Consider the following 57,671-nt stretch of genomic DNA (forward strand, 5'->3'; position numbering starts at 1 on the left):
GGCTAAAGGCTAAAGGCTAAAGGCTAAAGGCTAAAGGCTAAAGGCTAAAGGCTAAAGGCTAAAGGCTAAAGGCTAAAGGCTAAAACAACAAAAGCGGGCATGCCCGCTTTTGTTGTTTTATAGAAAACGCGTTATTGTGAGGTACGAAGACAACCGACCGCAGGGAGCTCATTAATACAGATATAAAACAATCAAAATATTAATAATCCCCGATTAGCAGATCGGCTCTGTAAAGTATAGAGATGCTTCGTACCTCGCAATCACGCGTTTATTTATTTAATTGGCTTTTACTCCGTAATCTGATAGGTATAAGCCAAGGTTTGTTTCATTTTTGACTGAACCCGTTTCAGGCTCAGTTCAATATCAACCTTTTCGTTATTTTCAGTTACCTCCATAAAAGCTTTCTGATAGGCGTCTAAAGCTTTTGTCCATTGCTTGTTTTTTTCATAGAACAAGCCAAGCAAGTCATATATACCGGCAGCATCCACTCCTTGAGTGTTTAGGGCTTTGGTTGATATGGTATTCACCAGTTTCTCCATGTTCAGAAAAACAAGCAGATCAAGGTAGTGCGTATAGTTATCCGGGAAGGATGGCTCCAGCTCCATACAGGTTTTGAAATGGTAGCCCGCAGTTTGGTAATCCTTGATCTCGTAATAATATATCATCCCTAACTGGTGATGGGCACGTGCATATAATGGATCGTTGCTGATGATCTCGTTCAGTAATTTAAGCGCTTTGGGTGTTTTCCCGTATGATATTTTATCGATAGCCTGCAGATACTTCTCTTCGATAGTATAGTAAGTGTTCATAAATTTTAAAATTGCAAAAGCCCACCTGCGGTGAGCATAAATAAATAATGATGTAATAAATTCTGTCCGTGGTGATGAATTTTCTAAAACGGACTGGAGAAGAGTATCATTGATGCACAACCCTTCTGCCGGGCCACCATGGGCCACATCATATTTTTAAAGCAGAATGAATTATTAAACAGCATCATTTATTTTTTTTTACAAAATTACACTTATTGATCGAAATTGCCAAATGGTGGGTAAATGCGGGATATGAGACGCATTGATGCGTCTCTACGTAAAACAAAAATGTAGAAACACATTACATGTGTCTCCTATTATCAGAAAGATTTAAGCAGCGATCGCAGCCTTAGAACCTTCTATCAAAAAATTGTTCTTTAATTCTTTTTCGGAGACGATCACGCTGAAATCGTCATATTTTACGCCATGCTCCAAAGGATATAGGGTGTACCCTCTTTTTAAAGCATCATATATGCCCAGTTCAAATATTTCGTCTTGTTTTTTTCCTTTTATTTTGGCGCCGCTTACTAACTGGTAAGCATCGAGTATGGGTTCAAAATTGTTGTTCTTCATAGTACCCATCACTATACAATTACTTTGCCATTTTTTAACTGAACCAGTCAAAAAGGTCATTTTGCTTTAAATCTGACTTTTGTTTGTTGTTCAGATCGCGCAATACCAGTCCCTCACTCATTTGTATGATCCTTGTGCCATAATTATAGGCATCTTTGAGATTATGGGTGATCAATATGGCAGTCAGTTTAAAATCAGTTATCAGTTTATCAGCTGTACGCATCACCACTTCTGCCGAACGGGGATCAAGCGCGGCGGTAGGTTCATCCAGCAACAATACCTTGCAGCTATCCATCACGCTCATTAGTAATGTTAAAGCCTGGCGTTGCCCGCCCGAAAGCGTACCCATGGATTGCTCTATCTTATTCTCCAACCCCATACCCAGCGTGGCTATTTTTTCTTTAACCTGCCGTTTGAATTGATCATTAACACCGATAGATAAGCCTTTGGCCTTAGTACGTATAGCAGCCAGTCTGAAATTATCTAAAATGCTCAGATCGGATGCCGTACCGCTCACGGGATTCTGGAACACCCTGGCAATCCATTGGCTGCGGCGGTAATCTGGCAGTTTACTGACGTTATTTTCATCTATGCTGATATTACCCGCATCCGGGAATACACTTCCGGCTACCAGGTTAAGCAGCGTAGTTTTACCCGAGCCATTAGAGCCCACGATCACCAGGAACTCTTCCTCTGCAATATTCAGGGTGATGCCATTAACCGCGTTAACCTGGTTGGCTTTACCCTTGTTAAAAACCTTATGTACGTCGTTTATCGCTATCATGATGATCTGAGTGATGATAAACGGGGTAAACTAACTATAAGCAATACAAAAACAGCGGTAACTATTTTAAGCATATTCGGGTCGACGCCGATAGCCAGGGTAACCGCCAGTACCAATTGAAATACTATCGCCCCGGCCAACACCAAAATTAAACTGAGCCAAACGCTGGTGATACGCAGCCAGTTGATCAGCGACTCGGCTATAATAACCGAACCCAGGCCAACGATAACGATACCTATACCCATATTGATATCGGCAAAATCCTGCGATTGTACAAAAAAGTAGCCGCTCAGGGCCGTTAGCGCGTTAGCCAATGCCAAACCGGTGATCTTCATCCTATCAGTATTAACTCCAAGCGCACGGATCATAGATTCGCTGTTGCCTGTTGCCCGCATAGCTATACCAAAATCTGTTTTAAGCAGGTACCCTATCAAAAAAGTGATCACCGCTACAAATACCAGTAAGATCCAAAACGTATTCTGGTTAATGTCGGCCACCACTTGCATCGACGAGAATATGGAAGGTAAATTACTGAGCGGTATATTAGAACGCCCCATAACAGTAAGGTTTACAGAGTACAAGGCTGTCATGACCAGGATACCGGCCAACAGAGCATTTATTTTAAGTTTGGTATGGATGAGGCCTGTTAATGCCCCGGCTATACCACCGGCTATGATCACCGTGGGTAAAATAATGTATGGCGATTGATGGTGCGTCAGCATCACAGCCGTAACCGCGCCACCCAGCGCATAACTGCCATCGGTAGTGATGTCGGGGATATTAAATATCTTCATGGAGATATAAATACCCAGCGCCAAAGCCGCATAGCAAAGTCCCAGTGTTACCGTGGTGAGATAGAAATCCATTTATTTAACAGCCTCAAAATTTGAGGGTACCGTAATATTATATTTTTTGGCAGCAGCTGGGTTATACACCCGTTTCCTGATCTTCACCATTTGAGGTGCCAGTCCATCGGTTTTATGATTTTTCAGAAAGTAAGCCGCCTGTTCGCCTGCCTGGTAACCCCATTGGTAAATATCGGCTCCAAAAGCGGCTACAGCACCGCGCTGTACCAAGCCTGCCTCGCTGGTAAATATAGGCACATTTTTCTGGTTGCAGCTCTTCAAAATAGTCTCAAACGATGCAAAAACCGTATTATCCGGGTTAGCAAAAAAAGCATCAATATTCCTATTCAGCAGAGATTGCGTAACCAGTTGCGCATCCGCTGAAGAATTTAGTGGCAGGGCCATGATAGTCACATTTTGCTTTTCGGCCAGTGATTTGATCCGGTTTAACGCGTCTGTTGATTGTGGCTCTGATTGGTTATAGATCATGCCGATCACCAGTTTTGACCCTTTAGGTTTCAGTAATTTGGGGATGATAGCAAATGAAGTATCTATATAGTTCAAATCTTCAACCGCGCCAAAAAGATTAGCCGGTGCTTTACCGCTGGCATTAAGCACATGCATACGCTCGGGCACAGGCGATACCATAGCAAAAATGGGTATAGTTTTGGTTTTTTGTATTGCCGTAACGGTAGAAAGGGTTGTACAGGTAGCCAGCAGATCAACATTTTCAGAAACAAAATGATTCACGATCTGGGTTAGTGTAGGAATATTGCCCTGGGCGTTACTGTATTCTATCTGCACTGTTTTTTTTTCCTCGCTAAAGCCTCCTTTTTTAAGGGCATCCGTAAAACCGGTGCGGGCTTGCGATATGGTGGCATCCTCAAAAGCATCCACAAAACCCACTACGGGGATACTTGTCGATTTGGGTTTTGGTTTGCACGATACGATCGAGATCAATAAAAAAGCTATAGGTAGATATTTAAAAAACTTCATTTTACTAAGTTATGTAATTGCCCATAAAGGTAAAAGCAGAACGACAAAAGGTGAAATTAGTTTTACAAAGGGATTTTTGGGATGATGGGATTTGGGGCCTATGGGATTGTTGAATAAAAACCATTGATGATTGGGCTTGTCCCATAGTCTTAAAGTCCTATCTCCCGTAGTCATCACTATAACTTCTCAATCAACTCATCAATTAACTCTGCCTGCGCCGGGTTGATCTTCACTTTGGCTGTTTCTATATCAAACCACTCCGCCCTATCCACCTCCGCAAATGATTGCTGTTTGCCAGATCGCGGCGGCCACTCCATTTCAAAGTAATTGCTTTTGATGGTCAAATGGTCTATATCGCCAGCTATGGCCCAGGCATGCACTTTTTTACCACCCTTTTGAGTGATCGGGTTTAACTTGATGAATTCACCTGTGATCACTTGCCCTGTTTCCTCCTCAAATTCACGCCTGGCAGCCTCCAGCGGGTCTTCGTCATCCAAAAACTCACCTTTGGGCACCGACCAACTACCGTTGTCCTTATTTTTAAAGAATGGGCCGCCCGGATGCACCAGGAAAACCTGTAGTTTACCTTCAGTTTTCCGGTATAATAGTATTCCTGCGCTTTGTTTACCCATGGGCTAATATTTAAAAGCAAGTTAATAAAAGGGTGAGGTATTATGATTATTTTTATATCAAACAATGCCTATTTATATATGACTGACAACCGCTGGACAACCTTTAAACTAACCGCAGATTTTAATACCAATGTTCGCAATATTTATGAGGCCTGGGCCACTCCTGCCGGGCTCGAAAGCTGGTTTTTACGCCAGGCTGATTTTTTTACCATAGTTGGCCGCCAGCGCGAAAAAGACGAATTCATCAGCAAGGAAGACACCTACTCCTGGTATTGGCACGGCTTTGATAATGACACGGTTGAGAACGGCCAGGTACTGGAAAATAATGGCTCCGACCTGCTCAAATTTACCTTTACCGGCGGAAGTATTGTCACCATTGATATTCAGAACAAGTATGGACTCACGCTCATTGAACTTACTCAGGAAAATATCCCTCTGGAAAATGACCCTGCCAAAAACCTGTACGTACAATGCCAGCTCGGATGGACGTTCTACCTCACCAACCTGAAATCGGTGATCGAAGGCGGTAAGGATCTACGGAATAAAAGAGTGGATATAGCTACCAGTTTTAAATAATTTGTCTGAACCTTGATTAAGAGTATTGACAGGATTATTTCATTTTAATTTTGTCATGCTGAACGGAGTGAAGCATCTATTATTCAATATACATAGTTCATTAATAGATCCTTCGTTCCTCAGGATGACAAACGAAGATATTTATCGTTTTTTCATTTTCCGCTGACAAAAAACCTCAACGATATTCTTTAGCTTTGATGGTCATCAAAAAGCTCCCTCTTCGGGAGTCGGGAGGGTATATGTTTACAGGAATTATAGAAACTTTGGGTAAAGTAACCGATTTGCAGCAAGAGCAGGGCAATTTGCATATCACTGTTGAATCGGCGATTTCGCATGAATTGAAGATCGACCAATCGGTAGCGCATAACGGGGTTTGTTTAACGGTAGTGGCACTGGCCGATGGCCTGCATGTAGTTACCGCTATTGAAGAAACACTAAACAAAAGCAGCCTGGGCCACCTGGAAGTGGGTGAACCTGTAAACCTGGAACGCTGTATGCAAATGAATGCCCGCCTCGATGGTCATATCGTTCAGGGTCATGTTGACCAAACCGCTGTTTGCATTGCCTTTAAGGAACTCGATGGCAGCTGGGAATATACTTTTGAGTACGATGCCTCCACCGGCAATGTCACTGTCGAAAAAGGCTCTATCTGTGTTAACGGTATCAGCTTAACCGTAGTTAACTCCAGGGCCAATAGCTTTTCGGTAGCTATTATTCCCTATACTTTTGAGCATACCAATCTGCACAACGTGCGCGAAGGTTCTGTCGTGAACCTGGAGTTTGATATCATTGGCAAATATGTTGCCCGCTTGATGCAGCGTTAACGCGCCAACTCGTCCAGTCTCGATTTGGAATAAACCACATACTTCTGCTGCTTTTCGGGTGGTTTGCTATTGGTATATTTCTTATAATACTTTAAGGCAAGCGACTTATTTTTAAGCTCAGTGTCATAAACCGAAGCCAACAGGTAATACAATATCGGTTTCTCCGAAAACTGCAGCGCTTTTTGATAGGCCCAAACAGCCTTTTGAAATTTCTTTCGTACCTCGTAGCTATCGGCCATTTCCGCATAATAATCGCCGATGTTGGATGATATACCTTCCTTAATAGCATTGTCCAGATTTTGGATGGCTTTGGGCTGATCTTTAAGCGCTTTGTATGCCAGGGCAGCTACATAAAAGCTCGTTTCCGTCTGCTCAATCATAGAGATATCAGCGAAGGTTTCCACGCTACAGGTATAGTTTTTAAGATTATAATAAGCCACACCCAGTTTGGTTAGTACATAGCCCGAACGGTTACCCAAGTCTATCAATTTTAAACAGGTATTTTTAGTTTCTTCAAACTTATCCTGCGATGATACCAGTTTGAGCAGGCTTTGCAATAAGATCATATTTTCGGGATCACCGGCAATAGCGGCGTTCAGTACCTTTTCGGCCGCGGGATATTGTTTCAGATTTACATACTGATCGCTCAGATCGGAGGCTACATCTGGCTCAGCCGGATTCAGCTTATTAGCTTTCTGCAGATAATAGATCATGCTGCCAAAATCGGCTTCATCGGAAGCAATTTTACCCAGCTGCTTGTACACCAGGAAATTGGTGCTATCCTTTTGGGCTATCATTTTATAATAAGTCTCAGCCTTTACATTATTACCCCGGCGCAGGTTAATGGCTCCCAGGCTAAACAAGGCTACAGTATTAGTGGAGTCGGTATCGTATATCCGCTGATAGTACCCTTCCGCATCGGGAAGCCGCCCAGCCATTTGCGAGGTATAAGCCAGCTTGCCCAGCACACGGATATTGTTTACCGGTTCGGGATATGTTTTTTTGAGATAATCGGCCGCTTCCGCGAAGCGCTGATTCTGATAATAATCGAGCAATAAAGAATCATTTACAGCCGGTTGTTGCTGGCCTTTAACCATTACTGACAGACCAAAAATAAGTAAAAAAGATAATACAAGGTTTTTCATATAACTAATGTTTTAGTTTAAAACTAAAGTATTAGTTATAGACCAATAATCCAAATTCTAAACAATTTTTATTTTTTAGAGTTAATGAGATATACTTTTAATTAAAAACCCTAACAATATGGATAAGTTAAAGAAGTTTGGACTGATGGAGAAAATTGTCCATGAATTGGAAGACCTAAAAAATAGTCAGCAGGCTATTATTACCAAGCTGGCCAAAATTGAAGTAGATAATATAGAACTTGGCGATAAAAGACTGGAAAAAGACCTTCCGGACATGCACCAGCGCGTAGCCGACAATCTGGACAACACCATTAGCCTCCTGGAAGAATTCGCCAAACAAACCGACTCATTTAGCGATAACAACAACATCCAGGCGCTCAAAGAACAGGAAGCCCTTAACAAATCATAAAAATTCAAATCCCCGGAAACGGGGATCTATTTTTTTGCAGCCTTTGCTGCATCCTGATTGTATTTTTTAATGGCTTCGTAATAGTTTTTTGTTTTAGCGTATCCAAAAGCATCAGCGTTTTGCTCAACCATGGGCATTAAATTTTCGGCAGAAACTTGTAATATGGGACCATCTCCTTTTTGGATGCCTACCAATGTTTCCGGCATAAATTTAGAACCATCTTCCTCGCTTAATACCGAATAAGCATTAATAGGCCCGGATATTACTTTAAACATCCAGCAGCTGTCTTTTGCTACCCCCTTATACCATTTATCATCAATCACCCCACCTCCGGCAAGATTACGTTCAATGCTCAGGGTTTCGTTGGCATATATTTTCTTGATCTTGTTTGGATCAGTTTTAGGAAGATTCCTGTCTAAAAACAACAAGTAGTTTTTATGCTTGGTAGTATCTAAATATATTTTTGAGTAAACCTGTCTTTTAGAGCTATCGGCCATAGTTATTACATAAACATAGTCATAATTATAGTTTCCATTCTTCTGGTTAAAAAAGGACATATTCATCCTGTTTTGCATTTGCATTTGCATCTGCATCTGCATTTGTGATTGAGTAAACTGCTTGTTCAAGATATTATTAACAGCATTCATTCTCGCATTCATGTTCTGTGCAGATACTTGCAGGGTAAACAGGGTTAATAAGACAAGCGTAAGGCAGGTGTATAGGGGTTTCATGTGATAAAATTTAGAAGGCTTAAAACTGCATTTTTAATTGGATATAAACAAATTTCACTAAGCGCTCTTCCGCTGCTGCCGCGGGTTTCTAACCCGTGGTTTAGATGGTTTCAGCTTAAAGATAAAACAGGGGTATCATGGAGCCCCGTCGAACCATGGCGGGTAAGGCCCCTACGCGCGAGTCTTCGACAGGCTCAGACTGACCAGGCCTTTTATATTCTACAATACGTCATGAGTAAGAACGAAGGATGTTCTTCAATAGGTATATCGCAAAATAGATGCTTCAATCATTCAGCATGACAAGGGAATTTAATAACTTAGTATCAACCAAAATAACCAATCTTAAAACTATTAAATCATGAAAAAATTAACCCTGCTGCTTACCTTCATGGTAACTGTTTTCGCCTGCGCAACAGTGCGTGCCCAGGTTACTACCGATCAAATAGTTGCCGAATGGCAGCGCGCCAAAAACTTCACCAAAACCTACCTGGATGCCATGCCTGATGATGATTACAGCTTTAAACCAACGCCCGAAATGAGATCCTTTGCCGGACAAATGCTACACTTAACAGATGCCAATTATTTTTTCTCTTCTTCGGTAAGCGGCAAAGCAAGTCCGCTTGGAAAAACATCAGCCGAAAAAACTGTTGAGCAAACAAAAGCCGCTACTACCAAAGCAGTAATGGACAGTTACGATTTTGTGATCAGCTCGATACAGGGCATGACTCCGGCCCAGCTACAGGAAAGCATGAAATTTGGCGGTAAAGATCTGCCAAAGGCTATTGTTTTAGGTAAAGCTTTTGAACATCAGACGCACCACCGCGGTCAAGCTACGGTTTATCTGCGCTTAAAAGGGGTAACGCCTCCACCAGAAATGTTATAAAGAATGCCATTACATAATGGAAAAGAAATGTCATCTCGAACGAGGTACGAGGAGAGATCTTTTGCAAGCGATATGCAAGTAGTAAAAGATTTCTCCTCGTACCTCGAAATGACAGTATTAGTAGAATAACAAAACCTATTGGTATTGTATGTAAATAGGCGCGGGTTTCAGGTTTAAAATTTCTTTGGGGGTAAGCATGCGGTGAGGCGCATTCTTGATGTCGTTTTTATAAAATAGCTTAAAACCGGTAAACTGTACAGGTTCCTGGGCTATGAAATATTTATAGGTACCCTTTTTCAGATCGGGACCGCCCCAACCGTCCATATCCATCACTACCTGTACCTCGTTACGTAGTCTGATATCCTTATAATTGGTTACCATGCGTTTGGTAAATCGGTGGATCACAAATATTTTGGGTGGCAGATTGTATTTTTTTACCAGGCTGCTTAAATAGCCGGTTACGTAGTTAATATCATCGGCATCAAAAGTACCTATGCGTTTGCCCGGTACACTCCCCTCTTTCATAGAAAATTCCGGGTCGATACCCAGGTGTACGTTGGGCATTTTCATATATTTCTCCAGCAGGGGCAGTTCGGTCTTCATGGTGCTGAAACCTACCTGTATATCTAAAAACACAATAGCGTTGATCTGTTTGGCCATGTCCAGCACCTTGTCGATCTCTCTAAAAGGCATCCGTAAATTATGCAACCCGTTTCTACCGGCATCTGCCTGGGCAGTTACACAGATATAATGCAGTGCGGGTACAACTGGTGTAAGGGTATCGGCTTTTTCCCATACTTTAACTTCGCCTTTGAGCTTGGCAAGCATCTCTTTGGGCGCGTATTCGCCCAGTACACCCATATTTTTGGAGTACATATTACCATAATAAGCTACAATGCGGTTGAAGGGCAAAATAGCACCAGGCAAAGGATATGGCGCTTTTTTCACGGGCCATCTGCCGGTTTGATCGCCGTTGGCCAGGCGTTTCATCAGCGAATCATATTGCAGGGTATCTAGCGTGGTTACGCTTTTTAGCGTAGTGTCTTTATGGATATAATGAAGGTCATTTGCATAAACCCCATTTAAAGTAAGAGTCAAAAGACAAAAGACAAGAACCAGGAATCTACTTTTTTCAGAACATAACACTTTTTTCTTGATTCTTGACTCTAATATCTTGATTCTCATTATTTGTTTTTTGTTAACAATGTCTATTATTCGATACTCTTACCCTTCATGGCGGTGCTGATGGCCTGATCCATCAGGCGCTCGGCAAATGGCCGGGTAAATTCATTGATCTCGTCAATACGTTTCAGGATGAGGTCTTTGTCCCCAGACACCAGCGACTCTTTCAAAGCCACCAAATGCTTATGTGTTTCAGCAATTTCTGCAACCGTAACGTAATCACCGTTCTTTTGCAAAAAGCGTTCCACCACGTATACCGTTTGTTCGCCTTCGGTACGGGCCTCTATCAGCATACGCTGGTTTACATCGTCCTTAGCGTGGGTAATGCTGTCCATCAGCATTTGTTCTACCTGCTCGTCGGTAATACCATAAGTAGGTTTTACTTCCACTTCCTGTTTCACGCCAGAGCGCAGTTCGATAGCTTGTATAGTAAGGATGCCGTCGGCATTCAGTAAAAAGTTAATATCAACTTTGGGGAAACCGGCCGGCATAGATGGGATGCCTTTAAGGTTAAATTCAGCCAGTTTACGATTTTCTTTGATCAGGTCGCGCTCACCCTGGTAAACGGCGATCTTCATGTTTACCTGTCCGTCAATGGAGGTAGTATATTGCCTGCCCCCTTTGGTAGGTACTTTGGAGTTACGCGGGATGATGACATCCATCAGGCCGCCCATAGTTTCGATACCTAAGGACAGCGGGGTAACATCCAGCAATAAAATATCTTTACGGTTGCCGGCCAAAATATCGGCCTGTATAGCAGCACCCAGGGCCACCACTTCATCAGGGTTCACATCATCATGCACGGGGCGGTCGAAGAACTCAGCCACCATTTTTTTAACCAATGCTGTACGCGTCGATCCCCCAACCATAATCACTTCATCGATCTCTTTAATGGTCAGTTTAGCGTCCTTCAGCGCGTTTTGGCAGGCCGTGATGGTTTGCTGTACCTTTGGCATGATCAACTCTTCGAACGTGGTTCGATCCAATGTACACCAGATCTCCCCTATTTTTTCGTTAAATAGACTTTGGTGGGCGAAGGCTTTTTTGGCTTCTTCGGCTTTCAGGCGAAGTTGTTGTGCCAGTTCGTTATTGGCAATAATTTCAGCTTTATTTAGTTGATTCCTCTCAATCCAATAGTCAACAATCAGTCGGTCAAAATCATCACCGCCTAAAAATGTATCGCCATTGGTGGCTAATACTTCAAAAATGCCGTTCTGTATTTGCAGTATAGACACATCAAAAGTACCACCGCCCAGGTCATATACTGCAATCGTTTTGGTTTCTTCGGGTTTTAAGCCAATGCCATAAGCCAAACTCGCGGCAGTTGGCTCATTCACGATGCGCAATACATCCAGTCCGGCCAATTTACCGGCATCTCGTGTGGCCTGGCGCTGAGAATCGTTAAAATAGGCAGGCACGGTGATCACCGCACGGTTCACCGGGGTTTTCAGCGCGTGCTCGGCGCGGGCTTTTAGTTCTTTTAATATCAGGGCCGATAGCTCTATCGGGGTATAAAACTTATCGCCAACCTTAATCTTCACTAAGCTTTCGGTATCATCGTCGATAACTTTGTACGAGAAAAAGTCCTTATAATTTTCGATATCATGGTAACTGCGACCCAACAGGCGTTTTACCGAGAAAACGGTATTCTGCGGATCGGTTATTAAAAATTCTTTGGCCTCGTTACCTACCAAAACATCGCCCGCTGGCCCGAAATGTACAACAGACGGCACCAGGACACCTTTACCAGTATCATTGATAACCAGCGGATTTTTCTCCGGGGTGATGAACGCCACTAAGGAATTGGTGGTACCCAGGTCGATACCCACAATAATATCTTCTTTTTGTATGGAACCCGTTGCCAGGTTGATTGAAACTTTAGCCATGGTAGTTACTTAACAAGCCGCAAATGTACTTAGTTTTAGGGGATGGTGTGTCTTTTGAATGTGTAATTTTGTCTGAATCAGAATTTACAGAATTTTTCAATTAACAGAATTAGGGAGGAATTCAATTCTGAAAATCCTTTAATTCTGTAAATTCTGATTCTGACAATTACGCCGCTAAAGATTCTGCTGATCTAACCCTTGCTTCTACTACAATTAATGATAGTAACAAAATCAATCCCATCGCAAAAAAGCAATCGAGCATTAAGGCTGAATCGCGCATTTCATGGGTTACGGATTCTACAAAACCGAATGCAAACAGGCCTACTACGATAGACAGCTTTTCGGTAACGTCGTAAAAGCTAAAATACGATGCCGTATCCGGGATATTGGCTGGGATATACTTGGAAAAGGTTGACCTTGACAACGACTGTACACCACCCATAACCAGTCCTACTACCACAGCGGCAGCATAAAACTGGTGGGCGTTAGCCACAAAATAAACACTGCCGCATATGATGCACCAGACACCAACTATCCCTGCAAGCACTTTGGTGTTACCATATTTAGCCGATAGTTTCGCGGTTATGGCTGCGCCGATGATAGCAACTATCTGTATGAGCAGAATGATAATGATCAGGTCTTCCTCGGGCATTTTTAGTTCTTTAGCTCCAAAATTGGCGGCCACCAGCAAAATGGTTTGTACCCCTACCGAGTAAAAGAAAAAAGCGGGTAAAAATCGCTTTAATAAAGGCAACTCTTTTACTTTTCGCCAAACCTTGCCCAGCTCCTTAAATCCGCCGGTTAACACATTATATTCATGCGAACCTGCATTGGGCTGCCCCTTAGGCAGCATATAAAAAGCGATAAACGAAAAGCCTATCCACCAGATACCTACTATGAGGAATGACAAACGTGCGGCAACATCATCGGTAATACCAAATGTTTTGGGTGATAATACAAACACAAAGCAAAGCACCTGCACCACAATACTGCCAGCAAAACCATAAATAAAACCTTTAGCACTCACGGCGTCCTGCTGATCAATTGTGGCTATTTGCGGCAGATAGGAATTATAAAACACAAAACCACCGCAATAACCTATAGATGCTAAGCCGTAGCAAACCATACTAAAGGTGAAGGTATGCATGGTAAAAAAGAACATACCCGCGCAGGCCAGGCTTCCCACCCAGGTAAACAATTGCATGTATAGCTTTTTATGGCCCTTATAATCGGCAATGGAGGTTAGTATCGGCAGCAAAAATACGATGATCAGGTATGAGAGCCCTAACACGTAAGTTGACAGCACCGTATTAATATACCGATGACCAAAAAAGGTAACCATGCCCCCCGGGTTGTTTTCCTGGGTAATAGCCACATAGTAGGCCGGAAATATGGTAGATAAAATTACCATATTATAAGCCTGGTTGGCCCAATCAAACATGGCCCAGGCCCAAATGGTTTTCTTATTATTTTTTACTGTTTCCATTAGATGGTGAGTGGTTAAGTGATGAGCAGTGAGTGGACGGTGAGTAGTGAGTGATCAGTGGTGAATAATTAAATCCTACTCCTTTCATTCACCACTCACTATTCCACTACTCACTAAATTACTTTATCCCGTAATGATCATTCATCAGTTTCACAAATATGGAGCCCGGCAGTATGGCTTTAAGTGTAGGCACAATGGTTTGACCCAATGCCCCTACCAGGTAATTGTGCGCCGGTTTTGCTTTGGCTACAATCTTGCAAACCTGATCAGCTACCTTGCTGGCTTCGCCACCTATGCTTTCATCTTTTTCCATACTGGCTACAGCTGCTTCAAACTCTTTTTTCAACTGCTCGTTTGGGAGCGTAAAAGGTACTTTTTCCCGACTGCCGGTAAAATCGGTTTTAAAGTCGCCAGGGTTAACTACGGCCACCTTAACACCTGCGTTTTGCAGTTCCATACGTAAGCTTTGAGAATATCCTTCAATAGCAAATTTTGAGGCACTGTACAAACCCTGGTATGGCAAACCAAATAAACCGGCTAAGGAACTGATGTTGATTACCAGGCCTTGTTTTTTCTCGATCATGCCCGGTAACACAGCGCTATTTACACGTACCACACCAAAGAAGTTTACTTCGAACTGCTTTTTAGCGTCATCAACCTGCACAGCATATAGGGGCGCGGCAATACCGTTACCCGCATTATTTACTACTACATCAATACGGCCTTCAGCCTTGATGATGGTTGCAATGGCCGCGTTTACCGAGGCATCGTTAGTAACATCCATCTCCAGAGGCGTAAACGAAACATTACTGATCCGTTTCAGATTGCGGCTGGTGCCGTAAACTGTGTGTCCCTGGGCCGATAGTGCGCTGGCTGTGGCCAGGCCCAAACCAGATGATGCTCCGGTTACTAAAATTACTTTCTTCATCTTATTGATTAATATCTTATGCTTTACGTTTGACTTTGGAGCCGTGAAAATAGGATTTTATCGGCTTATAAATTTATAAATATTGCACATTAAAAAAAGTAACGATGATGCCAGCGATTTATCATTTTTAAATTAAATTTTGTTTCCAAAAAGAAAGTTCATACTTTAGTCATCAGATGATATGATGATAAACATTATCCATAAAAGATCACTTGCCGAGGAAGTTGCCGAACAATTGCGCAAAGCTATTGCCGATAGCAAATACAAAACCGGCGAGCAACTACCTACCGAGCCCGAACTGATGAAACAGTTTGGTGTAGGCCGGTCGTCTGTGCGCGAGGCTATCCGTATTTTGGCCAATTCCGGATTATTACGGGTACAACAAGGTGTAGGCACTTTTATTGAAGCCCCTGCCGGTATCAACGAGCCTTTTCATCAGCGCCTAAAGCGCGCCGAAGCCCATGACCTTGACGAGGTACGCCAGCTGCTCGAAATGAAAATAGCCGAAAAAGCCGCGGCCAACCGTACAGAGGAGGATCTAAAAAAGATAAAAGCCAAATTAGATAAACGAACAGCTATGGCACATGGAGGTTCGATGGAAGAATGCATAGAAGCCGACATTGAGTTTCACATGAGCATTGCCGAAGCAGCCGGTAACCCTATCCTGACCGATCTTTACCAATCATTTTCCATACAGCTTAAAAGCTGGTTCCTTAAAATATATCCGGATGTTACCATATTTCAGGATACGCTTCATGAAGAACTTTATGAAAGTATTAAAAACCGCGATGAGAAAAAAGCCTGGGACTGCATTACACAAATAATACAACGATAAATTTTTTTACCTTTAATCATCAGATGATATGACGAATAAAATTTTAACTGCGCCATTGGAACAAACCAAAACCATAGCTGAGAAAACGGTTTACTCTATCTTGTTCACCATTAGCCTTTCTCATTTGCTGAATGATATGCTGCAGTCGGTCATTCCATCTATTTATCCGCTCATTAAAACCAGCTATCATTTAAGCTTTAGCGATATTGGGTTAGTGACCTTAACTTACCAGCTATCCGCCTCCTTGTTGCAACCGTTTGTGGGGATGTATACCGATAAAAAGCCCAAACCGTATTCGTTACCTGTTGGCATGGGCTTTACCTTAACAGGTCTGGTATGCCTGGCATTTGCTCGGGGTTTTTATTCAATACTTCTGGCAGTGGCACTGATAGGCGTCGGTTCATCCATATTTCACCCGGAATCGTCAAGGGTGGCCCACATGGCATCAGGCGGTAAACGCGGATTGGCACAATCTATATTTCAATTGGGGGGTAATGCAGGCAGCGCGCTTGGCCCATTGCTGGCTGCCTTAATTGTGGTACCTTTTGGCCAAAGCAGTGTAATGTGGTTTTCGTTAGCCGCGCTGCTGGCCATCGTCATTTTAATTTATATCGGTAACTGGTATAAAGCCTTTGCATTACCCAAAGCTAAAACAACTCATGCCGTTACAGCAACCCATCAATTATCATCCAGGCGTATTGGTTTTTCATTGGCTATTCTTATTGTACTTATATTTTCTAAATACTTTTACCTGGCCAGTATCACCAGCTATTACACCTTTTTCCTGATCGATAAATTTCATTTGAGCGTGCAAAGCTCACAGCTTTATTTATTCTTATTCCTGGCAGCAGTTGCGGCAGGTACGCTTTTAGGGGGCCCATTGGGCGATCGTTTTGGCCGTAAATACATTATCTGGATCTCCATACTCGGCGTGGCGCCGTTTACCATGATGCTTCCCTATGCCAATTTATTCTGGACAAGCATCTTATCTGTACTCATCGGTATAATTATCTCCTCCGCATTTTCGGCCATACTGGTGTATGCACAGGAGCTGATGCCCGGAAAGGTGGGCATGATAGCGGGCCTGTTTTTCGGCTTTGCCTTTGGAATGGGCGGCTTAGGATCAGCTATATTAGGCAAGCTGGCAGATAGCACCAGCATTAGCTATGTATTTCATGTATGCGCGTATCTGCCTTTGATTGGTATACTTACCGCCTTTTTACCCAACCTGGAGGTAAAAAAGAAAAAACTGGCTTAGTTCACGGCTTTTTATCCAAAAAAACAGATCCCCGGGCAGATTATGCCCGGGGATCATACTTTGTAGGTAGTGCAAACAGTAATCAGGTTTAGATGCAGGGCTAACTTATTTTCTAAGTGTAAGAATAATTAAAGCCGTATTCAATAAAAGCAGAGCCGGTTGGGCAATGGTAGTAATGTTCTGTAATTTCTCATTACGTATAGCGCGCCTGTTTTGTTCCACATAAATGATATCCTGGTTCTGAATAATGGTTTCTGGATTTGTTAATGAGGCCACATCGTCAAGATCAACCTCAATAATTTGCTTGCTTTGCAATCCCCCTCCCCGCACAATCTTCACTTTTTTTTCGTTGCCTTTGTCGGTTAGTCCCCCTGCTTCACCTAATATTTCCATCAGGGTGGTTCCATCTTTAAGCAATGGATAATTGCCCGGTCTTTTTACCTCTCCTACCAGCGTTGCTTTTAAATTGATCACCTTAACCTCAATAATGGGGTTTTTAAGTACGTTTTGACGGTATAAGTCGTCCAATTTTTTTGATGTTTCCAGTCTTGATAAACCTGCTACCTGTACCCGTCCAATTACCGGCAGGGCTATAGTTCCATCACTTTCCACCTGGTAATCCAATGCCTGGGTACTCCCGCCAGACGATGCCTGGTCTGTACTGCTGGCGGCGCTGGCCTCGTCGGTAATAAGTTTAATGCTTTGCAAATTCCGGACACGCAAAATATCGCCTGCCTTAATTTTATAATCAGCTATCTTATAATCATCCGTTCTCACAGGAGCGGTCTGCGCTTTTGAATTTTGTTCAAAATAGGCTTGATTTTGTTTGTATGAACATGAACCCAAAAGCATGGTAAGGGCGCTTACCGTAAAAAGTAACGGTAAATAGCTTATTAATCTATTAATTCGCATTGATCTATAAATTTTCTAAAAGGAATGATACTTCAGGATTAACCGTTTTGGGTTGATAAGCTTTTCCGCGTTCTGCCATGATCCATTCAAAATGATCGGCATATAAATCGACGATCCTGTTGTAGGTATAAAGCTCTGTTATTTTTTGTTTGTTGTTCTCCATTAGCTGAGTATAGTGGGCCTCGTTTTTATTACCGGTAAGCAGGTTAAAAACAACATCATCGGCATCGCTAAAATACAGGGCGTCATTTTCCAGAATAGCCCTGTTAAATTTATTATCATTTGAGCAGATAAGGGCATTGGATGCCATAGCCTCTAACAACGAAGGATTGGTACCGCCAACCGTATGACCATGAAAATATAAATTAGAGTAATATCTCAAACTATTGAGTTTATTCATGTTATATATACCGCCACAGAATTTAATATTATGGTAATTAGCAAATTTAGCCCTTAAATAAGTACCAAAATCATTATTAGTATTACCCACCACTAAAAACTCCCGGTTGGTACCAGCCTTAACCACTCCATCTAAAATGGTTTCAATGCTATTTTCGGGTTCCATGCGAGCAATCAACATATCATACTGGTATGGGTCAAGTTTAAATTCATCAAGCACCGCTGGATCGGGCTGATCAAAGATCTCTGCACCGTAAGCAATATAGGTTGATTTTTTATTGTACTTATGTTCCAGGTATCGTTGTATCTCTACAGAATCAGCTATTAAATGATCACTGTAGCGAACGGCCAGTTTTTCGGCAAATCTTAAAAATGCCTGAACCGGTTTGGAATATTTCGACCTTTTCCACTCCAGGCCGTCCATATTAGTGGTAACTACAGAATTTCGTGGTAAAAGCCAACCCCATACAGAACTGCTGGTGTAGCCCAATTGAAGAATAACATCGAACTTTTTTTTCTTTAAATCTTTTATGCAGTTATAGTCGTATAAAAATTGTCCCGCTGTTCCAAGTTTGAACTCCGGATCGTAGCAATGGCATATCTCAACAGAATTCCAGGTTTTTTCCTGGTACGGGTGGTTATGAGAGTTATAAACAACTACCTCATAACCTTTTTTGGCCAAGCCAACGGCAAGGTACTCAGCGCATTGTTCAAAACCGCCGTAATGGTTTGGAATACCCCTGGTTCCAATGATAGCTATACGCATAATAATATATTTTTAATATTTTCATCAATAATTTATCAATATTTTAGGGTCATGGCCATCAGCTATATCTTCTGATAGAACCATGTATAATTATACGTAGAAACACAGGTAAAAGCTTCGTCAAAAGCCTATGTGAACAAACAGGTTGTTAAAAAAGTGAGTGAATAAAATAAACGGAAAAGTATAGGTAATTATGAAAAAACATTATACTTTTTAATAAAGAATTATTATACTTATGTGTATAAAACCCCTAAATAATAATTAAACAATGATCAAAGTATTCAAATTTCTGAGCAGGATCAATTTAAAGAGCATCATTTTTAACTTCAGATATTTCCCTTTTAAAACCGCCATCAAATTCCCGGTATTAATATCACGTAACGTGTTTCTGCACAAAACAAAAGGCAGGGTAATTATCAACGCGCCTATCAGAACCGCCCTGATACAAATTGGTTACGGCGCTATTGGAATTACCGACTTTAAAAGATCAAGAGCAGTATGGGAAGTAGACGGGGATGTTGTTTTTAATGGCAGGGCATTTATTATGCATGGCTGTAAAATCAACGTTTTTAAAAATGCCGAGCTTACTTTTGGCGATGATTTTAACATGAGCACCGAGTGTGCCATTGTTGCTGCCAAAAAAATAACGATCGGCGATCATAGCGGCATATCATGGGAATCATTAGTAATGGATACCGACTTTCATCATATTGCCGACGAAACTACAGGCGAGGTTTTTAACCATCCTAAAGAGATCATCATTGGCGATAACGTTTGGGTGGGCTGTAAGTGCACTATATTGAAGGGGGCGGTAATACCATCGGGCAGTGTAGTGGCAGCCAACTCCATGGTAACCAAAACATTGAGTGGCGAAAACTCTATTTTTGGAGGCAATCCCATGCGGGTGCTCAAAACAGGAATCAAATGGTGGTATTAAATAATGGGTAAAACCGCATCGCTCAGATCATAAGTTAGATTTTCATTGCGTTTGGCTATGGGTTTGGCGGGCACACCACCAACCACTGTATAGGGTTGTACATTACGGGTAACCACAGCGCCGGCAGCAACTACAGCGCCTTTACCAATGGTAACACCGGGTAAAATAACTGTACGGGAACACAACCAAACATAATCCTCAATAATTACCGGTTGCCCTGTTTGCGCAAAATCGGTGCTATTATAGTCGTGATGCAGGGTCCAGATCATAACCTCATTGCTGATGTTCACATTATTGCCAATGGTTAAACCCATTCGCCCATCCAACAAGGCGTTGTGCCCAACAATGGTACCCGCGCCAATGCTCAATTTCCATGGGCTTCTTACTTCAAATCCTCTGTACAAACCGGTCTTCCAGCTTATTTTTGCTTTCAGCATCCGTAATAAAAATATCCGCAGCGTATGAAAAGGCAACCAGCCTATGATACCGCATACCATGTAAAGTACCGAACCTTTAAACTTATTAAAATTATTTCTGAGCATGGTTGTTATTTTATACCGGTACTTCCTGACTAAGCAATTCGCCGCGTTTTTTTAAAATTTTAGCGGGCACCCCGGCTACTACCGAATGTGGTGCCACTGTTTTGGTAACAATACTGCCTGCAGCTATAACGCAGCCCTCACCTATGGTTACCCCTGCCAATATGGTTACGCCTGCGCCTATCCAGCAGTTGTCATGGATAAAAACGCCGTTCCGGGTTACGCCCTGATCCTTAATATTGATGTTAAAGTCGGCAAAGTTGTGGTTTTCTGAAAATATTTTAACTCCCGGGCCAATAATCACATTATCTCCAATTTCAATACCACCCTGACCGCCTAAATAAGTACCCGCGTTAATACCACTACAGTTGCCCACAATAATTCCCTTACCTTTTTGCGCGATAACACCTGTACAGATCAGGGTGCAATTGCGGGCAATGGAAACATTATTTTTGATGGTAATACCTTCGGACGACAAGGCGTTGATATAAACATGATCTTCAATAATAAGATTTTTACCCGCCGAAAACAGGTAAGCGTGCTTGATATTGACGTGCGAGCCGATGAATACCAAGCCATCCGATCTTTTAAAAAACATCCGTTTCCATACACCGCGGGATAATTGCCGGCCCCTGCCCCATAAAATAACCGACAGCTCCCGCAAACTATAATCGTTCTCGAACTTATAATCAGGGTTATTTTTAAGCTTGCGAATTACCTTTTCAATTAATGTATGCATCGCCTATTAGTTTTAATATTCCATTTGCCGACACCTGCCAGGAGAATTTCTTAGCATGATCAATCCCTTCCAGTACCTTTTTTTGGTATAGCACTTCATCATTCAACAAAAAATTAATTTTTTCGGCAATATCTTCGGGATGATCAGGATCAATATAGATGGCTGCGTCTCCGCAAACTTCGGGCATAGCAGTACGCTGTGATACTACCACTGGTACTCCGCATTGCATGGCTTCCAGCGGCGGCAGGCCAAAACCTTCGGCATATGAGGGGAAGCAGAAAACAGTAGCATTGGCATAGATCAGATACAGATCTTCCTCGGGCACATGCCCGGTGAATATCACCCGGTGCGAAACACCTTCTGCCTGGATATGATCTTTCAATAAATTGATATCGCTGCCTAACTCACCGGCAACAACCAGTTTAATAGCTTTGTCATCCAGCTGGTTCAGGGCGCTAACCAGGTGAAATATATTTTTCCGGATATTAACGCGCCCAACATACAACAAGTATTTGGCGGGCAAGTTATACCTATGCATAAAACTATTGATACTTTCGCCGCTATAATTTGCCCGCGTTTTAAAGGCATGGTTGATACCATGATAAACAACAGCTATCCTGTTTTCGCCGGCAACGTTGTTTTTGATCAACCGCTCCTTTTCTGAATTGGATATGGTAATGATCATATCGGCTTTGGCGGCTAAACGTTTCATTTTACTGAAATACGCGATCTCAGAACCCGAATAATACTGCGGATAATCCAAAAACAACACATCGTGGATATAAACTATCTTACGTAACCTATTGGGCCACAAACTGCTGAAGTTTTGAAAAAGCACCGCTTGCAAACCGTATACACTGGCTATTAAAGGCACCAATAACATGTTGGATAACATATTGGGAATAGCAGGTAAAAAAATGAGTTTTACGGATGAAGGAAAATATTCAACTGCCTGCTTTTTACAATCGCGGGTAATGAGCAGGTAAAGCTGAAACTGATCATTAGGGTTATTCACCATCTCGTTCACCAGGTTTTTCACCACCATGTTCCCGCTCGGCGGCCCTTTGAAGAACCACTTAGCATCAATACCTAATTTGATTGTTTTATGTTGACCGTTGGCAAGCATATCAGGCAGTTAATGTAGTTAGTGAGGATGACGAATGGTAACGTTTTTCACGTATCCGGATAGCCTCCTCATACATATTGTTCAGTTGCACAAGCCGCTTATCCCAGTTATGTTCGGCGGCGCACGCTATGGTGGTTTGAGCCAGATCAACCAGTTTATGTGGATTTGCCAGCACATCCTCCAGGGCAGCGCTCATATTATTAACAATGGTATCGTAGGTATCCAGATCTATTTTGATGCCGCATTTATTACAGATCACGTTACCCATGCCACAATGATCCATAGTCAATGTAGGTACGCCGTACGTTAAAGCTTCAAATATCACAGCCGGGTTATCTTCGGCTATACTGGTGATGATATGCAGGTGAGCTCCCGACATTACACGGATAGCTTCTGGTCGGGGTATGTGCCCATACCATATTATGCGATTGCTTAATTTTAATTCGACGGCCTTTTGCTGTAATTTTTCTTTCATTGGACCATTACCGAGTATGTGCAGCATCCAATTATTCTGTTTAATCTTTGCCAGTACATCCAGGCACATGTCGAAGTTTTTACGCTCGATAAGTGTGCCCGACCATACCAATTGAACCTGCTGGTTAATATGATCAAATTTTGATTCGTCCAAAAAAGCATGGCTGATGATGCCTTGTTCAGACAGGTAATAACTATCCACGCCGAACTTTCCGCGAATAGTTTGCTGCCCGGCCGATGTGGCTGCTATCAGCACATCGGCTTGCAAAAATGCCTCCCTGATGCGCCTGGAGTAATTGAGCTGGATATGGTTGATGGCGTTTTTAACCTTGAATTTCAATCTGGTTGAAAAAGGTTTCCCTTTCAGCAACTCTTTATTGATGATGTTCATCCCCCCTATCGGGCCCCACACCATGGGTTTATTCAGTTTCCATAAAAAACCGGGTTCCCGGTATCCGATTGGCCCTAACTGGTGTACCACATCAATATCAACGGTTTTTAAAACCTCGCGGGCAACCTTCAAGGCTTTTTTTTGCCACAGGTAATAAGCAAAATAAAAAAACCAACCCAGGCCGGCCTTATCCAACAGGGTAATAGCTTTAGCCAAACGCCCAGGCTGTACCTCAATAAAATGTACAGAAGCTAAAGGCGTTTCCTCCACATATTTCCGCATGGTTTGGGTATCGCCCATGAAATTATCAGACATACCATAAAGCACCCATACCTCATGCTGAGTAGCCAAATGCATTACCGTATTCCAGGCAGCGCCATACTCAGATCCTCTAAAAGGAGATATTGCATAAGCTGATATAAGTATCTTTTTTTTCATGACAGGGGATCAGGTTTTCGCTTATCTCAATTTAATTGTGTCCTTAGCGGGTCTTTATAAAAATATTTCCAGCGCAAGCGGTTCAAATAATTAAACAGCCAGGAATTAAAATAATTGAGGCCTTTTAAGTGCCGGCGCATTACAGCAAGTTCCTCGTGGTGCATTTTCACGGTATCATTACTTACTCCATCCATACGCATATAAGCCACGGTTTTGTCGATGTGAGCGATTTCAAAACCGTTATACTTTATCCGCAGGAACATATCAAAGTCCATCGCTATTTTGAGGCTGATATCGTACTTACCTGTTTTCTGATAAACTTCTTTTCGGATAAAACATGTGGGGTGCATAATGTACATACCAAAATTCAACCAACCCACCTTGCTCTTTTTTTCCCGCTCAAATCCATTTTTACCTATCAGTATAATGTTGCCGCAGCGCACATCATCTTTTTCCGAACCATTAAACATCATCACCTCTACCGCATCAATTGCATACCAATCATCGGCATTGATCATCCCAATCCAATCACCCGTAGCCATGGCAATACCCTTGTTAAAGCCATCGGCTATACCTTTGTCAGGCTCACTGATAAAACGGGTTATGCGCTCCTTATACCTATCGATCACTTGTAAAGTACCATCGGTTGAGCCACCATCCACAATAATGTATTCGATATTGCTATAGGTTTGATTGATCACACTCAGTATGGTATCTTCAATAGTGGTAACCGCATTATATACAACAGTAATAATGGTAACCTTAGGAATATTTAAATGTGTTTCCATATCCATTAAGCTGCTTTAAACTGATAGGCTTGAATTTTTTCTTTTTCACGTTCCTCCTGCTTAAAAACCAACGCGTTGAAATTGAGGTAACTATAACCCAGTGTTATCATCATGATGCACATTTCGGTATTAAACAACGCGGTAACAATATAATTGGTAAGCAGCAGGCTAAATATGCAGCCGATACTCAAAGCAGCGAATAACCTGATAGCCGGTTTAGCTGTGCTATCGGCATACTTTCGCCAGTTTTTAATGATCTGTCCAAAAAATATCACGATATAGGTAAACAGGCCTGCTATTCCCATTTTTACCAGCAGGTAAAGCCAGCCATTATGCAAAACCGGGATAAACTGAAAATCAGTATCCTCACCCAGGCGCACAAATGTTTTCAGATCGACGGTTTTACCCAGGCCGCCAAATATCCAATCTTTGGTATCACCCTCCATATAACTCTTGAGCGCCATAAACGATTCATAACCGCGGTATTTCATATTGATATCCTGCTCGGTATTATAATCGCCCATTTTCAGCTCATTAAATGAACCCAGCAATTTGCTCATAAAGGTCTCGGACGAAGTAGCCTGAAAAATATCGGTCGGTATCAGCGCGATGATCATAACCAGGAAAAAAATGGTTGGAATTATCCATATCTTCTTAACCTTATCAGCCACCATGAGCAAAGCAAAGCATACCATGATAATAAAGTAAGTACGGGAGGCGCACATATAAATACCAAATGCGTTTACCGCTGTAAATAATTTAAACCAATGTGGTTTAAACAAGCGGATATTAAACTTCCAGGTAAACAGTAAACAGGCCAGCCCCATTGGCGGACCAGGTGCCCCCACAATACCCATGGCATAATGTGCCGAGTACGGATCGAACAAAGCGCTGACGCCCATATAGGATATTGATATGGCTGTTACCAATACAGATGTGATTAGCCCCGCGTAAACCAGCGTTTTCAAAAACTTTTCAATATCAAGCCTGCAGGCCAGCACAATCCCCGATAGTATAAATAACACAGGTATGCTGAAGTAGTAAAAATCTTTTAAAATAAGATAGTTATCATTCTTATAGCCAACTATCAGGGCAAATAGCACAGGCAGTAACAAAATAGCAAAAATACGGGCCACCTTTACTGCTGCCAAACGATGCTTTAAAGGCATAAAAATGATCAACAACGCAATAGCTAACACAATAGCCTGCATATGAAAAAACGAGGCTACAATGAGTATCAACAATAAAAGCGGATATATACGATTGATCATTTCCTTAAATTAGTTAAGCCGTAGTTGCATAAACAAAGTTGTCGCGTACGTACCTGGCGGGGTTTCCTGCCCAAACCTGTTCGTCGGGTATATCTTCAAACACCACCGAGCCTGCCCCTACTATAGAGTTTTTCCCAATAGTTACTCCTTTTAAAATAGTACTGTGTCCGCCTATAAAGGCGCCGTCACGAATAATAACCGGTTTTGTTTTTACGCCATCCAGCCGTTCCGGATAACTGTTTCTCATCCGCGCGTCGAGCGAATGGAAGTCGGTATCATAGATAACCGTATTGATACCTATTTTTACATTGTTACCGATGCTTATCTTATTGTGGCAAATGATGGCTACCGAAGTAACGCCTACATTATCGCCAATAGTTAACTCACCACCTTTGGCTACCACAAAATAGCATTGCTGCTGGCGTCCGCCCATCGCATGATATTTACCGCTATTGAACCAAAATCTTTTACCAATGGAGAAAGTCCCCTGCAGGTTAATGTCCAGTATGGGAATGCCGAAACCAACAAAATCACGGTGATATTTTACGTTATTCAAATAAAATTTAAAACTGCTGATGAGCCACGAGTATTGCCGTGCCATTTGATAGTACAGCACCCGTAACAACCTGTAAAATTTTCTGATATAATACATGATCAACCTGATAATTATATTTCAACCGCTGGCCTGTATCAGGCATTAAAAATGCCGGTAGCCGTTTTATTGATTATTTTTTTTGTTTGTATCGAAAACAATACTCCCATGATGATAAATAAAATAACATTGGATAGTGTTACTCCAGCTACCCCTATCTTTTTACCTAAAAACACCGATAAGGGTACGTTCACAATCGAACCAATAATACCCACATACAATTGCAGTTTGATTTTACCTATTCCGTTTAAAAGCTGAACATGTATGGCCTGCCATATAATGGTTATGGTGTACAGGCACATAGCTATTGACAGAAAAACGGGCACCGTTATGGTTTTACCCAGCCACAGCCTATATAACCAGGGAGATACGATGAGCAGGCAAATAGCACAAACGCTAAGGGCTATCCATAGTTTATTTATTTTGAGCACCGCGTTCTTGATCCATTCCAGGTCATTTTTAGTATAGGCCTCGGTAAAAGCGCTCCAAAACGGCGTTATTACGATAACAAAGAACATCAGGATAATTGAAAACAGCTTGTAGGCTACATTAAATGTAGTTACCTCTTTTGGACCAAATAACTGGGTGATCACAATATTATCTGTTTCGTAAAGTACCAGGGCATTTATTTGAATAATAAAAAATCCGCCACCTACACCCAGCAGCTCTTTAGCGTATTTTAAATTGATGGACCTAAAACTGGGTGATAATTCTTTATAACTCCCGTTGTAGTACCAGATACTGCCAGCAATTAATACCAGTAAAGGCAAACCTGCGATAACAATAACCACATCAAGCAATTCGCCCTGTTTAACCCGCATTAAAAACAATACCGCCAAAAGCGATAATATTTGCCCCATGAGGCTTAAAAAAGCGGTTTTGGCCGGGGCTTGGTTGGCTGTTAATACGTTATTGATCAACTGTATCACAAACTGGAAACAAAAAAATGCGAACACAATCAACACGGTCATGCTCAGATAGCCTGCCGGGGTGTTATGCGCGTTTAAGATCTGCTGCCATTTGATGTAAGGATTAACAAAATAAAACACCACAAACATGATGCTTGATATGATCAGCAACAAGGCGTAGGTTGAGCTTACATAACTTTTTGCCGATGAAACATCGCCCAATGATATCATGGCGGCCAGCTTGTTCCGCAATCCGTTTCCGAGTCCCATATCAAACAACCCGGCCCAGGTAATGATCGAACTTAGTGTAAGCCAGATACCGTATTGGGTTGGGTTAATGTACTTAATAGTAAGCGGGATGAGTAACAACGAAATAGCTACACTGCCTCCCTTTAATAAAACCGACTGAATGATATTTTTTTTGGTTTTCAAAGAACGCTCGTGTCCCTTTGTAAAAAAGCGCTGAACATGAGTTTGTATAGCCTGCAGCATAAATTATTTAATACTATTTATGTGGTAGGTTCTTTTGTTTTATTGAAAATAGAGGCCAATCCATTAGTTTTTTCCTCAATACCTTCATAGCCGTAACCATAGTTACCATAACCGTGACCGTAACCGGTAATGCTATTCTTTTTAAGCTCAATATCATTTACAATAAGGTAAAGATGTTTGGCTTTTTTTGATTTGTGCAGATCGTTTACGATACCCAATTGCGATTTATAGGTATAGTTTTGCCTTACCACATAGCAGGTGATATCCACAAACTCCTCAATGATGAGAGCGTCAGAGACCAGGCCTACCGGAGCGCTGTCAATAATTATATAGTCAAACCTCTTACGCAGTTCTTCTATCAGGGTTTTTAACCTGTCGTGCATTAATAGCTCGGTCGGGTTTGGCGGGATCGGCCCGGAAGAGATAAAGAAGAAGTTTTCATTAAAAGTAGAAGGCTTGATCAGGTTATCAATACTTTCCTCTTCGTTTGAAATTACATAATTAGTAAAACCGTGATCGTTCTCCACACCGATATTTTTCAGTAACCGGGGCTTGCGTAAATCCAGTTCAAGCAACACTACTTTTTTGCCAGACATGGCTATAGAGTTACCCAGGTTAAGGGAAATAAATGATTTACCCTCCCCGCTCATACTTGACGTAAACAGGATCACGTTCGACTTACCCTTCTCTGTAACATATTTCAGATTGGTACGTACCGCCCTTATCTCTTCAGAAACGATGGAGCGGAAATCATTGTATATCAAAAGCTTGTTACGGTTGGTATTCCGGCTTATTTCACCCAGTAAGGGCACACTCGTATGTTTTTCAATATCAGCCTTACTATTGATCTTGATATTCATCATTTCTTTTATACTCAAGCCGGTAGCCGGTAAAAAGATGCCTGCAAACAAAGCAATAAGGTATATCAACGATTGTTTTGGTGCAAAAGGTTTTTCGCTACTTTCAGCATTATCCAATATCCGCACGCTTGACATGGTGGCATTTTGAGAAATAGCCGTCTCCTCCTTTTTCTGCAACAGGAATAAGTAAAGATCCTGCTTTAAGCTTTGCTGTCTGGAATAATCCAGGTAGATCCGCTCTTTTACAGGGGCATCAGATATTTTGTTTTCGATAAATGAGTTTTGCTTCTTGAATGCCTGCTGCGAAACCTCCAAACTATTTCGATAGTTTTTAATACTCGCCATCAGCGACCGGCGGGCCAGTTCAATCTGCTGGTTAAGGTTTTGTATAATGGTACTGTTATCGGTAAGGTTTAGCTTGAGCTGTTCCTTCCGTAAAAGCATTTCGTTATAGGCATTAATGGCTGTACCAAAGGCAACATCCTTGGTTATTAAGGAGCTGGGCACAACCTGCGGGTTATTGGCATCATTTACATATCTGTACAGATCATTTACCACCGCCAATTGTACGGAGTTATCATTCAACTTACTTTGATACTGATTAGCACCTTCAACAAGCGCTTTTGATTGCGCGTTGATATCTGATATCTTATTCTGAACTTTATACTGCTCCAGATTTTTCTCAACTTTACCCAGTTCGTCTCCAACAACCAACAGGCGGGCGTTGATGAATTTCATGGTGCTATCAGCCTTACGTATCTTGTTGGATAGGTTGCTTTGCAGGTACATCTCCATCAACGTTTGCAAAATTAATTCGCCATGATCCGGGTTTTCATAACTTAACTGCAGATTTATCACCGTGGCCTGTTTATCATCAAGCCCGGCAGCCAGGTTATCAGTCAGGTCTTTTGCCGCTTGTTTTTTCGACTGGATATTTAATTTGTAATATCCGGAAGGTTTAAACTTATCGGTTTTGTTGATGGTAAGATTATACTGGCTAAGCTGAATCGGTTTCCCAAACTCGCCGGTGATATCCAGGTCCTCCTTGCTGTTTTTAATACGAAAAGTTGTGTTGTTAAGAATAGCGATTTTGAATTTACTTAAACGAATATCCTTCTTTTTATAATCAACCGATACAGCAATTGGTGAGTTTTCATGTATTTCAAAACTTTTCCAGCCATTGTTATCCAGGATATGAATATTGAGGTTTAGCTTGGCAACGGTACGATTTATCAAACTGGTTGATTTTAATATTTTAACCTCATTATCGGCATTGCTTTTTACATCAAACAGGGAAGCCAGATCGGCATTAAGCCCATTGGTCAGCGCTTTTTCCGGTGTGCCTTGCTCATCTTCAACAATTACTTTACCCAATATGCTCCATTGATTCGGACTGTACTGAATATAAACAAATCCGGCTATCAGGCAAGTAATAATGCTTAATGCAAATACATACCAATAATTAAGGCATAATGCAATCAAACCTCTTACATCGCTGGGCCCTTCTTCCTTTTTGTATGTAAAATCAAGTTTTTCGGCCAAAATGTCTGTGTTGTCCATCTGTCTATTTTAATATAAAGTACAAGGTGTTATGGTGTTCTTTTAATTTATTAACTCTCCGAAATTATCGATCCGGACGCAGGTAGCAAATTGTAAATTAATACGGGTTTAGCTATAGGAAAGTTAAGTCCAAAATGTTGGCTTAAAGGAGAAGTAGCCAGAATGAATAATGTGAACACTTAAATAATAATGAACAAAATAAACAAACAGCATATATAAGCATTATACATAACTATGTATAATATTATAGGCCCCCAAAGCGGATCTTGACCAAAAAAACCGACGTATGATTAATGGTATTATAAACGATAAGGTGGCGGCATTTGTCGTTATCTTAGCAGCCATAACCGGTATTTATGGCTTCGTAAAATTAAAAAAACTAAGCATCAAAGCACCAGGAAATATCCTGACCGACGAACAATCGGACCTATTGGTAATGGGCGTTTTCCATGTATTGATCTGTGCTGTATCTATTTTCTCGCTTCTTTGATAGATGAACACCAAAGCATCTGTCAACTATAAAATTAACCCATAATTAATCGACTGGGTTATCTATACAACAGCTGTAACTCCCCCGAACAGCAAAACAGAAATCCCCCCTGGGATAGTTGTTCATTCAACACTGTAAATGAACAAAACCGCAGGAAATATTCATTTTATTCATTAAAAGCAGAAATAAAATCTAAGGTCATAAAATTACATACATTCATAAACTTATAATTAACCTACTGATTAACTAAAACTTATAATACAGGGTTATAGGGCTTTGATTTATCAGTAAAACGGTCATTAGAAGCTATATATCCGATACTTTTTAATAATATGACAGCCTTTTCATCACAGCTATTTGAATTATTAAAATCGTATGTTTTAGAAATCTCAAACCTTACACGCATCCAGGCAAGTGATTGTAAAATACTTTCGGCTCGGATCAGTGATAAAACGAGCCATACTGTAAGCGAAACCACCTTAAAAAGGATCTATGGCTTCGCTTTAAGTAAGTTTAAACCGTCGTTATTTACTATTGATGTATTATCAAATTACTGCGGATATAATGGATGGGATGATTTCTGTAAAAAACAGGACAAACAACATACTAACAGCAACCATAAAAATGCTGATTGGGACTCCCTGAGTCAAAAAGCCGCCAAGATCACTAATTTCACCCTGCAGGCCTTAAAAAACAAATCGGGCATTCCGTTTAATCAAAGCATCAAAAGGAGCTTTCTCGAAAAACATTTTGATGAGTTTTTAAAAGGCGATTATGCAGCAACGGTGTTGATTGCCCCTCCATCCTATGGCAAAACCATAGCCCTGTGTCATTGGGTAGATGAAAGACTGGCGCTAAACATTACATCGGGCAGCAATGATATCATCCTGTTTTTCAGCAGTAATGCCTTAATGAATGTTTTGATCAGCGGGAAGGATTTTAATGATTGGCTATTGGCCTTATTAGGCTATACACTCGAAGAGGATATCATATCGCTGCTTGATGATACTAAGCGTAAAGAGGGTAATTTTTACCTGATTATTGATGGCCTGGATGAACATATGTTTAAGAATAACTGGTTTCAATTATTACTTGACCAGTTAATGGACATCTTTTCATTTTATCAATCGCAAAAATGGTTCAGAATGGTTTTAACCATGCGGTCAGCTAACTGGATCAATAACCGGCATGTGCTGGATCCTGATCACCCAAAATGGTTCATTGGGACTATTACTGATCAGCAAGTAAATAGTAATGTACCGCTATTCAATTTACAGGAAATAAAAGACCTGTGCCTCAACATCAACCCGGAAATGCAGATACCAATACCGGCTGATGTTGCCGCCAGTTTTAATCTCCCGCTTTATTTTCAGTTTTATTATAAACAGCACAAGGATAATTTTTCGCTTAATAATGTCGACCATACTTCTATTTACGACCTGATCTCCAACTTTATACTCAATAAAATTTATATGGGGCACCACGCAACAGACAAAACGCTGTTGCTAAAAGGTCTTATTGAAAATATGGATTTTAAAAAACGTGAGTATGATATAGACAAACTAAAGGTAAATGATTTATTCAGCCAGTACAATCAGGCATATAAAGAGTTATTAAGTATTGGTTTTTTAAAAGAGATCAATACCAGCAGCGATGCTCAGTTTAACACCTATGTTCAATTTGGAAACAATAATTTTTTAGAACTGGCCATTGCCCATAAATTATTGTATGACAATGATAACATTTTTGACGAAAACCTGGTAAAGGCTATTAACCTGTTATTTTTAAATAATGAACTTAAGGTGCCAATTATTAAGTGGTGCATTATGCACGCCATGAAAAACGGGCAGCAGGAAAATTTTTCGTCACTATCCAAAACCGACCTTAATCCCAGAGAGAAATCAGAAATGATTGTGTTTTTGGGTGATTTGTTTCATAAAGCTCATTTAGGTCAAAGCAATACAGGTACGATGGCCAATTATTTTAAACAGGATTGCAGTGATGGCCTGTTTTATTATTTTTTTGGACTGGAACTGATAACCCCCGACTACAAAAAATCTTTACAATCCCTGTTAAAATTCGAACTATCCAATTATAAAAAGATCCTCACCTATAGCACACTGGCCATTATATCGGTACTGCAATTAGATTTGCCTTCGTTAGAGGCATATTTAATAAAACTCAGCGTTTTTTCGCACGAAGATTATCAGGAGTTTACCATAAGTCCGTTAGAATGCCTTAATACCATATATTACTTTTTCAAATATGGCATCATCAAAAAGGACTTCTTTGTAACTATTACCAGATTTTATTTTAATCCGCCAAAACAAACCGGTAATCTTCATTACAGCCAGGGGAATGATCTTATTTATTTATTGGCAGGTTTTGTGCTCTTAATATGTCAAAAACCCCTGAAAATGTTCAGGTATATAAACGCGCTCAAAAAAGTTCATTTTAAAGATACCACTGAGCCTACCGGTTATAATTTCTTCCTGAAAATGTTACTGGCCGACTCGCACTTTTTATTGGGCAGAGTAAAAGAACTTAAAACCATTCATGATCAGGCTTCTGAGTTATTTAAAACAAAAGAGAGTTTGTTTACACCAGCCATGAAACAGGCCTTTTACAGTCTTAAAATTAAGAAAGCTGTCCTTAACGGCGAATACAATGCTATCCCGGGATATTATAAATATTTAAACCAGGCTACAGAAAAATCAGGAAATAAGTTTTCAAAGGTGTTTACTATAAACTTTTTGATCAATAATCCAGCAGTTGTAAGCCAGGATGAGGCATTTTATAAACAACTGGCTTATAATAACGCCAGAGCTCTGCGCGAATGCGGATTAAGCCCCGAGATATTTTCCAATCAAGATTTTTCTAACTAAGGTAAAAAACCAAAAACCGGTTCAATTTAAATTACTTTTAAACAAAAAACGTTTAAGTATTTTGCAGGCGTAATTTAAAATCTATTTTTAAACTATTGTAACCGTTACTTCTTTAACTATTACATTATAAACCAATACTAAACTTACTGAATTTATAAGCTTCAGCAACAGGCAATAAAACCTATTTATTACCTTATTAAAGTTGTTTAAACTGATATTAAACTAATTTTAATAATTAGTTTTTTCCATATAACCAATTTATGGCACATCTAACCTATTTCATGTATTAAAAACGCTGTAAGTCAATAAATTAATACAAAAATTATCGAAAATTAACCAAATCACTCACCTTACCCTAAACAAAAAAGCTAATGTTCACTTGATGATTTCCTAACATGCGCATCATTCCTTTGCAGCGGAAAAATGCGATTCCTGAATTTAGTTAAATTAATTGTCCAAAACACACATTATGAAAAAAATTTACCACTGTTTTTTCCAGAAAACACATCATTTATCCAGGTATGGCTTGCTCATTGCCTGCGCCATATTACTTACCGCGTTACAAGCTTTTTCGCAAACCGGCAGGCTTGTAAAAGGAACGGTAACAGACGAAACCAACACACCATTACCAGGTGTTGTAGTAACCGTTAAAAGCACGGGCAAAGCTACTACAACCAACAGCAATGGCGGTTATTCCGTTACAGTTAACGGCCCAAATGATGTTTTAAAATTCACCTTCCTGGGTTCTGTACCAAAAGAGGTTACTGTAGGTGATAAATCATCATTCAATGTTAGCCTTGTAACTGATACCAAACAGTTAAAAGATGTGGTAGTAATTGGTTACGGTACATCAAGTCGTAAGGATGTTACAGGCGCTATCACCTCGGTAAAAGCTGAGGATTTTAACGCAGGTGTTTTAACCACCCCTGCTGAATTACTGCAAGGAAAAGTAGCAGGCTTAAACATCACCAAAAGCGGTGACCCTAACAAACAGCCTTCAACTATACTAAGAGGGCCGTCAACCTTGCGCAACGGTGCCACAGAGCCATTTTATGTAATTGATGGTGTACCGGGAGCTTCTATCGATTTATTGGCCCCTGCCGATATCGAGAGTATCGATGTATTAAAAGATGCATCGTCAACTGCTATATACGGCTCGCGTGCTGCAAACGGTGTAATCATCGTTACAACCCGCAAGGCAAAAGCAGGCCAAACCAGGTTAAACTATAGTGCGTATGGCGCTGTTGAAAATGTATCCAAAAACATTGATGTACTTACAGGCGATGAACTGCGTAAATACTTAACGGATAATGGCGTACCTAAACTGAGCGCAGCCGACGACGATGGTTCAAATACCAACTGGCAAAAACTGGCCGAAAGAACAGGCTATTCGCAAAACCACAACCTTTCTTATGGTGGTGCTGGTACCAATTCAGAATATGGTGCAAGTGTAAACTACATGAAAAATAATGGTATATTAAAAAATACCAGCTTGGAGCGTACTATCTACAAAGGTTATATCAACCAGCGTTTTTTTAATGATCGTTTAAAATTAGGTATCACGCTTACCAATAGCGCCACCAAAAACAACGACATCTTCCAAAGCCAGGTATTATCGGGTATTTTGTTCTATTTGCCAACAGTAGGCCCTTTTAACCCGGATGGTACTTATAAAGAAAACTATACCCGTACAGGTAGCGGACCATTGAATCCACTATCGTTAATTAACAATAACTTTATCAAAACAGAGAACAACAAAACCCTGATCAATGGTTTTGCTTCTGTTGACATTTTAAATGGTTTAAAGTTTACCGTATCGGGATCAACCCAAAAGGAACAAAACAACGTTAATACCTACTCTACCAGTCAGTCTGGTATATACGTTAACGCTGGAGGCGTAGCCGCGCGCAGTGCTTATACCAATACCAGTAACGTTGTAGAAGCTTATTTTAATTACGACCGCATTTTTGGTCGGCATTCCGTTAAATTATTAGGTGGTTACTCTTATCAGCAGGATCGTAACGGTGACGGATTCGGGGTACAAACTCAGGGATTTTCAAATGATGCTTTAACTTATAATTATTTAGCATTCTCCAACCCGACCCAACTTTCACAAATTATTTTTAATCCGAGTTACAATATAAATGGCACTACCCCGCCAACCTATATTTCTACCTTAAGGTTAATATCTTTTTATGCCCGTGCACAATATCAATTTGCCGATAAGTATTTACTACAGGCTTCATTAAGGGAAGACGGATCTTCGGGTTTCGGTTTAAACGTTCGCCATGGCTATTTCCCTGCGGCTTCTGCCGGATGGAAGATCACCAGCGAAGATTTTATGAAATCTGTTCCGGTTATCAGCGACTTGAAACTAAGGGCCGGTTATGGTGTATCTGGTAACAGTGCAGGGTTCGACGCCTTTACCGCTCAGTTAATTTACGGCGTGCCTCCGGGTGGTGGTAAATTTTTAAGTAATGGTAATATAGTTAACCCTATTGGCCCTGTACGTAATGACAACCCAAATCTGAAATGGGAAAGTACCGCTACTACCAACATAGGTTTGGATTTTGGTATACTCAACAACCGCATTACCGGTTCTGTTGATTATTATATCAAGAAAACCTCCGATCTGATCACTACCCTCCAGGTATCAACTACCCAATATTTTTATCCGCTTTTAACCGCAAACGTAGGTAAAATGAAAAACAGCGGTGTTGAAGTTGTATTAAATGCCATACCTGTAAAAACGCGTGATTTTACATGGCGCACTTCGTTAAACTTTTCGCATAATAAAAACGTGGTACAAAGTTTATCACAGGGTGGACTTGTTCTTCCGTATATTCAAACTGCCCAGTTAGGTGGTAAAGGTCAGTCAGGCAACTACAGCCAGATCATACAACCAGGTTATGCGCTTGGTACATTTGATTTGTGGCACTATTTGGGCAAAAATGCCAATGGTGTTAGTACTTATCAAAAAGCCGACGGATCAACAACGGCCGCTCAACCGCTTACAACAGATCAGTTTATAAAATACGATGCACAGCCTAAACTTATTTATGGCTGGAGCAATAGTTTCTTCTACAAAAACTTCGACTTTAACTTCCTGGTTCGCGGTGTTTATGGAAACAAAATTTTGAATGCTACACTAGCCTCGTTAAATAATCCGGCCGATTCAAAATTGCAAAACATACCCAGATTTACTTTAGGCGAATCGTTTAAAGATATCAATGCGTACCTCATTTCAGATCGTTTCCTGGAAAGTGGTTCATACCTGCGTTTGGATAATGCCACCCTTGGTTATACCATTAAACCACATATCCAGGCGTTTAAGAGTCTGCGTTTTTATGCCTCGGGCAACAATATTTTCATTATTACCAAATACCGCGGCGTCGACCCGGAAATTGATATGGGCGGTTTAACTCCTGGCATTGATAACAGGAATTTTTATCCTAAAACCCGCACCTTCAGTTTAGGTATAAACGCATCATTTTAATAACAGTTAAATAAACAAAAATGAAAAAGATATTCATACTATGTGCCGCGATAGTTGTGACGATAGGCACATTTTCTTGTACAAAATTAAATGTACCTGTTGAGTCGCAGTACGTAAAATCAAACTTCCCGGTAACCGATGCCGATTATACCGCATTACTGGGTACCATTTACTCCAACCTGTCATCAAACTACGCGGTACCTTACTGGCGCATGCAGGACATGTCGACAGATGAGGCTATATTACCGGCCCGTGACGGTAACTTTGATGATGGTGGCCAATACCGTCAATTACATTACCATACCTGGACCTTTGACCATCCTAACGTAATAGGCGTATGGCAATGGGGTTTTGGCGGGATAAACTCTTGTAACCGTATTATCAGCGTTATCAACGCGTCATCATCAACAGCTGCAAAAAAGGCGTCATCTATTGCCGAAGTTAAAGCGATGCGCGCCCTTTACCTTTATTTCATGATGGATTTGTATGGTAATGTACCTATCATTACCGATTTCCCGGTAAGCGGACAACCGGCTACTCAACCGCGTGCTAAAGTATATGCCTTTATTGAAAGTGAATTAAAAGCTGTTTTACCTTTATTACCGGCTAAAAGCAGCAACGCTACAGTAAACGTATCGCAATATGGTCGCCCAACCAAGGGAATGGTATTCGCCTTATTGGCAAAAATGTACCTGAACTCCGGCGTATACACCGGAACCAACCGCTACCAGGAAACCGTAACCATGTGCGATAGCGTACAGGCCAATACCAACTATTATCTGGATACTAAATACCGGGATATATTTTTGCCAACAAACGGTCCGCAGATCAACGAAACCATATTTGCAGTACCTTACGATCAGCAAATACCGGGCAACCAATTTACCCGTTTCGGTTTCTTTTATTACCTGGCACAAGCATATGGTTTTAATGTAGGTTTAAGTATTGCCATGAGTACCACGCCTGAGTTTTATAACCGCTTTAACATTCCTGGCGACGACCGTTCCAAAACATGGCTGGCAGGACCACAATTTTATCCCGACGGTAATGGAGGTTTCACCAATCAACCGGTTTACTACCCAGCCCCAAATGCTACAAAACAGATCAACCTGATACCTACATTAACCCTCACAGGTTTAAAACCAATGGATTTGGGTAACGATATACTTACCTCGCAATCAGAAGGTGTAAGATCTATCAAGTACTATCCAGATGTTAACATCATCCAGGCAACCCGCTTAAACAGTAACGACGTGCCGGTATTCCGTTTAGCCGATGTGCTGCTGATGAAAGCCGAAGCTATATTACGCGGAGCTACCCCAACTGTCATCAATGGCGAAACGCAGCTTCCGCTTACCCTGGTAAATAAATTGCGTACTCGTGCCCACGCACAAGCCGCTGCCTCAATTGATCTGGATGGTTTGTTAGATGAGCGTGCACGTGAGCTTTCATGGGAAGCATGGCGCCGTAATGACCTGATCCGTTTTGGCTTGTTTGAAAAAGAATATCCACTACCGGTAGCTGGCGGAAAAACAGATGACCTGAAAATGAACACCGATCCAACCCGCAGGTTGTATCCTATTCCATCAACCGAATTAAAAACCAATCCAAACCTGGTTCAGAACCCTGGTTATTAATTCTTAGAGCAAGGATTTTCCTTTAGATCAAGTATAAAAGGAACAAGGAGCAAGGATAAAGATCTTGCTCCTTGTTCTTTTTTGTATTTTACTCTTCTCGCTTTCATTTTTGCTCTTTATTCACTAAATCCTTGTTCCTTGCTCCAAAAATATTTGTTCCAAAAGTCCTTACTCCCCAAATCCTTGTTCCCTAAATCTCCTTCACACAACCTTAACATCAATAAAAAATTTGTTAACCGTAGGCTAATATTTATAACACATTGAACAAATAGCTTTGTGCAACAAAAACAATTAATGATGCAAGCCGCAAGCTTTTGCCTAAAGCACCTAAAATTATTGTTCTTAGTTCTCCTCGCATTTACTGCCCTTAAATCCTACTCCCAAAATGTCCCACTCGCCAACGCCTTCGCCCATAATGATTACTGGCACAAACGGCCTTTGTACGATGCTTTGGACAACGGGTACACCCATATTGAAGCCGATATATATTTAAGGCGCGGTAAACTCATTGTCGCCCATCTGCTCCCGCTTTTTAAAAGGCACCGCACACTGGAGCGTCTTTACCTTGATCCACTGGCCAGTTGTATCAATGGCTCAAACGGGCAGGAATCACGCATTGTTTATCCCATTACGCTGATGATCGATATTAAATCAAACGCGGCTAAAACGTACGAGGTACTGTCGGAAGTGCTCGAAAAATATAAAAATATACTTTCTGGTTATGAGGATGGCGTATTTGTTCAGCGTCAGATCACCATAGTGATAACCGGGCACAAACCATTTGAGATCCTGAAAAAACAACAAAACCGTTTGGCCTTTATTGACGAGGACCTGATGAAGGTTCAGCAGGATACTTCGTCAGCAAATATTTACCGCACAGCAAGCTGTAAATACTCCAAATTGGTAAACTGGACTGGCAGCGGCGTTTTCCCTGTTTCACAAAAACAACGTTTATGTAAATACGTCGGCATGGCACACCGGTTTGGTAAAAAGGTACGACTATGGGCATCGCCCGAAAATCCGGCTGTTTGGAATGAATTGCTTGATTGCGGTGTTGATCTGATCAATACGGATAAACTTCCGGAGCTTAAAAACTTCCTGACCAGGAGGGTAGCTTTTTCCGCGAATGCTAAATAATATAAAACATTAAGCTTGAATGTGTTAAGTTAAAATTACCCTAATACATAATTAACTATTTCATAACCTTAAATTAGCATTATATAAAAGTAACAGCCATACTTTTAATCCATTGCGATGGTTTTAATATATGATGTATAATTTATTATAAAATATTTATATCAGTTAAGTTAAGCATACCATAACAGAAAACATTTGCCTTAACAATTAGTCATCAAACTATAAATGCAGAAAATACTGTTTATTACCGGTTCTGTAAACCAAACATCACAAATGCACCAGATAGCAAACGAACTGCCAGAGTTTGATTGCTGGTTTAGTCAGCTATTTACAGATAACTATATATTAAATTTATTCATTAATCATACTTCGCTGCTCAACGGCACTATACTATCAAATTACTATCGTACCAATTCAGAAAAATACCTTCATCAGCACGGACTGCAAATTGATTATGGAGCAAGATTAAACCAGTATGACCTGGTGGTTTTTTGTTCGGATATACTGGTGCCTAACCGCATGCGTAAAATCAAAACAGTATGGGTACAGGAAGGCATGGTTGATAAATATACCCTGTTAAGCAAAATAGTAAAAACGCTAAGACTGCCCACTTTTTTATGCGGCAATACTTCATTGAACGGCTCATCAAACGTGTGCGACATTTATTGTTCAGCCTCATCCGGTTATCGTCAGTACTTCATTAAAAACGGCACCGACGGTAATAAGATCGCCGTTACCGGTATGCCGAATTATGATAACCTGGAACAATTTCTGAATAATGACTTCACCCACCGTGATTATGTAATGGTAGCCACTACAGACATGCGTGAAACCTATCGTTTCGAGAACCGGCCAGCCTTTATTAAAAGTGCCGTAAAAATAGCTAATGGGAGGCCCCTGCTGTTTAAACTGCACCCCAATGAAAAAGCTGACCGTGCTGAAAAAGAGATCCGGAAACATGCTCCGGCCGATGCCATGATCTTTAAGTCGGGGAATACCAACCATATGATCGCTAATTGCTGCGAACTGATCACCCAATATTCAACCGTAGTATATACCGGCATTGCTTTAGGCAAAAAGGTGCATTCGTGGTTTGATGTGGATGAGCTTAAAAGGTTATCTCCGGTTCAGAACGGCGGCATCTCGGCAAATAAAATAGCCCAGGTGTGCCGTGCTTACATTAATCATAAAGGCAGACAGGAGAATTTTGATGTACAAAAAACTTTAAATACGCAAGAGGTTCCTTTTTATACCGAACAATTGGTGGCTAACTATTAAGGAACAAAGAACAAGGATAGAAAGAGCAAGGAACAAGAACTTTTGAAGCAAAGACAAATTCAATAAATCAATAATTCAGTAATTCAATAATTAAAAAATGGTGATCATTGTACAAGCCCGTATGGCATCCACCCGTTTACCCGGGAAGGTGATGTTACCTGTTTGGGGTAAAACCATACTGGCAATGATGATAGAACGCCTGCAAATGATAAAGCATCAGGCCGTTTTAGTAATAGCAACATCTGTTAATCCAGAAGATGATATTATTGAACAGGAAGCCCGGTTGCTGAATATACCCTGTTACCGCGGCGATCAGAATAACCTGCTCGACCGCCATTATCAGGCTGCTCTGCTGCATAATGCAGATGTAGTATTAAAAATCCCTTCGGATTGCCCGCTGATAGATCCACGGATTATTGACCAGACGCTTACTTACTTTTTTGAACATACCATTGCTCATGACTATGTGAGCAACCTGCATCCCGCTACCTGGCCGGATGGTAACGATGTGGAGATCATGACCATGGCTTGCTTAAAGCAAACCTGGGAAAATGCCCGGCAAAATCTGGAACTGGAACATACCACACCTTACATCTGGGAAAACCCGCAATTGTTCAGTATCGGTAATGTAAGCTGGGAAACCGGCTTGGATTATTCCATGTCGCATCGCTTCACGATCGACTACCAGGAAGACTATCTGTTTATCAAAAGGGTGTTTGAAGAACTGTACCCGGTAAACAAAAGCTTTTCATGTGAGGATATCCTGGATCTGCTGGATCGAAAACCGGAGATCTACCAGATCAATGCCAGCTATGCCGGTGTAAACTGGTACCGCAATCACCTAAACGAGTTAAAAACCATACAACCGGAGCAAACCAAACAAGCGCCGGTTAGCCAATAAATATTTAATTTAAATAACCATTACCCCGTGGAAAACACAAAACGTAGCGAACAGGAACTACAAGCCATAGCGCTGAAAGTGCGCGAGCATATTGTGCGCATGTCAACCGCAGGCGGCTGCTTTACAGGAGCCTCTTTATCGGCAGTTGATATGATCGTTTATCTGTACAGCGAATTCCTGAACCTCACACCTGCGAATTTAAAAGATGCCGACCGCGACTATCTGTTCCTGTCAAAAGGCCATGATGTACCCGCATTGTATGGCACGCTGGTTGAATTAGGTTTCATGGAAAAAGAAAGATTGGACAATCACCTTTCTTTGAATGACCATATTTACTGGCATCCCAACACCCATATCCCTGGAGTTGAATTTCACTCGGGCTCATTGGGTCATTTACCATCGGTGGCCATGGGTGTTGCTATGGATCTCAAAATCAGCGGCAGCAAGAACAAAGTGATCTGCATTATGGGTGATGGCGAATTAAATGAAGGTACCTGCTGGGAAGCAGTGCTGGTAGCCAATGCCTATGGTTTGGATAACCTGATCTTTGTGATCGACCGTAACCATTTCCAGGCTAATATGCGTACCGAAGATCTGATACCATTGGAGCCTTTGGTACAAAAATTTGAATCATTTGGCGCGGCGGTGCATCGCATCAACGGCCATAGCTATACCGAATTACACGAGGCCTTTAGCGCCTTCCCTTTTCAGGAAGGCAAACTCAATGTAGTTATAGCGGATACCGTGCGAGGCAAAGGCTTACCGAGCATTCAGGAACGCGCCGACCGCTGGTTCTGTAATTTCTCGGCCGATGAAGTTGAGCAGCTTTTACTGGAATTGCATGGTGAGCATACCACCTCATTAACATCAGAAACTTTAATTGTCAGATAAGCCCATGACCTACGAAGAATTATTAACCGAAACGGCCCTGAACGATGAGCAGGTAGTAGTGATGACAGCCGAAAACCGCGCGTTGGTACGTAACCTGCCTGCTGTTTTGGGTAAGCGTTTTATTGATACAGGCATTACCGAGCAAACCATGATCGGCGCATCGGCTGGTTTGGCTTTACGTGGCCGCAAACCTGTAGTACATGCCCTGGCCGCGTTTTTAACCATGCGTGCTTTTGAATTTGTACGCACCGACCTGGGTATTGCCAATTTACCGGCTAAGCTAAGCGGTTTTATCCCTGGTTTTTTATCAGATGCTAACGGCCCTACCCACCAGGCTATCGAAGATATTTCCATTATGCGGGGCATCCCAAATGTAACTGTGTTTGCTCCTGCCGATGAGGATGACCTGGTAAAGATGCTGCCCGAGATCTGGAGATCGCCAAACCCGGCCTATACCCGCATCAACACCCGCAAAACCAATCACGTGCATGAGCCTTTTGAATTGGGCAAGGCCGAAGTGATCTCTTCAGGCAGCGATGTAACCATTTTAACCTATGGCTTGATGTTCGAGCAGGCGCTCATCGCTGTTGAGGTATTACAAAGCGAAGGATTATCCGTTGGCCTGGTGAACATGCGCAGCCTTAAACCGGTTGATGAAGCCATCATCCTGCAAGTAGCAGCCAGCAGCAGCCTTATAGTTACCCTCGAAGATCATTTCCTGACCGGCGGTTTATACACTATTGTAGCAGAAGTATTACTGCAATACCAAACCACCGCTAAAGTAATGCCCATTGCCTTAAAAGAAAGATGGTTTAAACCAGCCTTATTACCTGATGTATTACAAAACGAAGGTTTCTCGGGCAAGCAAATAGCCGAAAGGATACTGGGCTATCAAACCGGGTATTCACAACCATCCATATTAACCCCAGAGTTTTCAGAATAAAAAAGATTTTACCATGGCTAATAAAATACAGTTAAGCAACAATTATCCCGATATCACCGAGTCGGACAAAATATATGAGCGCGCGTTAAAAGTTCAGAAACCGGTAACACAGACCCTGGCTAAAGGTCCGGGTCAGTTTAGCAAAGGCGTAGCGCCAAAATACCTGATAAAAGGTAAAGGCTCGCACGTTTGGGATGCTGATGGTAATGAATATATCGACTATAACTCGGCCATCGGCCCTATTTCTTTAGGTTACGCCTATCCTGCTGTTGATGATGCCATCCGCTCGCAACTAAATGATGGTATTACCTTTTCGCTGATGCACCCACTGGAAGTGGAACTTTCGGAGCTGGTACAACAGGTGATCCCGAATGCCGAGGCCGTTAAAATAGCCAAAACAGGGGCCGATGTTTGCTCGGCTGCCATACGTGTGGCTCGTGCATTTACAGGCAGGGATAAAGTATTTTGCTGCGGCTATCACGGCTGGCACGACTGGTATATCGGTATTACCAGCCGTAACGCGGGTATTCCCGAAGCCATACAGGACCTTACCTACACTTTTGAATACAACGACATCGAATCGATAAAAGCAGCCTTAGACGAAAGCGTGGCTGCCCTGATATTGGAGCCTTTTATTTTTGAAGCACCCAAACCCGGCTTTTTACAACAACTGGCTGAGGTCTGCCGCGAAAACGGCACCCTGCTTATTTTTGATGAAATGTGGACAGGCTTCCGTATTGCCCTGGGCGGTGCGCAGGAATATTTTAACGTAAAGGCCGATCTGGCAGTATTTTCCAAGGCCTGTGCCAATGGAATGCCTATAGCCCTGCTTACCGGCAGAGCGGATGTGATGGATCTGTTCAATTCCGAAGTATTCAGTTATACCACCTTTGGCGGCGAAGCTTTATCATTAGCAGCCTGTATAGCCACCATCAGTGAGCTGCGCGACAAGAATGTACCGCAATATCTTGATCAGCATGGCGCTTTGTTAAAAGATGGTTATAACCAAATTGCCATATCATTAGGTATGGATCAATACACCCGCTGTATAGGTTATAACTGCCGCAGCATGGTAACTTTTACTCCTGAAGCAGGAAATGCACTGGAATTAAAAACCCTGATGCAGCAGGAAATGATCAAACGTGGTATCCTCTGGGCTGGTTTCCATAACATGTGCTTCAGTCATACTTCCGAAGATATTGATTACACCCTTTTAGCCTACCGCGACGTACTCCAACTGGTTAAAGAAGCCATTTTAAGGGGCGATGTAAAAAGCTATTTAATAGGCGAAGTTTTGGAGGCCGTTTTCCGTAAGGTGAGCAATTATAACATTAAGCCAAAAACAGCGGCATTATAAATAAGAGACAAGAGTTAAGAACCAAGAGTCAAGAAAATAAAAAGGAAGAATGCTAACTGGTAGCCAACAAAGATTTTGTATTCTCTCTTGATTCCTGACTCTTATATCTTGACTCTCATTATAAAAGTATATGGAACTATTTTCATTACAAGGGAAAACGGCTATAGTGACAGGGGCGCTGGGCCTTATCGGGCAAAAGCATTGTGAAGCGCTGGCCATGGCCGGGGCCAACGTGGTAGCTGCCGATATGGACGAGAAAAAGGTAGAAGCTTTCGCCGCAAACCTGGGCCAACAGCACGGTGGACTAAAGATCGACGTGACCAGCAAACACTCCCTGGAAATTGCCCGCGAGCAGATACTCACCCGCTATGGCAGCATCGATATACTGGTAAACAATGCCGCCATTAACGATATGTTCGAGAACCCGGCTATGGCTAAAGAGCTTTCGGCATTTGAAAATTATCCGCTCGCGGCCTTTCAGCAATCGCTGAATGTAAATGTGACCGGGGTGTTCCTTTGTTCGCAGGTTTTTGGTACGGTGATGGCCGAACAGCACTCGGGCAGTATCATCAACGTAGCATCCACCTATGGTATGGTAGGGCCCGATCAATCGATCTACAAAAACCCGCAGGGCGAACAGGATTTTTATAAATCAGCAGCTTACCCGGTAACCAAGGGGGCGGTCATCAACTTCACCCGCTTTTTAGCTGCTTATTGGGGTAATAAAGGGGTGCGGGTAAATACCCTGTCGCCGGGTGGTGTGGAGAATAATCAGAATGATTTTTTTGTACAGAACTATTCGGCCAAAACATTATTGGGCCGGATGGCCAAAGCTAACGATTATCAGGGCGCGCTGATATTTTTAGCCAGCGACGCCTCCGCCTACATGACCGGCGCCAACCTGGTAGTTGACGGCGGATGGACAGCGATATAACTTTTTAGTATCAAGTAGTTAGTATCAAGTATCGAGACTTTTTTAATTGTCCATAAAAGAAAACGAGATACTGGTACTTGATACTTGATACTAACTACTTGATACTAAAAAAATGCCACAGGAAAAACTGCTTACCGTTACCACTACGATACTGGTTTTGTGGGTAATATTCATTATTACCTGGGAACGGGTATCGCCCTACCGCAAAGGATTGAAATTTTTTAGGGAAGGTTTCTGGATCGACCTGGTTTGGTACACACTCATACAAAGCTATTTTTTAAAGATCCTGATATTTGATTATATCATAGCTCCTATTCAGCACCATTTCGATTGGTCGGCCTTTCAGTTTGTAACCCATTGGCCGGTGGCCGTGCAGGTATTATTTTTCCTGGTAACGCATGATCTGTACATTTACCTGTTTCATCGTTTGCAGCACCACAGCAAGTTTCTTTGGCGTACCCATGAGGCACACCATTCGGGCAAGGAGGTTGATTTTTTGTCGGGTTCACGTTCACACATCATCGAGATCATCATCAACCAAACCATTGAATTCGCGCCCATTATTTTATTAGGCGCCGATCCGGCCGTGATACCTATTAAAGCCCTGCTCGATGCCATGTTTGGTATGTTTATCCATGCCAATGTAAATGTAAAGCTGGGCAAGCTCAAATATATCCTCAACACACCCGAGCTGCATCTGTGGCACCATGCCAACTACCAGGAGGTTTTCCATGCTAACTTTGCTACCAAATTTTCGATATGGGACCACTTGTTTAAATCTGCTTACGATCCAGGGCATGCACCCGGCAACGAACGCGAAAACTGGGGGTTGGGTTATGACTATCCCCGGGATTATTTTATGCAGCATGCCTTTTCGGTAAAACGCTTTGACGAAAAAAAGTTATTGAAATATAAATGGTTTGAGCGCTACTATAATCTGCGACCGAATATTTTGTCGATATTGCTGTCACCATTTGATAAAAAACGTTCAAAAGCAACTACCAATACAACGTCACAAACTATCAACACTACCATAACCACTCACCCGCAAGAAGAGATTTTGCAATAACCCCATAACCTTTGGCCTGGATATATATCATCATAGCAGCAGTATTTGAAACCGCGTGGACGTTTTCGGTCAAGTACTTTAAACTAAGCGACCTTAAACTGCTCACCTGGCAAAACTTTTACCGGGTTGATGTAAGCTTCCCGCTATTGGCGCCATTGCTGGGCTATATCCTGTTTGGTGTGTGTAATGTATACTTCTTCTCCCTGGCCATCAAAGAGCTCTCTACAGCCACCGCATACGCCATCTGGACCGCCGCTACACTGGTATTTATCAAAATAGCCGAAATGGCCTTCTTCAACAAAACCATCACCTGGACAGAACTTTTCTTTATCTCCCTCATCATGATCGGTATTATGGGCTTAAAATTCTCAGTTTCGCATATCAACCAGGTACCGTAGGGGATTGGACGGATTTTGGGAGTAAGGATCAAAGACAAAAAATAAAAACCATGTCATTGCGAGAAGGAACGATGAAGCAATCTCGTCGTATGTATAAACGCGAGGAGATTGACACGCTATCGCTCGTATGACATGATTGTTTTTTAGTTCTTAACGTTAATTGGGTGTCATGGTGAGCTTGTCAAACCATGACCGGTCTTTAACCCAAATTGTAAACTCACACCTTGCCAATTTCCTGCGCCACTCGCTGTGCCGAACGGATGCAGGACTCCATCCCCCGGCTCATGTTATCGGCATAAGTACCTGCAAAATATATGCGTCCTTCGGGCAGCATCACCTGCGGCCAGAATTTGCGCATGGTACCTATCGGGAAGGGCTGCATTTCGCAGGCCGGGGCAAACCTATCCTTTGTCCAGTCGAACGTTAAAGCCTGTTCTATTGTATCATGCTTACCCGGATAAACTGCCCGGAAAGCAGCCAGAACACGCTCGGGCGAGATGCCTCCCGGACCAAAGGCTTTCAGGATCACCCGCTGGGTATCTACCTCATTGGTTTCTTCCCATATGGATGAAATATCAGGGTGCTCAAATTCCATATTGATGGTTTTAAAGCCATCGTCGAGCCAGAATTTGGAACTGGCCTCGAACACATAAAAAGGATGCGAAGAATAACCCATGCGGTTAACCACATATTGCTTGGCCGGTGACAAGGGTGGACTAACCGGAATATTTTTAAAAATCGGCAAGGTGATACAATTCACCAGGAAATCGGCTTTCATTTCCCGGATCTGGGCTGTACCGTAGGCTTTGTAGGATACCGTTACACCCGTGGCATCGTGTTTAATGGCTGTAACCGGATGATTGAGTTTAACCCTTGCACCCAGGCGTTTGGCAAAAGCGATCGGCAGCTGCTCATTACCGTCTTTCAAGTGATAAGTATCCCCTTCTGATGGAGGGTTGCCCCGTGATTTCATAATGGCAGATCGCCACAACGCGTACAGGGCATTGGTAGTGCTTCCGCCCAAAAACCTGAGTGCACCAGGTGAAGCACCTTCTTTTTTATAGATCTGGGCAATGGGCATCTGGTCATAATCATCATAACCAACGCCAAAGGGATTATATGGATCGGTAAATTTATCGAGGTATGGTTTCAGGTAGAAATCGCTCAGGGCATACATCGGATTTTCTGCCAGAAATTTGATCTCCTTTTCATTAAACCCGAATTTGGCCAGCACCGTAGGGTCCTTCATCATTTCGGGCGTATAAAATTTACCGCCTATCATTTTTAAGGTATGGTTATCCGGCGCGGCCTCAGAACCCTCGGCATGCGGATAAGGGATGGCCTTGAGCTTAAATTCATCCACATATTCAAAAAAACGCTCGTAGCCCGGCTTGGTGATATGGTCGGCCCCGAAATCGGCATACAGGCCATCTGATAAACCATCGCGTCCGGTAAATACATGGCCGCCATACCGACCGCTGGCCTCCAGTACAACCACTTCATGCCCGGCCTTCATCAGCTCATAGGCGCAACAAAGTCCAGTTATGCCCGCGCCTGCCACAATAACTTTTTTACCACTTGCTATTATTGGCTTTTCGGCCGGTTTTGCGCTGCCTACTTCTGCCGCCCTGATGATCTGTGGACCAATAACAGCGCCGGCACCGGTCATCAGCGTGTTTTTGATAAACACCCTTCTTTTAATGTTAGTCATTCTTTTGTTTTTATGGTATCCGATAAAATGCTTAACCTGATAGGAAATTTAGCTAAATATATTATGCAAAAGGCTTTATAAAAAGCAATAAAAAAATTTATTCATATTCAATATGAATTTCATATTTCATTTAAAACCGAACTGTATTGCTTTGGCAGGCGGTATCTTTGCGTTGTAAGTCAAATACATCTATCATGGAAGAGACGGCAATAAGAAAGGGATACCCAACAAAATCACCATTTATTTTTATAGTGGGTACCACCAGCCTGGCATTTGTAGTATCGCAGTTGGATGTATCCATCGTAAACATCGCGCTGCCGCAAATATCCACCTCGTTTAAGGCCGATATCAGCGCGCTGCAATGGATAGTTGATGCCTATACCATCGCTTTCGCGGTGCTGATGCTTTCGGCCGGCGGCATGAGCGACCTGCTGGGTTCAAAAAGGCTTTTCCAGTTTGGCTTATTGGTATTTGGCATAGCATCTGCCGGTTGTGGCTTCGCCTGGAGTCCTTTTAGTTTGATCGTTTTCCGGGTATTGCAGGGCGTTGGCGCGGCAGCCATGATCCCCAGTTCCTTATCTATCCTAAACCAAAGCTTTGCCCATGAAGCCACCCAGCGCAGCAAGGCCGTAGCCTGGTGGACGGCCGCTGGTGGTGTATCCATAGCCGCAGGCCCAATCTTGGGCGGCCTGCTGATGCACCTAAGCAACTGGCGAATGATATTTTTTGTGAACGTTCCTATTTGTTTGATTGGCATATTGTTAAGCATTAAACTCACCGAAAGCGAAAAACACGCCAATAAAGGCTTTGATATTCCCGGTCAGTTTACCTGGATGCTGGCTCTTACCGCGCTTATTGCCGCTATTATCGAACTGCACCACCTCGGTTTTAATAATCCTGTTATTTACGGCGCGTTGATATTCAGCGCCATCATGTTCATCATTTTTCTGCAGATAGAAAGAAAAGCCAGGTCCCCTATCCTGCCGCTTGATTTGTTTAAGTCGCCAGTTTTTAATGTACTGGTATTACAGGGTATTGTATTGAATGCCACTTATTACGGAACCGTGTTTGTGCTGAGCCTTTATCTTCAAAATGTGCTTAATTACCCTTCGCTTACCGCGGGATTGGCTTTTTTACCGCTTACTGCCGGGTTTATCATCTCCAACCTTATCAGCGGCAAACTTATGGCCAAATATGGTACACGTATGCCCATCATCACCGGGCTTACTATCGGCGCCATTGGTTATGCAGGCCTGCTCATTGCCCATGCCCATACACCCTACTGGCAATTGTTTATTCCTTTTGTTATCATCCCAATGGGTATGGGACTCGCCGTACCCGCCATGACCACAGGTATCTTATCCACCGTGGCTAAAACACGATCGGGCACGGCATCTGCTGTACTAAATACCACCCGGCAGGCAGCAGGCGCCATGGGTGTAGCTGTATTTGGGGCCATGACCAATGGCGGCCCCAGGGCTATAGTGCATGCCATAACGGTGAGTTCCATTATTTCGGCCGCGGGTATATTTTGTATCCTTTTATTGATTTATAGGTATTTGAAGATAAGTAAGTAAGATTAGAGAGCTTTTTAATAGTAGGCCATCCTGAACTTGTTTCACTGTTGTTCGGCATGACTTGATTTTATGGATTGATATTCTACCCAAAATTTCGTATCTTTATGTCCATACCAGCCCTGGTGTCTTATAAAAAGACACCAGGGCTGTTTTATTAAGACAGAAGCAGGACCCAAAACAGACCATTATGAATTCGGCTATTTAACAATCAATCATTTAATACTTTTTAAACTTTTTAAAACATGCAAAAAATTTGTTAAAAAGTGTTAAAATGGCGTTAAAGCTTAGTTAAAACGCATAAAAACAAAGCCTTTTTATCCTGCTTTTGACTAAAAATTGTTAAAATTAAAGGTTTAAAAAGTTTTTTTCCACCATATTCATCCGATCACCAAACGCAAGCGAATCACCATGCCCGATAAAAGAGTAGTTTTTGATTTCGATATTTCCTTCACCAATGGCGGCGGCATACAGGGTCAGGATTTCCGGCTGGATATTGCCGGCGATACTATCAGCGACCAGGAGCTGGCCGACTATATAGTAAACGATATGCAGCTGCTTATGGTAGGCAAGGTTGATATCCTGAACAAATATTACATCGAAGAAAAACACAAGCGTCAGCCGGTTAATATTAAGCCTGATGACAAATATATCGACCTGAGTCACACCATTTTCGATGGCCTGGTAACCTATAAAGGCCTGCCTTCGCCCATTATTTGCGATTACCTGAGCCGGGAACAATCCAAAGCCAACTATGAACCGGGAACAGAATTCCAAATAGGAAAAATAGAAATGGTGACCAATACGGGTACCTATATCGATTGTCCTTTTCACCGTTTTGAGCATGGTAAAGATCTATCTGAAATAGAACTGGAACGGTTTGCAGATCTTGATGCTATCACCATCAATGCTGAAAACGCAACCGAAATTGGCAAAAGTTATTTTACCGGTAAAGAGATCAGGAATAAAGCTGTATTGGTTTATACCGGCTGGGCAAGACACTGGAACACAACACAATACTTTGAAAAACACCCCTATCTTACAGCCGATGCAGCCGAATATTTAAAAGAGTGCAACGTAAAACTGGTGGGTATAGATAGCCATAACATTGATGACACCCAGGGTAAAAGTCGACCGGTGCATACCATTTTACTGGGAGCCGAAATCCTGATATCCGAGCATTTATGCAACCTGGATAAATTACCCGAGAGCGGCTACAAATTTAACGCTGTACCTCCAAAATTTAAGGGAGCTGGCACATTCCCGGTAAGGGCTTATGCCAGCTTTTAAAGGCAACAATTAACCTATAGACCTTAACTTATTTGAAACTGTTAAACCGTTCAATTACTGCATCCTTGAATCCAGGTAAAATGGTAAGATCGGTATCCCAAAGTTCGGTATTTGTCAAAATCTGGTGTATGGCTATATGAGTTTCTACATTTGCCCAAACCGTGGCAAAATACCCGGCAAAACTGTCGGTAACTTGATACTCCCGGTTGTTTATTATTCCGGTATAATGACCATCGTTAGTTGATTTAACCTGCATAAAGCGGATAAAGGCAGCAAAACCAAGTACCATATGTTCAGGAACAGTATGATGTAGTTTATAGTGATTCAATAATAAAGGGATCACCCTCATTTTGATCTTAGTGGTGTATTGTACCGAAATACTCAACCATTCATGCCTGATGTACGGATTACGAAACCTATCAAGCACTTTGCCGGCAAAATCGGTCGCTATGTTTTCATCGACTTTATACGGAATGACAGGCAATATCTCCTTAAACATCAATGGGGTGATGAAACTTATAAAAGATTCATTACTCATGGCTTCTTTCACCGTAGTAAAACCCTGCAAAATGGCCCAGGCACAGCTTAAAGTATGCGTTCCGTTCAGCAAACGCAGTTTAAGCTCTCTGAATAATTCAATATCAGACGTTATAACAACACTTTCATCAACCTCATGAAATGACAATACGGACCTGATATGATCATCCCCTTCAATGGCCCATAGGCTATATGGTTCTGCTATAATGCTCAGATTGTCTGTATAGCCACTTTTTGCTTCCAGCTCATCGTTTAGTGTCTTATCGGGCCTTCCGGGTACTATACGATCAACCAATGAATTGCAAAAACGGTTATGACTTTCCAACCAATCCATAAACGCTGGTTCCAGCTTATTCAGATGCGCCAGTTCAAGTACAATCGACTCTAATTTTTTACCATTATCTGTTATCAGCTCAGTTGGAATAATGACCAGTCCGCTATCTGCACTGCCATTAAAAGCCTGGTATCGTTTATATAAAACGGCCAGTAATTTTCCAGGATAGGATTCAGGAGGATGCTTGCTGATGTCTTCTTTTACAAGTTTAATACCAACTTCTGTGGTATTTGAAATGATTACCTGTAAATGAGGGCTTTGGGCAATTTCCAAAATAGCGTTCCAATCGATTGCGGCTGATAATACACGACTAATAGCCGAGCAGATAACCTGTTTATCTATTTCTTGTCCATTTTCAATACCTTTTGTATAGATAGTGTATAAACCATCCTGTTTATCAAAATCAGTTGCCGAACCTGTGTCGGTTGATTTTACAACTACTATCCTGCCGTTAAAAACACCTTTACAATTGGCTTTATCAATAAAATAATCGGGCAAACCGCGTAAAAGTACCCCGGTGCCAAATTGTAACACTTTTTCGGGCAATTCAAATATTTGTCCGTCAGGAAGGCCTGGTACAGGCAAATTAATTTTGTTTAAATTATATCTCGATAGGATCATGTACTCAGTAAAAAGATGGATTTATCGGTTCTTGTTGGTTTATGGTTATTGGGATAATAAGCATTACAGCTCAATTACCAAACAAGGTTAAGTACAAGTAAGTAATAAAAAAAAGATATGGCGTACTAAAACCATGCAAACGTTCCCGGAAACGTTTGCACAACTTAACGAGTTCAATTGTACCCAAACAGGCATGGGAGATCTGTAATTTTACACTAACTTAGCCTTGTAACAGTGAATCCCTATTGTAAACCAACGTTCATGCTGGCCCTTGAAACACCAGTGCGCTAAATTATGTTTGAATCTTATACCATTAAAGATATAGCAAAGGCCCTGGGCCTGTCAACATCAACTGTATCAAGGGCCTTAAATGGCAGTTACGAAATAGGTGCAGAAACCAAGAAATTGGTGCTGGAGTACGCTGAAAAGGTAAATTACCGGCCAAATCCTATAGCGCTGAGCCTGAAAGAACAAAAAAGTCACTCTATTGGTGTTGTAGTATGTGAAGTTGCCAATACTTATTTTTCGCAGGCTATTAATGGTATTGAATCAATCGCCTACAATCGCGGGTACCATGTTATTATAACCCAAACGCATGAGTCATTTGACCGCGAGTGCACCAATGTAAAACACCTGTTGTCGCGACATGTGGATGGTTTATTAGTTTCCCTATCTGCCGAAACAACCGATACTTCACAATACCAGTATCTGCATGAAAAGGGGTTTCCCATTGTGTTTTTTGATCGCGTTGCGGCAGATGTCCACACACACAAAATAATAGCCAATAACTTTAAAGGATCATTTGATGCGGCCGAACTCTTAATCAGTACAGGTTTCAGAAAAATAGCCCATTTAACCAGTTCCAATAACCTACTGATCAGCAGGGACAGGTTTAGTGGTTTTAAGGCGGCCCTTGACAAACATAATCTTGATTTTAAAGCAGGTTATTTAAAGCACTGTAATCACGGCGGTATGATACAGGACGAGGTTGAATTTGCTATTAAAGAACTACTGAGTATGGAAGAGCGCCCCGAAGCCATTTTTGTTGCCAGTGACCGCCTTACCATTAGCTGTATGCACATACTCAAAAAGCTGGGGATTAAGGTTCCTGACGATATAGCCATTGCAGGCTTTACCAACTCTGATGTGGCCGAGCTGTTTGATCCGCCGTTAACTGTAATACGGCAACCGGCCTTTCAAATAGGTCAGCTGGCTACCGAAATGCTGATCAAAACCATTGAAAGCAAATGGCCTGTTGAGGAATTTACTACGGAACTGATAGAAACCGAGCTGATAGCCCGGGCATCATCTCAAAAGCTCCGTTAAGCTTATTGTTTGGCAAAACATCCTCAACAGACCTATAGTCGCTTAAAAAGCATTGATAATTAATTGCAATGCGCCATATTTATGCTCCGGGCTAAACATAGCTGTCGCAGAAATCGGCATGTGGTAATTGAAAAGTACCAGATCTTTATTAAACGTTAAACCTGCATTCACAATATTGGGCTTTGACCCGTAAAAGTTTTGATCGCGACCAAAGGCGAAAGCGCCTGCTGCAAAAATGTGCACATCAGAATTATCCTCTTTCCATAGCCTGTAATCCAGTATCACATAATTGGAATAGGCATTACCTAAATCGCCATTGCTTTTTACATAAGTATCCCGTCCCTGCACAATAGTACTCCAATTGATACTTAGCGGAAACGAGTCTTTAAACTGATAACCTACGGTAACATCAATAAAGTGCGATGTGCTTGCTTTATTATAATTAAACAGATCGGCATTGGGATAATTGGTAAAGTTGTTGATATCCCACACAGAAGCACTGAAACCCGATTTTTTATCTTTATAGCTTACGTAATAGTCAAACTCTTTGTAATCGCCAGTAAAACCGGCACCACCCCAAAAACCAACGGCAAAGCTGCCATCGCGGGTGGTATAATGCATATCTACGTCTGTGATAGGAGCGTTTGATACCTTAAACCCACGCCATATATACAATGACCTTATCTGTAAGTTAACATCAAACGGACGGTATTTTTTTACAACAACTGAGTCTTTTTTCCTTGCTGTGGTATCCTGGGCCCTGCTTTGAAGACAAAGGCATAGCCCAAGTATGGCCAAAAGGCCAACTTTATAAATCGTTTTCATAAAACTCGGTTTTAAAAAGAAATAATAATTAGTTTATATGTTAATGGCTCATGGCCAGGCTGGTGTATAAAAAAGCAGCTATCGCGGCACCAATAACAGGGCCGATAACAGGTATCCAGGCATATGCCCAATCACTGGTACCTTTGCTTTTAATGGGTAAAATAGCGTGCATAATGCGTGGACCCAGATCTCGGGCAGGATTAATGGCATAACCTGTGGTACCACCAAGGGATAAACCAATTACCCAAACCAACAAAGCTACAGGCAATGCCCCTACCGATCCTAATCCAACAGGCGTTTTGCTGGGTGTTATCTCTGCACCGGAGATATAAAAAATGGTGAATAGCAGCACAAATGCGCCAATGATCTCGCTTGCTATATTAGATTTATAGTTACGGACTGCCGGTCCGGTGCAAAAAACAGCTAATATCCCACCTGGGTTATCCGTGCGCTGAAAGTGGTCGTAATACATCAGCCACACTAAAAAAGCACCTATACAGGCTCCTAAAAGCTGCGCTGCTATATACATTGGCACGCTGGCCCAGGCAAATTTACCGGCTATGGCCAGGGCAATAGTTACTGCCGGATTTAAGTGCGCCCCGCTGTATGGCCCAGCAACAACTACGCCTACAAAAACAGCCAGCCCCCATGCGGTGGTGATAACTATCCAGCCGCTATTATTCCCTTTGGTATCATTTAAAACAACGTTGGCAACTACGCCATCGCCTAAAAGTATAAGCAACATGGTGCCTAACAACTCAGCTATGAATGGTGACATATTGATATTAAAATTAATGGTGAATAATCAAGTTAATTAAGCCTCAGGCAGTTCATCGGTCCAGGATTGAGCAGCGTGAATAGCTTTTTTCCAGCCTTTAATACCTTGTTTAATTGCAGGCAGATCAGCTTCGGGAGTAAATTCCTTTTCTGATTTCCACAGCTGTTGTATTTCCTCTACGCTTTCCCAGTAACCAACCGCCAAACCTGCCAGATATGCGGCACCCAGGGCTGTTGTTTCAACCACATTCGGCCTGATCACTTTACAATTAAGCAGGTTTGATTGAAACTGCATCAGCAGGTCATTCGCTGTAGCGCCACCATCAACCCTTAATTCTTTAATCTCCATCCCACTATCAGCCTCCATCGCTTTTAATACATCCATAGTTTGATATGCTATTGATTCTAACGCTGCACGTGCAATGTGAGATGCAGTACTTCCCCTACTCAAACCTACAATAGTACCACGCACATCGGGTTTCCAGTAAGGTGCGCCCAGACCGGCAAAGGCAGGTACAAAATATACACCCTGGGTATCCTCAACAGCCAAAGCCAATTTTTCTACGTCGGCAGATGTTTTGATAATGCCCAAGCCATCGCGCAGCCATTGTACAACCGCACCACCAATAAATATACTGCCCTCAAAAGCGTATTGGATCTTCCCGTTAATTTTCCAGGCGATGGTGGTTAACAGATTATTTTTTGATTCGATAAATTTATCGCCAATATTCATTAACATAAAACAGCCTGTTCCATAGGTATTTTTAACCATGGCCTTCTCAATACACATCTGACCAAAAAGCGCAGCATGCTGATCGCCCGCGATACCAGCGATAGGAACTTTGGATGCAAAAATAGTTGTTGCTGTTTCGCCATATACCTCACTGGATTGTTTTACCTCTGGCAACATACTTTTAGGTATATCCAATAAAGCGATGAGTTCATCATCCCATTGCTGGGTTTGGATATTGAAAAGCATGGTTCGGCAAGCATTGGTCACATCAGTAATGTGTACATGGCCACGGGTAAATTTCCATACCAGCCAGCTGTCTACAGTACCAAATGCCAGTTCGCCTTTTTCGGCTTTTGCACGGGCACCTTCTACATTGTCCAGTATCCACCTGATCTTTGATCCGGAAAAATAAGCGTCGATCACCAGTCCCGTTTTGGAACGGATCATATCCTCATGGCCATCATGTTTTAATTTGTCGCAAAAAGCAGCGGTA

The 57,671-nt window shown here is 41.9% G+C and carries 50 protein-coding genes and 1 pseudogene (1 of these 51 cut by a window edge); 23 read left to right on the forward strand and 28 right to left on the reverse strand.

Going from position 1 to position 57,671, the window contains the following annotated elements; all coding sequences use genetic code 11:
* Nucleotides 1–287: 287 nt before the first annotated feature.
* The 6 genes from AB6735_RS07860 to AB6735_RS07885 all read right to left on the reverse strand — a co-directional run bounded on the left by AB6735_RS07860 (nt 288) and on the right by AB6735_RS07885 (nt 4,639).
* On the reverse strand, nt 288–809 hold the full coding sequence (locus AB6735_RS07860; RefSeq protein WP_370995377.1) for a tetratricopeptide repeat protein: 522 nt from the start codon (nt 807–809) through the stop codon (nt 288–290).
* A gap of 330 nt (nt 810–1,139) precedes the next feature.
* Entirely contained in the window at nt 1,140–1,382 is a 243-nt protein-coding gene (locus AB6735_RS07865) for a hypothetical protein (RefSeq protein WP_370995378.1), read from the reverse strand.
* A gap of 34 nt (nt 1,383–1,416) precedes the next feature.
* Nucleotides 1,417–2,166 carry an ABC transporter ATP-binding protein gene (locus AB6735_RS07870; RefSeq protein WP_370995380.1) on the reverse strand — a complete coding sequence of 250 codons (750 nt, stop codon included), beginning with the start codon at nt 2,164–2,166 and terminating at the stop codon, nt 1,417–1,419.
* Nucleotides 2,163–3,032, reverse strand: a complete 870-nt coding sequence (locus AB6735_RS07875; protein WP_370995381.1) for an ABC transporter permease — start codon at nt 3,030–3,032, stop codon at nt 2,163–2,165. Before AB6735_RS07875 ends, AB6735_RS07870 begins: the two co-directional genes overlap by 4 nt.
* Entirely contained in the window at nt 3,033–4,007 is a 975-nt protein-coding gene (locus AB6735_RS07880; RefSeq protein ID WP_370995383.1) for an ABC transporter substrate-binding protein, read from the reverse strand.
* Between the two features lie 176 nt (nt 4,008–4,183).
* Nucleotides 4,184–4,639, reverse strand: coding sequence for an NUDIX domain-containing protein (locus AB6735_RS07885; protein WP_370995384.1), 456 nt, complete (start codon nt 4,637–4,639; stop codon nt 4,184–4,186).
* A gap of 78 nt (nt 4,640–4,717) precedes the next feature.
* Here AB6735_RS07885 and AB6735_RS07890 point away from each other — a divergent pair, with 78 nt between their 5' ends.
* The gene (locus AB6735_RS07890; protein ID WP_370995386.1) at nt 4,718–5,215 is read left to right on the forward strand and encodes an SRPBCC domain-containing protein; all 498 of its coding nucleotides are present in this window, start codon (nt 4,718–4,720) and stop codon (nt 5,213–5,215) included.
* Between the two features lie 239 nt (nt 5,216–5,454).
* Entirely contained in the window at nt 5,455–6,039 is a 585-nt protein-coding gene (locus AB6735_RS07895; protein ID WP_370995547.1) for a riboflavin synthase, read from the forward strand.
* Here AB6735_RS07895 and AB6735_RS07900 read toward each other — a convergent pair.
* Nucleotides 6,036–7,184: a tetratricopeptide repeat protein gene (locus AB6735_RS07900; protein ID WP_370995387.1), complete on the reverse strand. Its 1,149-nt coding sequence runs from the start codon at nt 7,182–7,184 to the stop codon at nt 6,036–6,038. The genes AB6735_RS07895 and AB6735_RS07900 overlap by 4 nt on opposite strands.
* A 118-nt stretch (nt 7,185–7,302) precedes the next feature.
* On the opposite strand from AB6735_RS07900, the gene AB6735_RS07905 reads away from it, so the two are divergent.
* Nucleotides 7,303–7,593, forward strand: a complete 291-nt coding sequence (locus AB6735_RS07905; RefSeq protein WP_370995388.1) for a hypothetical protein — start codon at nt 7,303–7,305, stop codon at nt 7,591–7,593.
* Nucleotides 7,594–7,619: 26 nt separating this feature from the next.
* Here the strand turns inward: AB6735_RS07905 and AB6735_RS07910 are convergent, their stop codons facing one another.
* On the reverse strand, nt 7,620–8,324 hold the full coding sequence (locus AB6735_RS07910) for a hypothetical protein (RefSeq protein ID WP_370995389.1): 705 nt from the start codon (nt 8,322–8,324) through the stop codon (nt 7,620–7,622).
* A 358-nt stretch (nt 8,325–8,682) separates the two neighbouring features.
* On the opposite strand from AB6735_RS07910, the gene AB6735_RS07915 reads away from it, so the two are divergent.
* Nucleotides 8,683–9,207, forward strand: coding sequence for a DinB family protein (locus AB6735_RS07915; RefSeq protein ID WP_370995390.1), 525 nt, complete (start codon nt 8,683–8,685; stop codon nt 9,205–9,207).
* A 135-nt stretch (nt 9,208–9,342) separates the two neighbouring features.
* Here the strand turns inward: AB6735_RS07915 and AB6735_RS07920 are convergent, their stop codons facing one another.
* The 4 genes from AB6735_RS07920 to AB6735_RS07935 all read right to left on the reverse strand — a co-directional run bounded on the left by AB6735_RS07920 (nt 9,343) and on the right by AB6735_RS07935 (nt 14,689).
* Entirely contained in the window at nt 9,343–10,305 is a 963-nt protein-coding gene (locus AB6735_RS07920; protein ID WP_370995391.1) for a hypothetical protein, read from the reverse strand.
* 113 nt (nt 10,306–10,418) lie between these two features.
* A complete protein-coding gene (hscA, locus tag AB6735_RS07925) occupies nt 10,419–12,275 on the reverse strand; it encodes a Fe-S protein assembly chaperone HscA (protein ID WP_370995392.1) in 1,857 nt (618 codons plus the stop codon).
* Nucleotides 12,276–12,441: 166 nt separating this feature from the next.
* Nucleotides 12,442–13,761, reverse strand: a complete 1,320-nt coding sequence (locus tag AB6735_RS07930) for an MFS transporter (protein ID WP_370995393.1) — start codon at nt 13,759–13,761, stop codon at nt 12,442–12,444.
* Between the two features lie 118 nt (nt 13,762–13,879).
* Nucleotides 13,880–14,689: an SDR family oxidoreductase gene (locus AB6735_RS07935; protein ID WP_370995394.1), complete on the reverse strand. Its 810-nt coding sequence runs from the start codon at nt 14,687–14,689 to the stop codon at nt 13,880–13,882.
* A 181-nt stretch (nt 14,690–14,870) separates the two neighbouring features.
* On the opposite strand from AB6735_RS07935, the gene AB6735_RS07940 reads away from it, so the two are divergent.
* Complete coding sequence (locus AB6735_RS07940) at nt 14,871–15,524, forward strand: FadR/GntR family transcriptional regulator (protein ID WP_370995395.1); 654 nt, start codon at nt 14,871–14,873, stop codon at nt 15,522–15,524.
* A 28-nt stretch (nt 15,525–15,552) separates the two neighbouring features.
* Complete coding sequence (locus AB6735_RS07945) at nt 15,553–16,782, forward strand: MFS transporter (RefSeq protein WP_370995396.1); 1,230 nt, start codon at nt 15,553–15,555, stop codon at nt 16,780–16,782.
* Nucleotides 16,783–16,887: 105 nt separating this feature from the next.
* Here the strand turns inward: AB6735_RS07945 and AB6735_RS07950 are convergent, their stop codons facing one another.
* Both AB6735_RS07950 and AB6735_RS07955 read right to left on the reverse strand, forming a co-directional pair.
* Nucleotides 16,888–17,694: a polysaccharide biosynthesis/export family protein gene (locus AB6735_RS07950; protein WP_370995397.1), complete on the reverse strand. Its 807-nt coding sequence runs from the start codon at nt 17,692–17,694 to the stop codon at nt 16,888–16,890.
* A gap of 4 nt (nt 17,695–17,698) precedes the next feature.
* Nucleotides 17,699–18,859: a DUF1972 domain-containing protein gene (locus AB6735_RS07955; RefSeq protein WP_370995398.1), complete on the reverse strand. Its 1,161-nt coding sequence runs from the start codon at nt 18,857–18,859 to the stop codon at nt 17,699–17,701.
* 268 nt (nt 18,860–19,127) lie between these two features.
* Here AB6735_RS07955 and AB6735_RS07960 point away from each other — a divergent pair, with 268 nt between their 5' ends.
* Nucleotides 19,128–19,796 carry a hypothetical protein gene (locus AB6735_RS07960; RefSeq protein WP_370995399.1) on the forward strand — a complete coding sequence of 223 codons (669 nt, stop codon included), beginning with the start codon at nt 19,128–19,130 and terminating at the stop codon, nt 19,794–19,796.
* Nucleotides 19,797–19,843: 47 nt separating this feature from the next.
* Here the strand turns inward: AB6735_RS07960 and AB6735_RS07965 are convergent.
* The 9 genes and pseudogenes from AB6735_RS07965 to AB6735_RS08005 all read right to left on the reverse strand — a co-directional run.
* Nucleotides 19,844–20,005, reverse strand: a pseudogene (locus AB6735_RS07965) (DapH/DapD/GlmU-related protein); the annotation flags it as partial.
* A 343-nt stretch (nt 20,006–20,348) separates the two neighbouring features.
* Nucleotides 20,349–21,074, reverse strand: coding sequence for a DapH/DapD/GlmU-related protein (locus AB6735_RS07970; RefSeq protein WP_370995400.1), 726 nt, complete (start codon nt 21,072–21,074; stop codon nt 20,349–20,351).
* Complete coding sequence (locus AB6735_RS07975) at nt 21,058–22,200, reverse strand: glycosyltransferase family 4 protein (protein WP_370995401.1); 1,143 nt, start codon at nt 22,198–22,200, stop codon at nt 21,058–21,060. The genes AB6735_RS07970 and AB6735_RS07975 overlap by 17 nt, the downstream gene beginning before the upstream one ends.
* Before the next feature lies 1 nt (nt 22,201).
* Nucleotides 22,202–23,503 (reverse strand): glycosyltransferase, encoded by a 1,302-nt coding sequence (locus tag AB6735_RS07980; protein WP_370995402.1) that lies wholly within the window; start codon nt 23,501–23,503, stop codon nt 22,202–22,204.
* A gap of 26 nt (nt 23,504–23,529) precedes the next feature.
* Nucleotides 23,530–24,291 (reverse strand): glycosyltransferase family 2 protein, encoded by a 762-nt coding sequence (locus AB6735_RS07985; protein ID WP_370995403.1) that lies wholly within the window; start codon nt 24,289–24,291, stop codon nt 23,530–23,532.
* A gap of 5 nt (nt 24,292–24,296) precedes the next feature.
* A complete protein-coding gene (locus AB6735_RS07990; RefSeq protein WP_370995404.1) occupies nt 24,297–25,562 on the reverse strand; it encodes a hypothetical protein in 1,266 nt (421 codons plus the stop codon).
* A gap of 13 nt (nt 25,563–25,575) precedes the next feature.
* Nucleotides 25,576–26,214, reverse strand: a complete 639-nt coding sequence (locus AB6735_RS07995) for a DapH/DapD/GlmU-related protein (RefSeq protein WP_370995405.1) — start codon at nt 26,212–26,214, stop codon at nt 25,576–25,578.
* A 38-nt stretch (nt 26,215–26,252) separates the two neighbouring features.
* Nucleotides 26,253–27,614 carry a lipopolysaccharide biosynthesis protein gene (locus tag AB6735_RS08000; protein WP_370995406.1) on the reverse strand — a complete coding sequence of 454 codons (1,362 nt, stop codon included), beginning with the start codon at nt 27,612–27,614 and terminating at the stop codon, nt 26,253–26,255.
* Between the two features lie 17 nt (nt 27,615–27,631).
* Entirely contained in the window at nt 27,632–30,034 is a 2,403-nt protein-coding gene (locus tag AB6735_RS08005) for a GumC family protein (protein WP_370995407.1), read from the reverse strand.
* Between the two features lie 286 nt (nt 30,035–30,320).
* On the opposite strand from AB6735_RS08005, the gene AB6735_RS08010 reads away from it, so the two are divergent.
* From AB6735_RS08010 to AB6735_RS08070, 13 genes are all read left to right on the forward strand, one after another.
* Entirely contained in the window at nt 30,321–30,524 is a 204-nt protein-coding gene (locus AB6735_RS08010) for a hypothetical protein (RefSeq protein WP_370995408.1), read from the forward strand.
* A 332-nt stretch (nt 30,525–30,856) separates the two neighbouring features.
* Complete coding sequence (locus AB6735_RS08015) at nt 30,857–33,409, forward strand: hypothetical protein (RefSeq protein ID WP_370995409.1); 2,553 nt, start codon at nt 30,857–30,859, stop codon at nt 33,407–33,409.
* A 469-nt stretch (nt 33,410–33,878) separates the two neighbouring features.
* The gene (locus AB6735_RS08020) at nt 33,879–36,905 is read left to right on the forward strand and encodes a SusC/RagA family TonB-linked outer membrane protein (RefSeq protein WP_370995410.1); all 3,027 of its coding nucleotides are present in this window, start codon (nt 33,879–33,881) and stop codon (nt 36,903–36,905) included.
* 20 nt (nt 36,906–36,925) lie between these two features.
* Nucleotides 36,926–38,542: a RagB/SusD family nutrient uptake outer membrane protein gene (locus AB6735_RS08025; protein ID WP_370995411.1), complete on the forward strand. Its 1,617-nt coding sequence runs from the start codon at nt 36,926–36,928 to the stop codon at nt 38,540–38,542.
* A 294-nt stretch (nt 38,543–38,836) separates the two neighbouring features.
* A complete protein-coding gene (locus AB6735_RS08030; protein WP_370995412.1) occupies nt 38,837–39,679 on the forward strand; it encodes a phosphatidylinositol-specific phospholipase C/glycerophosphodiester phosphodiesterase family protein in 843 nt (280 codons plus the stop codon).
* A 225-nt stretch (nt 39,680–39,904) separates the two neighbouring features.
* Nucleotides 39,905–40,957, forward strand: a complete 1,053-nt coding sequence (locus AB6735_RS08035; RefSeq protein ID WP_370995413.1) for a hypothetical protein — start codon at nt 39,905–39,907, stop codon at nt 40,955–40,957.
* A 97-nt stretch (nt 40,958–41,054) separates the two neighbouring features.
* Nucleotides 41,055–41,858 carry a cytidylyltransferase domain-containing protein gene (locus AB6735_RS08040; protein WP_370995414.1) on the forward strand — a complete coding sequence of 268 codons (804 nt, stop codon included), beginning with the start codon at nt 41,055–41,057 and terminating at the stop codon, nt 41,856–41,858.
* A gap of 27 nt (nt 41,859–41,885) precedes the next feature.
* Nucleotides 41,886–42,749: a transketolase gene (locus tag AB6735_RS08045; RefSeq protein WP_370995415.1), complete on the forward strand. Its 864-nt coding sequence runs from the start codon at nt 41,886–41,888 to the stop codon at nt 42,747–42,749.
* Nucleotides 42,750–42,753: 4 nt separating this feature from the next.
* A complete protein-coding gene (locus AB6735_RS08050) occupies nt 42,754–43,692 on the forward strand; it encodes a transketolase family protein (RefSeq protein WP_370995416.1) in 939 nt (312 codons plus the stop codon).
* 13 nt (nt 43,693–43,705) lie between these two features.
* Nucleotides 43,706–45,049 (forward strand): aminotransferase class III-fold pyridoxal phosphate-dependent enzyme, encoded by a 1,344-nt coding sequence (locus tag AB6735_RS08055; protein WP_370995417.1) that lies wholly within the window; start codon nt 43,706–43,708, stop codon nt 45,047–45,049.
* 130 nt (nt 45,050–45,179) lie between these two features.
* Nucleotides 45,180–45,983 (forward strand): SDR family oxidoreductase, encoded by an 804-nt coding sequence (locus AB6735_RS08060; RefSeq protein ID WP_370995418.1) that lies wholly within the window; start codon nt 45,180–45,182, stop codon nt 45,981–45,983.
* Nucleotides 45,984–46,095: 112 nt separating this feature from the next.
* Nucleotides 46,096–47,052 carry a sterol desaturase family protein gene (locus AB6735_RS08065; RefSeq protein WP_370995419.1) on the forward strand — a complete coding sequence of 319 codons (957 nt, stop codon included), beginning with the start codon at nt 46,096–46,098 and terminating at the stop codon, nt 47,050–47,052.
* Nucleotides 47,053–47,063: 11 nt separating this feature from the next.
* A complete protein-coding gene (locus AB6735_RS08070; RefSeq protein ID WP_370995420.1) occupies nt 47,064–47,450 on the forward strand; it encodes a multidrug efflux SMR transporter in 387 nt (128 codons plus the stop codon).
* Between the two features lie 217 nt (nt 47,451–47,667).
* On the opposite strand, the gene AB6735_RS08075 is transcribed toward AB6735_RS08070, so the two are convergent.
* Nucleotides 47,668–49,161, reverse strand: coding sequence for a flavin monoamine oxidase family protein (locus AB6735_RS08075; protein ID WP_370995421.1), 1,494 nt, complete (start codon nt 49,159–49,161; stop codon nt 47,668–47,670).
* Nucleotides 49,162–49,355: 194 nt separating this feature from the next.
* Between AB6735_RS08075 and AB6735_RS08080 the strand changes: the two genes are divergently transcribed.
* Both AB6735_RS08080 and AB6735_RS08085 read left to right on the forward strand, forming a co-directional pair.
* On the forward strand, nt 49,356–50,738 hold the full coding sequence (locus tag AB6735_RS08080; protein WP_370995422.1) for an MFS transporter: 1,383 nt from the start codon (nt 49,356–49,358) through the stop codon (nt 50,736–50,738).
* Nucleotides 50,739–51,146: 408 nt separating this feature from the next.
* Nucleotides 51,147–52,025, forward strand: coding sequence for a cyclase family protein (locus AB6735_RS08085; RefSeq protein ID WP_370995423.1), 879 nt, complete (start codon nt 51,147–51,149; stop codon nt 52,023–52,025).
* 28 nt (nt 52,026–52,053) lie between these two features.
* Here AB6735_RS08085 and AB6735_RS08090 read toward each other — a convergent pair whose 3' ends face one another.
* The gene (locus AB6735_RS08090; RefSeq protein WP_370995424.1) at nt 52,054–53,481 is read right to left on the reverse strand and encodes a tagaturonate reductase; all 1,428 of its coding nucleotides are present in this window, start codon (nt 53,479–53,481) and stop codon (nt 52,054–52,056) included.
* Between the two features lie 330 nt (nt 53,482–53,811).
* Here AB6735_RS08090 and AB6735_RS08095 point away from each other — a divergent pair, with 330 nt between their 5' ends.
* Complete coding sequence (locus AB6735_RS08095; protein ID WP_370995425.1) at nt 53,812–54,843, forward strand: LacI family DNA-binding transcriptional regulator; 1,032 nt, start codon at nt 53,812–53,814, stop codon at nt 54,841–54,843.
* A 42-nt stretch (nt 54,844–54,885) separates the two neighbouring features.
* Here AB6735_RS08095 and AB6735_RS08100 read toward each other — a convergent pair whose 3' ends face one another.
* The 3 genes in view from AB6735_RS08100 to glpK are tightly spaced (at most 40 nt apart) and all read right to left on the reverse strand, a layout consistent with a single transcriptional unit that may run on beyond the window.
* Nucleotides 54,886–55,668, reverse strand: coding sequence for a hypothetical protein (locus AB6735_RS08100; RefSeq protein WP_370995426.1), 783 nt, complete (start codon nt 55,666–55,668; stop codon nt 54,886–54,888).
* 40 nt (nt 55,669–55,708) lie between these two features.
* Entirely contained in the window at nt 55,709–56,446 is a 738-nt protein-coding gene (locus AB6735_RS08105) for an MIP/aquaporin family protein (protein ID WP_370995427.1), read from the reverse strand.
* A 36-nt stretch (nt 56,447–56,482) separates the two neighbouring features.
* On the reverse strand, nt 56,483–57,671 hold the 3' portion of the coding sequence (glpK, locus tag AB6735_RS08110) for a glycerol kinase GlpK (RefSeq protein ID WP_370995428.1). 317 nt of this gene lie beyond the right edge of the window; only the last 1,189 of its 1,506 coding nucleotides appear in the window; its start codon lies off the right edge, out of view; its stop codon occupies nt 56,483–56,485.

It is taken from the genome of Mucilaginibacter sp. RCC_168 (assembly GCF_041355315.1).
Taxonomy (GTDB): Bacteria; Bacteroidota; Bacteroidia; order Sphingobacteriales; family Sphingobacteriaceae; genus Mucilaginibacter.

Coding starts and splice junctions, on each gene's coding strand:
- AB6735_RS07860 (WP_370995377.1), bottom strand. CDS start 809: ATGAACACTTACTATACTATCGAAGAGAAGTATCTGCAGGCTATCGAT.
- AB6735_RS07865 (WP_370995378.1), bottom strand. CDS start 1,382: ATGAAGAACAACAATTTTGAACCCATACTCGATGCTTACCAGTTAGTA.
- AB6735_RS07870 (WP_370995380.1), bottom strand. CDS start 2,166: ATGATAGCGATAAACGACGTACATAAGGTTTTTAACAAGGGTAAAGCC.
- AB6735_RS07875 (WP_370995381.1), bottom strand. CDS start 3,032: ATGGATTTCTATCTCACCACGGTAACACTGGGACTTTGCTATGCGGCT.
- AB6735_RS07880 (WP_370995383.1), bottom strand. CDS start 4,007: ATGAAGTTTTTTAAATATCTACCTATAGCTTTTTTATTGATCTCGATC.
- AB6735_RS07885 (WP_370995384.1), bottom strand. CDS start 4,639: ATGGGTAAACAAAGCGCAGGAATACTATTATACCGGAAAACTGAAGGT.
- AB6735_RS07890 (WP_370995386.1), top strand. CDS start 4,718: ATGACTGACAACCGCTGGACAACCTTTAAACTAACCGCAGATTTTAAT.
- AB6735_RS07895 (WP_370995547.1), top strand. CDS start 5,455: ATGTTTACAGGAATTATAGAAACTTTGGGTAAAGTAACCGATTTGCAG.
- AB6735_RS07900 (WP_370995387.1), bottom strand. CDS start 7,184: ATGAAAAACCTTGTATTATCTTTTTTACTTATTTTTGGTCTGTCAGTA.
- AB6735_RS07905 (WP_370995388.1), top strand. CDS start 7,303: ATGGATAAGTTAAAGAAGTTTGGACTGATGGAGAAAATTGTCCATGAA.
- AB6735_RS07910 (WP_370995389.1), bottom strand. CDS start 8,324: ATGAAACCCCTATACACCTGCCTTACGCTTGTCTTATTAACCCTGTTT.
- AB6735_RS07915 (WP_370995390.1), top strand. CDS start 8,683: ATGAAAAAATTAACCCTGCTGCTTACCTTCATGGTAACTGTTTTCGCC.
- hscA (WP_370995392.1), bottom strand. CDS start 12,275: ATGGCTAAAGTTTCAATCAACCTGGCAACGGGTTCCATACAAAAAGAA.
- AB6735_RS07930 (WP_370995393.1), bottom strand. CDS start 13,761: ATGGAAACAGTAAAAAATAATAAGAAAACCATTTGGGCCTGGGCCATG.
- AB6735_RS07935 (WP_370995394.1), bottom strand. CDS start 14,689: ATGAAGAAAGTAATTTTAGTAACCGGAGCATCATCTGGTTTGGGCCTG.
- AB6735_RS07940 (WP_370995395.1), top strand. CDS start 14,871: ATGATGATAAACATTATCCATAAAAGATCACTTGCCGAGGAAGTTGCC.
- AB6735_RS07945 (WP_370995396.1), top strand. CDS start 15,553: ATGACGAATAAAATTTTAACTGCGCCATTGGAACAAACCAAAACCATA.
- AB6735_RS07950 (WP_370995397.1), bottom strand. CDS start 17,694: ATGCGAATTAATAGATTAATAAGCTATTTACCGTTACTTTTTACGGTA.
- AB6735_RS07955 (WP_370995398.1), bottom strand. CDS start 18,859: ATGCGTATAGCTATCATTGGAACCAGGGGTATTCCAAACCATTACGGC.
- AB6735_RS07960 (WP_370995399.1), top strand. CDS start 19,128: ATGATCAAAGTATTCAAATTTCTGAGCAGGATCAATTTAAAGAGCATC.
- AB6735_RS07970 (WP_370995400.1), bottom strand. CDS start 21,074: ATGCATACATTAATTGAAAAGGTAATTCGCAAGCTTAAAAATAACCCT.
- AB6735_RS07975 (WP_370995401.1), bottom strand. CDS start 22,200: ATGCTTGCCAACGGTCAACATAAAACAATCAAATTAGGTATTGATGCT.
- AB6735_RS07980 (WP_370995402.1), bottom strand. CDS start 23,503: ATGAAAAAAAAGATACTTATATCAGCTTATGCAATATCTCCTTTTAGA.
- AB6735_RS07985 (WP_370995403.1), bottom strand. CDS start 24,291: ATGGAAACACATTTAAATATTCCTAAGGTTACCATTATTACTGTTGTA.
- AB6735_RS07990 (WP_370995404.1), bottom strand. CDS start 25,562: ATGATCAATCGTATATATCCGCTTTTATTGTTGATACTCATTGTAGCC.
- AB6735_RS07995 (WP_370995405.1), bottom strand. CDS start 26,214: ATGTATTATATCAGAAAATTTTACAGGTTGTTACGGGTGCTGTACTAT.
- AB6735_RS08000 (WP_370995406.1), bottom strand. CDS start 27,614: ATGCTGCAGGCTATACAAACTCATGTTCAGCGCTTTTTTACAAAGGGA.
- AB6735_RS08005 (WP_370995407.1), bottom strand. CDS start 30,034: ATGGACAACACAGACATTTTGGCCGAAAAACTTGATTTTACATACAAA.
- AB6735_RS08010 (WP_370995408.1), top strand. CDS start 30,321: ATGATTAATGGTATTATAAACGATAAGGTGGCGGCATTTGTCGTTATC.
- AB6735_RS08015 (WP_370995409.1), top strand. CDS start 30,857: ATGACAGCCTTTTCATCACAGCTATTTGAATTATTAAAATCGTATGTT.
- AB6735_RS08020 (WP_370995410.1), top strand. CDS start 33,879: ATGAAAAAAATTTACCACTGTTTTTTCCAGAAAACACATCATTTATCC.
- AB6735_RS08025 (WP_370995411.1), top strand. CDS start 36,926: ATGAAAAAGATATTCATACTATGTGCCGCGATAGTTGTGACGATAGGC.
- AB6735_RS08030 (WP_370995412.1), top strand. CDS start 38,837: ATGATGCAAGCCGCAAGCTTTTGCCTAAAGCACCTAAAATTATTGTTC.
- AB6735_RS08035 (WP_370995413.1), top strand. CDS start 39,905: ATGCAGAAAATACTGTTTATTACCGGTTCTGTAAACCAAACATCACAA.
- AB6735_RS08040 (WP_370995414.1), top strand. CDS start 41,055: ATGGTGATCATTGTACAAGCCCGTATGGCATCCACCCGTTTACCCGGG.
- AB6735_RS08050 (WP_370995416.1), top strand. CDS start 42,754: ATGACCTACGAAGAATTATTAACCGAAACGGCCCTGAACGATGAGCAG.
- AB6735_RS08055 (WP_370995417.1), top strand. CDS start 43,706: ATGGCTAATAAAATACAGTTAAGCAACAATTATCCCGATATCACCGAG.
- AB6735_RS08060 (WP_370995418.1), top strand. CDS start 45,180: ATGGAACTATTTTCATTACAAGGGAAAACGGCTATAGTGACAGGGGCG.
- AB6735_RS08065 (WP_370995419.1), top strand. CDS start 46,096: ATGCCACAGGAAAAACTGCTTACCGTTACCACTACGATACTGGTTTTG.
- AB6735_RS08075 (WP_370995421.1), bottom strand. CDS start 49,161: ATGACTAACATTAAAAGAAGGGTGTTTATCAAAAACACGCTGATGACC.
- AB6735_RS08080 (WP_370995422.1), top strand. CDS start 49,356: ATGGAAGAGACGGCAATAAGAAAGGGATACCCAACAAAATCACCATTT.
- AB6735_RS08085 (WP_370995423.1), top strand. CDS start 51,147: ATGCCCGATAAAAGAGTAGTTTTTGATTTCGATATTTCCTTCACCAAT.
- AB6735_RS08095 (WP_370995425.1), top strand. CDS start 53,812: ATGTTTGAATCTTATACCATTAAAGATATAGCAAAGGCCCTGGGCCTG.
- AB6735_RS08100 (WP_370995426.1), bottom strand. CDS start 55,668: ATGAAAACGATTTATAAAGTTGGCCTTTTGGCCATACTTGGGCTATGC.
- AB6735_RS08105 (WP_370995427.1), bottom strand. CDS start 56,446: ATGTCACCATTCATAGCTGAGTTGTTAGGCACCATGTTGCTTATACTT.